Consider the following 57,671-nt stretch of genomic DNA (forward strand, 5'->3'; position numbering starts at 1 on the left):
TTTGTCGGTTTATACTGGTTAGGTTCATTAGACGCTGGTTCTTCAGCGATTGTTGCCTTCGCAGCTGCAACCGTATTTGGTGTGGGTAAAACTTATTTCTGGCCAACTATGTTAGGTATTACAGCTGAAAGGTTCCCTAAATCGGGGGCATTAGGTATTAACCTAATGGGTGGCGCTGGTATGTTATCTATCTACTTTATGCTGCCTATTATGGGTAAATCATTAGACACTGCAGGTCCTGGTGAAGCATTGATTTCGGTTAGTTACTTAGCGATTGCCTTAGTTGTTATCTTCGCTGTACTTTTCTTCGGATTTAAAGCCAAAGGAGGCTATAAAGCTGAAGATATCGAAGGTGAAGGAGTTAAAGCTTCGTAAGCTTTAACAAAAGCGTTTTCAAAATGTCTACTATGCCCCGCTTTCGAGCGGGGCTTTTTTATATGCAAACCTCTCCTATAAAATCGTCAAAAAACACGCCTTAAGCTTTCAGGATTACATACTGAATGAAGGAATGAAATCTACTCCTAAGCACTCAACAGTCTTAAAAAACAATGAATCATCAATCGGCCGGTATTAATTGATAACGCTTATACCGCTACGCAGCAAAGAAACTTGTTGCTCTAACTGGTATTTATTGATTAATAAGCGGTAATGCTGGCTGCGTAAAATCAAATTCAGCGTCTCATTAAATAACTGAACATCTTTACGGTTAGCCAATGCGAGTTGATATAGATTAGGCGCAAATATAGCGTGTTCAGAAACATCAATATTTTGCTTATCTTGTGGCAATTGGCGTTGGTAATAACCAAAAATATTAATATCAATAATGAGTACATCGACTTTACGCAAATGTAACAGTTGCACCTGTTTATCTTGATCGACTAACTCAGTGTATAACGTACTTTTACTCACCGTATTGGCGTACTCCTGCCCCAGCAAGATATGCGCTTGTTTAAAAGCGGCTACTCGATAACGCGCTAAATCACTGATTTGATTGATTTGACACTGGGTTTGTTTAAGACAAATCGCCACATTCTGATAAATAACATAGGGCTGAGTCAGTCGCGTTGCATCTTTTACAATTTGCTTATTTACCGTCATCATGGCGTCGGCCAACCCAGAGCTCAAAACTTTGCTATTTCTGCCTGCTGGACTAAATACAAACTTTGGTGCTTTACCCATCCTTTTAAATACAGATGTCAGTAGTTCAATTTCAAATCCGGATTTCTGGTTTTTAATAACATAAGGTGGCTTAGTTAAGCCCGCCATTACTATTATGTGCTCACTAGAGAGTACAGGTAAGCTTAGTAGCGCGATCGCAATCACAAAATATTTAATCGACAGCAAAGTAGTTACATTTAATATTAAGAAAACAAAGGCATTTTAAAAATTATAGTCAGGATCTAAATAAAGGATGGTGTGTTTTAACAATAGTAGGAAATTAAAATAAACCCGCTGCTTTAACACCATCTTGAAAGGTGCGGGACACTGGCACTTCTAGTTGATTAGTCAGTAATAGTAGAGAGCGCATTCCAGTGGGTGCTAACGATAAAGAAGGACAAGGTTATCTTATCGGTACAGCTTTACACGTACCCAGTCGCCGCACCTGTTTAAATATACTCAAAGCCAGTCGCATTAGTGATGGGCCTATTGCTCGCGCATGGTTGCCATATTTTTACCTTTGGGCTTTCATGGCAATTTTGTCGCTCGCAGTTAGCGAGTAAAAGTCATTAAAACGGGGGGCGTGGGTGAGTTTTCATACCAACACCATTAACTTAAGCAAAAGCCTTGGTTTTGTTGGCCAGTATCGAGTCTATAAACCAAGCCGCTATTGTCGACAAGCTGCTATTTGTCGAAATAAATTTCGACCCACAGGGATGTAAGAAATGCCACGGGCGTCTGGAAAAGGTAGTAAATACAATTTTTACAATAATACACGCAGCCAGAAGTATTATATTAATCGTAATCAAAGCAAAGTATGCTACTTTTCTAAATACTTAGGATCGACCCAAGATTGAGGATTCACCATGGATAAACATCTTAAAATTGACTACATAGAACTGCCCTGCTCTGATTTACTTATAACCCAAGCTTTTTTTGAGCAAGTATTTAATTGGCAATTTAAACTTTGGGGCGATGAATATATGGACACCGGCGACGGTAGATTAATGCTCGGCTTTTATCGTACCAACCTTAACTCACAATACGCTAAAGGCGGCGCTTTAGTGACTTTTTACAGCAAAGAGTTGGAGCACACGCGCCAAGCGGTAATTGACGCCGGAGGTCAAATAGTGACAGACTTATTTGAGTTCCCTGGCGGTAAACGCTTTCACTTTACAGAGCCCTGCGGCAACGAGTTTGCGGTATGGTCTGAAGCTTAAGTCCAACCCTGCCTTTGGCAAAAAAGCGAATAGAAAAGCCAGTGACCTTATCACTGGCTTATAATGTAACGCTTAATATCTAGGGTACATTAGCTCACAAGTGTTGAACTGCTGAGCTTATAACTATCAGACAATTTTATGTTAGCCGAAATAAATTCGGCCCTTGAAGCTAATTTTAATGTCACAACTTTTGCGCAATATCTTAATATAGGGCGCCCTGATATAAAGCGCCTTGATATAAAGCATTTGGCTCATTCTGTTAAGGGATCGCCTTTAAGGTAACGTTATCAATTTTAAATTCAGCACCAATAAAGTCGAATTCTAAATTGAGCATTACATCATCGGCAGACCAGTCAGTAACAGTACCTTGACCTAATGTGTGCTGCACTTCTGACAGTACAATTTCAATGTTATTAACACCGCCTTGCCAAGCATTCTGTGGTAGCTGGCTATTGCTAAAGCTGACTGCGCCTGCATTGGTCGACAAGCTGGCAATCACAGGGTATGAACCAGCAGCCGTCGTTGTACCATCAGTTGCTTTATTGGCATCAAAGTTAACGTACTGAATATCTAATTCAAGTACATACCGACCATTCGCTTTGACTGCACCACTAGCCACAGGCAACGAAACGACAACAGGCGTACCCGCCGTTGCGCCAGTAGTATTAACTATTAAGGTATCATTAGTGATGCTAACAGTACCGCCACCTGTAATGGTTGGCACTGCTGCACTATCAAAAGCGCCGCTACCTAACAAAGCATCAGGCCCTTTTTTATCGTTGTATTTAACTAGCTTTAAGTTATCAAACAACGGCGTACCTGTCGGCGCAACCCAAGAGCTAGCAATATAGAACGAGGTTTTATCAGCAATACCCGCGTCAATAAAGCGTTTGGCTACACCAGTGGTTGTATCGTATTGAATGGTGATATGCTGCCAAGTGTCGTCACCCACATCTTCTTTTTTGATCACGCCATCATTCGGGGTTAAATCAGGACGAAAACCTTGATCCCAGAACGCTAATGTTGCAGAAGGCGGATTAGTAATGGTGTCAGACAAACCGACCCAAGGCGACACCCCAGCTGTTTTGATCCAATACGACATATAGTACTGCTCGTTATCTGCCATATCTGGCCAATATTGAGCTTCTATACGTTGCATACAGTTTAAACCACCTAAGATTTGAAAACTGTAGTTCGGTGAAATTGAATCAACATTGTTTACACCAACACCATTAGGGCAACCTACTAAAGTTACAAAACCATTGGTTTGGGTAACTGGATCTGAGTCATCATCAAAATCACTAGCCAAGCCAGCTTGCGATAATAAATTCATATCGGTACCCGTAATGGTTAAAGTCAACTCTAAGGTACCATCTGCAGTCTTGCCACCATCGTCTTGCAGCTTATAGCTAACCACCGTATTTTGTTGCTCACCTGGTTGTAAATGATAATAGGCCGCAGGATCAACCGATAACTGGGTGCCATTTAACGCCATGTTATACGGCAAAGGTTTACCGTCAACCATAACATTAGTGACTTGGATTGGGTCGCCTTCACGATCTGTTGCATCTTTAGCCAAGTCAAAGGTCTGCACTCCGCCATCTTCATTGATACTGGCTGTTGTAAAATACTCAGTAACAACTGGAGCGCCAAGCACATCGACAACGCCGAGTACGTTTATTTCGAGGTTGCGGGTCAAATCATGGTTATGGTCACTTACCTTATAGCTGTACTTAAAGGTAGATAACTTGCCAGATGGAAATGAATCACTAACCGCGGCAAAATCAAAGTCAATTTTGAAATCATCGCTAACCGTAAAATTGATATCAAACGGGTTTCCCGCATCCGCAACAACGCTATGAGCCGATAATGCTTCACCATCAAGATCCGCTGTACCCGCTAACAAATCGACAATACCATCAGCACTTTTTAAAAAGTTAGCCGATAGGTCGCCATTAATCGTCGGAGCGTGATCAAGACCATTAACATTAATGGTTAACTTACGTTGCACAGACTCAGTACCGTCACTGATGTCATAAGTGTAAGCAATAGTATGAACTTGTCCTGAATCCAAATCATCCGCTATAGCTGTCGTATCAAATGAGATACGCGTTGGCTCGTGCATCACACCGACCGTGTTGTCAGATGAAGCAGTTAAATTAGCTATGGTGACGTAATCACCATCGGTATCAACCACACCCTCTAATAAATTTACGGTAGCTTTGGTGACAATATCACCTTCATTCATAGTTAATGTTAAGTCACCCGAATGAGTCGGAGCAACATTAGCCGTTTTCTGTTCAGGGCTGTAATCTTCCTCACAGCCTGCAAGCAGCGCAATTAAAGACGCAGCTAATAAACACTTGGTAGTTTGTAATGTTTTCATTTTTGTTACCATCATATAATTCTTGCTAAAGCGCGGTATTAACCGAGACATTTGCATGTCATGTTTGCTCTGCCGCGCAATAAAACTGTCAGTCATTAAAAGCGAACGTTGACACCTAAACGATAGGTAGATCCGGTATCGTATTGACGATAAGTTCGGTGTTTTGGCGCTTCGCCTTCTAACGGATTACCTTCATTAAACGATTGCCATGTAACCTCTCCGTCTTCCGCTTGTGCGCGCACCACTTTTAAGTCACGGCTGGTGTAGTATTGACGGTAATCCTCGCCTGTTAAGTTGATCGCTTGGAAGGTAATATTCATTGAATTATTAACTTTATAAGTCGCTGAAAGATCAAACGAATTACGACCTTCATTCCAAATTGAACCACCGTTCCAGTTACGACCACGAGATGTAGAGCCACCTGGGTAATCAACACCAACCAGTGAATCTGTTGAACCACGGTAACTCAAGCGGATCTGATGACCATTTCCTTCCCAGAAGGTAGTGAAGTTGTAAGTGTGCTTAGGGGTGTCCGCTACCGGTAGAGAAGGTAACAAGATTGAAGGATCTTCAACCGAAGGCTCTGCTTCATACTCACTTTCTTGGAAAGTATAATTAGCGCTTACGCCTAAGCCTTTCCAAATACCCGGTAAGAAATCGTAAACTTGATTATAGCCCAACTCTAAGCCGCGGATAGTAGCTGACTTACTATTTACAACATTAGTAACTTCATACAAACCACACAGGTCACGGTAATCATCGCTAATCGCTTTAGAGGTACTGTTCGGATCGACTTTTGACCAAACACCTGTGCTCTCAATCCGTTGAGGCATACAGTTTTCAAGACCAAAATTAGGTAGGGATTCATCCATTTTAAGTACGAGTGTATTGGGGTCTATTTGGTCAAGTTTGCGAATATCTTCTATGTAAAAATCATCCACCTGTGTGTCTACAAAGTTGGACATATCTTTAGCAAATAACGCAACGCTTAACATAGATGATGAATTGAAGTACCACTCCAACGACAAGTCTAAGTTTTTCGATGTTAACGGATCTAACTTAGTATTGTATTTTGTTACCTTATTAGCGGGTTGCGCATCAACATTGGCATTCCAATACTGTCCTTCACTGATCACAACACCAGGGCGAAGTAGATCAATTTCAGGGCGGGTCATGGTTTTCGAAAGCGCTAAACGACCGACAAACTGTTCACTTAATGCAAAGTTCAAGTTTAAGCTTGGAAGTAAATTTGTATATTCGTGGCTGTTGGTTGTCGCCGAGAAAGGTACATCCAATGGCGTCACATTATTACGAGTATAATTTGAGGTATCACCTTGCGACAATTCACCATTCCAAGTCAAATCAGGTGCGGCATCTGTCGGGCTGCCCCAACCATAATGTTTGGAGGTTGAAATATCTGTGTAGCGCCACATACTTTGCCAACCAACGGCATCATTAGTAACGCCACTCGCTGCGACTTGCGCCCATGCTGGGTCATGACACGGGCCATCAACCGCTGGAATACGCGTCCAAGTGGATGGATCCGGTCCTGCGGACGTATCCCAGCCTAAACCATCAATACGTTGGTATTTACGCTCGTAACCTTGGATATTGGCAGGATCAGCAAAGTTAGCGCTAGGACATTCAGGTAATGATGTATCGCGCAAGTTTTTAACATCAATCAAAGACATTAAGCGCTCAAAGTCGCTAAAAGCACTCCAATATTTGACCCCAGAATAACCATTTGCTTCAACTTCCGTATTGACATAACGCATACCGAAATCACCCGTCACAGTGCCGTCGAATAGTTCGATATTGGCTTTAATATAAACTGACTGTGTATCAATTTGCGCTTCGCGGGTTTCAGTTGGTAAAACGGTGCGCAGCGTATCGTCATTTGAAACAACAGCTTGCACAGCTTTAATTGCATCGGGTGCGACCCAACCAAACGTTGTTGGTAATCGGCCATACCCTAATGAATCCATAAAGTCTTCAGGGATTGGCTCTGATGAAGCAATGTCTGCACCTTTTACATTGCGTACTGTATCGCCAGAATCGACTATCGTATTACCGTCTTCATCGGTAAATACTTTACCCGGTGCAACCGTTTCAAAACGATATAATTGATCATCGACAGATTTTTCACGCTGAGTGCCATACACACCAAATTCAAATGTAGTGATACCAAAGGCATCAACATCATAATCAAAATCAAGTGAGAAAGTAGTGAGTGAATCTTCAACCGTGCGGTCGCGCTCAGAGATCCACTCGAGGTTTTGTGCGGCTAAATCATGCGGGTGAAAACCCGTTGTTGTCGTGTTATCTGACCAAGCTAAAATAGGCGCGCCGTTTTCGTCGGTATCATCTTCAAGAATGGTACCAAAATCGACTTTATCGTCACCGTGTTCAATGGTGCATGTACCGGTTGTACAATCAAAACCAACTGGCACCACTGCCGATCCGACATCGTAAAGAATTGCGGCATTGATGGCTTTACCGTTAGACAGTATAGCGTTCCCGTTAGGTTTGGATACGGATTCACTTGAAGAGTAACCCAACATGGCTTCCATTCTTAATGAATCGCTGATCTCATGATTTAAACTCAATGTCGAGCTGAAGTTTTCGTTTTCAGTACCGCCAAAATTGCCATTAATATTACCGCGGCCAAAGCGGTTTAAATATTTGGTTACGGTACGAGTAGAAGTATCAACTGAATACCAATCTTGTTGCGGATCGGTGAATGTAGCAGGCGGGCGCGAATCTGTAGCTTTTTCACCTTCAACAAAGTTGACATTACCTTTGTTGGTACCGACCGAGAGCGAAGAGGTTTTGTTAGTTAAGTCTTGGCGGCTGTAGGTAACGTCAAGCATTAACTCCGTGGTATCGGTAGGCGTAAATTGAATTCCTAAACTACCACCATACCTGTCGCTTTCATTTTCAGATAAATAGAAACCGACTTCATTTGGGGTTACCCCTCTAAATCCACTAACGACATCACCATTTTGGTCAGTCGCAATACGAAACGTTTGCGATGCTTCATAACGGTTGGCTCTAAATTCGTCCTTACGATAAGCATTAGTTTCTGAATACGCAGTGACAGCGATACCTAAGGTTTCATCCAAAAACTTTTCAGTAAAGGTGCCCGAAATTTTATAATTATTCTCTTCTGATAAATCGTTATAACGACCTTGCACGTTTAATCTGCGGATCACATCAGTACGATTTAACGGACGTAAAGTTTTTAAATTTACATTGGCACCGAGTGAGCCTTCAATATGATCGGCACTCGGGGTTTTAACCACTTCCAAGCGGTCTAAAATATCTGCGGAAAATGAACTTAAATCTACCGATTGACTGAATTCAGTACTGGTTAATTGCTGGCCATTAAGCGTGATATTATTTTGTTCTGCACTAGCACCCCTAACGGTAATGGCTGTGCCTTCACCATTATTGCTAACAATTGAAACACCTGTGACGCGTCCTAATGCATCAGCTATGTTCTGATCCGTATTTTTACCTATGTCTTCGGCATTAATAGTATCAACAATGTTACCGGCAAAACGCTTATCGTTAATCGATTTGATTAGGCTGCCAGCCATACCAGTCACTTCAATCACTTCAACATCATCATCAGCTTCTTTGGCTGAATCTTTTGTAGCTTGCTTACTGACAGTATTTTTTACTTCTACAGTTTGTTCTTGTTCATTCGCGTTAGCGAACATACTGCTACTAGCCATTATGGCTAGAGACAACGCGCTGAGTTTAAAGCGGTCTCTCGCGATTAACATGTGTACGTCTCCTCAAAAATTGTTTTCTAGTGGCAATGACAAAAGTGCCAGCCCCAATTTAGATTTTGCCTAGATGTAAAGCTCTAGGTTCTTATATGCTTACTGCGTCAAAAATTGTTTGTTACAACTGACTACAAATACAAAAACATGAAGCATTTAACCGCATATAGCTTATTGATTATTGATTATTGTTAACAATAAATCAATAAGGAATCATAGTGAATACAAAAAGAGATCATTGCAACATTTTTATAATTTTTTAATGACATCATAAAGACTCAATGAAATTATTAAAAATGACCAATAAACAATCAAAATCACTAAAAACAACTAAAAATGACAAATATCGCTTAAGTTTTTATACAAATATAGCCAATAAAACCTTAACCGACTTTACAGACAACTGTTTTTTGTTAACATAAATAAAAACCTCAAATGATTTAAACAAACTCAAAAAGATCATTTTGAGTCATTTGGTAATTAAGTAAGACGCATTGTACAAATGAGTGGTATATGACTATGAATCAGGTTAGTTCCATTAAAAAGCAAATTGCCGAGTTTATCCGAGCAGAAATTATTGATGGCGCAATATTGTCGGGCACTAGGCTGAACGAACAGGAACTCGCTGATCGCTTTGGTGTTTCAAAAGGTCCTATCCGTGACGTACTGGCAATATTAAGAAAAGAAGGTTTGGTAATAAATAATGGAAAGCGAGGCAGCTTCGTTTCGATGGCTTTAGATGAAGATGTCAAAAGAATGTATGAAGGTTTTAGTCAATCTATCAAATCATACGCGGTTAAACGTTTAAAAGAAAAAGCCAATAAAACCGATTATACCTTGTTAGAAAATCACGTTAGCAAAATGAAAATTTATGCAAACAGTGGACAATTTTGTGATTTTATTAATACCTACATTGAGTTTCAAAAATACTATGTATATCTTGCTGGTGGAGAAGACCTAGTCAATATTTGGTCATCTATTAGCATTAAACTAATGAAGGAATATCACCAGCAATCTACGATGACAAGTGATCTTCAAGAACCAACACAAATACTGGCAGAAATTAAGCAATGCTTATCACACGAACTCATTGAAGTCACACAGCCGCTCAATAGCCAAATAATTCGTTCAAAAATATCCGACACTAAAGCAAAATTCCCGTTTAACTTTTAGAGCAGCAAATTTAAATCATAGAGATACAAACACAAGGCTAGCCTAAAAATCGTTCTCGATTTAACCACACTTGATGCTCCCAGATATAAAGTCCAGCCCACGCGAATTAGTTGGTTTTATAGGTAATCTGACCTTATTAAATTCAATATCCCCTTCATTTTTTCACCGTTTAATGTTAAAAATCGTCTTTGGTAAATTGTAAAATATTTTCATAATAGAAACGATCAGCTAGCTTGTTGAAACTGTGATGCGGCGCTTAACGGCATTTCCTACATCCGTGTAGGTCGCCGTACGCTGTTCCAGACGCTTAACGGCATTTCCTACATCCGTGTAGGTCGAAATTTATTTCGACAATAGCAGTAACGCTGCTACTTAGAATTTGTCGTATTCAAAGCCTTTGACGTAATAGCGGCTTCGACCAACAAGGGATTCAGCGGAGCATTTCTTTATGAAAGCGGACTAGTACCTTTTCAATTTAATTTTGATTAGTTGAAAACATTGGTGATCACTTTCACACTGAGCGCGAAGCAGTCGAAGTGTCGGTAAATTAGAAAGTAATAAGACTTCGACAAGCTCAGCCTGAAGTTGTTTATTTAATCTAAATATGGCTAAAAACATCACTAGTGATAGTAAATTATGCGAGTGATTCAACTGATCATTTCTTTCTGGAAACAGTACTAGTCAACATATTGATAATATACAAATCAATATGTGGTACCTATGCCAATGATATTGGGAGTTAAATTGAAAATAACGCTAAAAGATATTGCTGCTGAAGCGGGAGTCAGCAGAGCGACTGTTGATAGAGTTTTAAACGGCAGAGGGAAAGTTTCTCAATACACTATCGATCGTGTTAATCAGGCGGTAGAAAAATTCAATAATCGTTTAACTCCAACTTCGGCAAGTCATGTAACGACCTCATATAATTTTGATTTTATCTTTCCAACCCGACATAGCCGCTTATTAGACTTTTACTCTCGGCAAATAAATGCCATCCATCAAATTTGCGGATTGAATGATGTCAATGTCCGTATTCATCGGGTTGAAGCCTTTCAACCACAATTACTCGCCGATAAATTGCTTGAAGTCGCTCAAGATAGCCATGGCATTGCCTTTGTTGCACTTGAACACCCACTGGTTCGTGACGCAGTAGACACTGTAATCAATCAAAATGTTAATGTAATTACCTTAGTTAATGACATTTCAGGCACTGACAGGCACGCTTATATCGGTATAGACAACCGTGCAGCAGGCCGCACGGCTGCACATATCATGGGGCGCTTTTTAGGTAAAAATGCCCAAGGCAAAATTGGCTTGTTTATTGGTAGTCACGCCTATCTCGGCCATGAAGAACGAGAGTCAGGCTTTCGCAGTCTGTTACGAGCGCAATATCCTAATTTACAAATAATAGAAATGCCTGAAGTGTTGGATAATGACGATAACGCGCAGCAAATTTTTATTGAGTCTTTAAAAGGCACTAAAGACCTGCTCGGAATTTACAATATAGGTGGCGGTACTGAAGGCATTGCCCAAGCGCTAAAAAGCTTAAACATGGAACATGAATGCGTTTTTATCGCTCATGAATTGTTTGAACATACTCGCGCGCATTTAGTCACGGGCACCATTGACGCCATCATTAATCAAGATTTAGCGCTAGAAGCTGACAACGCCATAAAAATTTTGCGCAGCCGTATCGAAAACAACAGCATCATTAATTTACCAAAGCCTAAAGTTGAAGTGTATTTTCCTGAAAATATAACCTAAAGCCTTTTCTAGTTAATTTTGATTAGTTGTAACTATTCAGCAGCTCAAGTTGCGAGCTTCTAGCCAACCCATTAGTTACAAATAATATGGCTGTTGTGGCGAGACTGTTCCTGAATGGATGCAGGTACTTAGGTTTCGTCGGGAACATGAAACCTGCGCATGCGCGGAGCCAGTGACTTTTGTTGGATAAACATAGTCTGGTTGAAACAAAATACACTGGGCTTCTGCAGATATGGAGAGTGTTTTGGGTACAAAATTTTGCAGTTTTGAACAGAAAGGTTTGCAGGCTCTGTAAGCATAAATGCTCGCCCAGTGTGTTACGAGTTACCAACAGTACAAGGAAGGCTGGAAGGTAACGCAACTATATAAAACATGATGGTTTGGCCCATCCCATCGGCATTCAGGTGCAGGTGGAAACCACCTTATGCGGCATTGGTTAAGAGTCACTGTCGTGAGCGATAAGGGAAAGGCAAACACAATGATTTGTCAGGTGTGAGTTAAAGAGACGAACAGCGTAGGTGTCGAAATATTTAACCGTTGCATCCCGAAACCAAGCTACTGGGTGGAGTTTGGGAAGAGCTTAGAGGCAACCTGATTACCAACTAAGCGGGAGCCGGCAAAGAGCTGACGTGAATTTAACTCGGGGTTTTATATGGAACGTAAGAACCAGTCGTTTTGATGTTAACAGATATCCTCGAATGGAAACCCCATGAGAGCCAAGTCTGAATGCAAAGCACTGGGGCGGAGCAATTCGTAGTAGTGATGATGATAGCTGTAATGGTTATCTAGCGAAGGGATTGCCTCGTTTTAAATGAAACTTTCATCAACTGCTGCAGCAGGAGGAATGATTGAATTCAGCAAAACCATTTAGTATTTCGAAATGGACAGTTTATGAAGCCTGGTTACGTGTAAGAGCCAACGGTGGAGCGGCAGGAATTGATGAGCAATCGATGAGTGATTTTGAACAGGACTTGAAGAAGAACCTGTACAAGATATGGAATCGAATGTCATCGGGCAGCTATTTTCCACCGACGGTGAAGCGTGTCGAAATCCCTAAGGATAAGGGCGTTCGAGTACTAGGCATACCCACGGTATCAGACCGAGTTGCACAGATGGTCGTCAAGATGGAGTTGGAGCCTGAATTAGAATCGGTATTCGATAATGATTCTTATGGTTACAGACCTAATCGCAGTGCACATGATGCATTAGCGATAACGCGCCAGCGGTGTTGGCGATACGACTGGGTGATTGATTTAGATATCAAAGGCTTCTTTGATAACTTGGACTGGGTGTTATTGGGCAAAGCGTTACGCAAACATACCAATAACCCATGGGTATTACTCTATATCGAACGTTGGCTTAAAGCGCCAATGGAAACCTCGGATGGTCAGATAATAGAGCGAACGAAAGGAACACCACAAGGAGGCGTGATAAGCCCATTGCTAGCCAATTTGTTTTTACACTACGCATTCGACAAATGGTTGCGAAGAGAACATCCACATGTTCAATTTGCACGCTATGCGGATGATGCAGTGGTTCACTGTCGTAGTGAGCAAGAAGCAAAGGCGTTAAAGCAAGCTATTGAGCAACGCATGTTAGATTGTTGTCTAGAATGTCATCCAGAGAAAACTAAACTGGTTTACTGCTTTGATGAAGGTAGACAAGAAGCACATGAAGTCATTAGCTTTGATTTTCTTAGTTACTGTTTCAGGCCAAGGTTAGTAAGGAATCGGTGGGGTCGCATGTTTGTTGGCTTTACACCTGCTATTAGCCCTAAAGCGAAACAGAAAATTAGAGAGAAAGTTAAAGCGCTCAAGCTACATAAGCAAACGGGGTTAACGATACAAGAGTTGGCGTATAAGCTTAATCCGATGATAAGCGGGTGGATAAATTACTTCAGTCGGTTTTGGAAAACAGCATTAAGGCCACTTATGTCTTGGATAAACCTTAAATTGTTGAAATGGGCGAAGAAGAAATACAAACGGCTGAAATTCAGTTACCAAAGAGCAAGAAAATGGATGCAAAGGGTGTGTAATACACAACCGTATCTATTTTCTCATTGGCAATTTGGTTGCAGGCCGTAAATGGTGAAACGAGAGGAGCCGTATGAATTGAGAGGTTCACGTACGGATCTGTGAGAGGCTGAGGGGGAAGCTCCCTCGGCCTACTCGACCAAAAATTTGATTTTTTTAAACGGCTATTTTCCACAAATAGTCGATAGATTAATTTAAATCACTCTTGTAGAAAGGTTGTAAATGTGGGGCAGTGTCGCAACTGGAAACCAAGTCTTTAGCAGCTCCGCTGCTATTGTCGAAATAAATTTCGACCTTCTATGAAGGACAGGAAGTCAATACCCAACCTTTAATTTATAAAAAACTCTTATGCTCTTTCTTCAAACCATAAGCTTTTTCCCATTTTTGAAGTTAATCAATTGCCCAGATTAATTTATTCGTGCTACTCAACATCAAGTGTGAGCGCAACCACCTTCTATCCGTTCCAGCCCTAAGCTGGCTACCTCAAACTGCATTCGTATGTGCAGTGAAACCTGGTTGAAGGTGCCCCTTCTACAAAAACGGTCAAGCTTGGCTTACCAAGGGTGGGCACGAGCACCTTCTCACAATCGTTAACGTTAATTCCTTATGTGTTTGTTGTCATTTTTGACTGTCTCTGTGCAATTAACCTTCCGTTAATTGTGCACCCTCGGGAATAACTCCATGCTCTAGGTAACGCCACAGAGCCACTAATAACTTTCTCGCCAGCGCGACTATTCCCACTCTTCGCATCCGCTTGCTGCCTTTGTCAAAACGCTCCTTAAACCATTGACTTAATTTGCTGCCTTTTTGGTAACGTAACCACAGCCAAGCAAACTCTATCATGACCTTGCGCACCCGCTTATTGCCTGCTTTACTGATTCCCTGTTCGCGTTGACTATCTCCGCTGTCATAAGGTGTTGGGGTTAATCCCGCACAACTACCTACTTGCTTAGCGTTTTTGAAATCTCGCCAGCTAAAAAATTCTGCAACTAAGTACCAACTGGTTTGCCATCCTACGGCTTTGAGTTGCATCATTTGCTCTATCTGTTTTTCCATACTGCCGTCTTGGGCTTGGGTAACTCGCTCTTTTTGTAACGCTTCAAGTTCTTTCACTTGATTATCTACCATGACATAGCGCTCGTATTCGCGTTGTAATTCGTTCTTCGTATCAACTGGAATGTCATACCCCGTGACTGCGCCTTTAAGTTTAGGCAGTAATGTTTTTAAATCTTTTATGTTTGCTAGCCGTATGCCATGCAGAAAAAGTAAAGATTTTATCCTTGTTGAATGCGCCCCTCGCTCTTCGATTAATCGCCCTCGTTCGCGTTGTAATCGTCGTTTATCTTCTTGCTCAACAGTCGGAACTCTAACAGGCCTCATTGCCGTCAAATCACCCGAACAATAACGAATGAGTAGTCTGTTTAAGGCTTTTACGTCCACACCATCACTTTTGACTTGGCGTTGACGCCGATTCACTTCAATAGCGGCAGAGTCAATCACATAATTGGTGATATTTTCTTTTTCCAATGCTCTGTGTATCCAAAAGCCATCTCGACCCGCTTCGTAACAGCTAAAAACCGGGCAGTCTGGTGTGCATTTTAGTTTTTCTTTTGCCAGTTCAATTTCTGCAAGTAGGCTATTCCAATCACCTGCATCAATCGTTTTCTGTCTGAGCTTAACTTTATTACTAAATCCTAGCTTCCAACTTTTTGCACTTAATTCAAAAGCAAGGTACAAAATATTTGAATTTGCGTTATCTTTATCTTGAAGGACAGTATTCATCTCTATTCACCTTTTTTGGTTTGGTCACCTTAATAAGGTTAGTCGATATACTGTCCTTCATAGTTTCTACATGGGTTAAACCAAACATTTCTTACTAAAATTAGCACTAGCGAAATATACAAACAAAAAGGCTGTTTAAGTACCTAACTTAAACAGCCTTGTAGTTTTACTTTATTTGTTACGCTTTAATACGGATCTTTCGGCTTGATCTTAATGATCTCAGCATAGTTAACGATCTTGTTTTCTTTAGTCCATTCATCCAACATTGCCGTTAACTTTTCAACCAACTTTGGATGTTTACTGGCTAAGTTAGTCACTTCACCCGGATCGTTAGATAAGTCATAAAGCTCCACAGCGATCCCTGGTTTCGCCAATGTTTGTAAATACCAACCTGGCTCAATAAGCAATTTCCACTTACCTTGGTAAATCACACTTTGCTGGCCTTTATCATTAAAGAATATTGCCTCGGGTGGTGCCATTTCTTGGCCTTTTAACACAGGTAAAACACTACGCCCGTCAATCTCTTTGGTCTTTTTACCGCGAAATGTCGTCGGAAATTGGGTGTTAGAGATTTCTAAGAATGTCGGCATTAAATCACCAACCCAGACTACATCATCAGAAATAGAGTTAGCTTCAATAACTTTTGGCCAACTCATAATGCCGTGAGCACGCGCACCACCTTCCCATAACAAGGCTTTTACCCCTCTGAACGGCGCATTCATTAAATCACCAATATGCGACGCAGCGCCATTGTCAGAAATGTAGATGAATAAGGTGTTATCAAACTCATTAGTTTCTTTTAACGTATCAATAAGCTTACCAACGTTTTCATCTAGTTTTTCCATCATAGCCGCATGAACAGCCGCTTGCAGGCGGTATTTTTCAATCTTTTCAGGCTTTTGCTTAGTCCACATATAGTTGTTATTGCGGGTTTTAGCGTCTTTAGAAAATAAACCTTGCTTAACCACACCTTCGTGACGACCGTCAGCTATTGCTTGCAGATCAGAATATTTGGCAAGGTATTTATCAACTAATTCTTGCGGTGCTTGTAATGGTTTGTGAGGGGCGCGATAAGCGACATACATAAAAAATGGCTCATCTTTTTTGCTGGCCTGCTTGATCATTTCAACACCACGATCTGTCATGCCATCTGTCGCATAAAAGGCTTTACCTGATTTACCATGACAAGCGCTGTAATGCTTACGACTAAACGGATTGCCCGCATAACAATGCATGTTGTAATCGTAGTCGTATTTTAATTTAGCTTTTTGATTACCTTCATAGTATTCGTGTTTATCTTGCGGTCGAAAAAACAAGTTGCCTTGCGCGCCAGGAAAAACAAAACTTTGCTGAAAGCCGCGCTGCGGAGGCATAGCTAAATAATCTAACTCCATTTCCTCTTGGGTTAGTTTCATACTCGGTGGGTGAGCATTGATCCACGCTTGGCGCATTTTTTCAGGGTGATTTTTAATATAGCTCCCACCTAAATGCCATTTACCCACCATCATGGTTTGATAGCCGTTGCCTGCTAAAAGCTCAGAAATCAAAGGTTGTTCGTAAGGTAAACGCCCACGATGCGCAGGAAATGGTAACTCGCGAACCCAATCGCCAACAACACCACCACCAAAACCAACATGAGCAGCATCAACGCCGGTTAACAAAGAAGCACGAGTTGGGCTACAACGCGCATTACTGTAAAACGAACTAAAACGCATACCTTGTTGAGCTAATTTATCTAACTCAGGTGTGTCAATTTCACCGCCAAAACTGCCTAAATCAGTAAAGCCAGCATCGTCAGACAATACTACAACAATGTTTGGTCTTTTATCCGCAGCTTGTACAGTAAAAACCGTTAATAACAATAATGTTAGTAAACTTTTATAAACTAACTTCAACTTTTCAGAATAAACCAAAACGGCCAACCTCTAATTGTTTACATTTTACAATATAATAGTTGATCACTTACTCATTGGCAAACAACGGATTAAAACTAAAACATATTTATCCCAATATGATTTGTCTGGAATAGAATATTGTAGCAGTCAAGTAGGTACTTAGAATTAATCGTAAACAAAAGTCGGTAGTCTTGCTCTTTTGGACAGAGAGGTTTGCAGGCTCTGTAAGCATCAATGCTAATGCTAATGCCGTTAAGCGTCTGGAACAGCGCACGGCGACCTACATGGATAAAAATAAAGGTGGTTAAACCACAAAGAGTTTAACCACCTTTTATTTTATTTATCGGTGTTATTCGGTAGCTAGCCTATTTCCATCTATTTAACCAGCACCGCCACTGTTAATGCAGGCACAGTGATATTTTTCGATGTCACCTTGGTTTGTTTAACAACACTATCTACTCCACTCGCTTGCGCAGGATGCAGAGCAAAACCTTTTGCATCTAAACTGACGGTTTTAGGCTCGGCGCTGTTATTAAACAACACAAGGATCTGCTCATGGTTAGGATCCAAGTCCTTAGTTTGATCGCTGTCATCTAACAACATAGCAATCAAACCTATTTGCTGATCAATGCCCGCATTCAAAAAAGACACACGCTGAATAATATCTTGGGCGTTACGTAATCTAAATAAAGGTGAACTCATTCTAATTTGAATAAATTCCGCAAACACCTTAGCCGAAAATTCAATTTGCGTTGGAGTCACATGATCACGCCCTTGATTTTGCTCTAATAAACGTGAAATCAACGGCCAGTTTTCTTTATCTTTTACTTCCGGTGGTAAGCCCACATTATAGTTGTTCGATTGATAAGAAAAGTCGACCGCGTTAAACCAATCGCCGTAATCATAGCTATCACGTAAAAATGACTTAGAGCGCAGTAATTCTTGACCCATATGTAAGAAAGGGATCCCTTGTGACATCAAAGGATAGGCTATGGTTAACAATTGCAAACGTACCCGATCTTGGCTCGATACATGATAAGCAATGCGATATTGGTGATTGTCCCACAAGCTTTGGTTATCGTGCTTCGACACATAATTCACTGTGTCGGCAGGATCTAACGCATAACCTGTCGGTGCGCCACCGTAATCAATATCAGCACCCGTAACCAGTTGGCCTTTATGGTCTTGCAATGGAAACTTAGCCAAATTACCGGCTAAGCCCACTCGCACTTGATCAAGTGACAAATCGTATTCAGCTTGGGCATCGACATCTTTTTGTAGGTCATTAGGAATAGTCATTAAACCATTACCCACACCTTGCCAACGACGGATCCAGTCGCCACCATCAAATGGCGCTCCACCTCGAATAGCATCGCGCATGCGATCGGTAAAGGTACCAATTTCTGTGCCCGCTAACTGTACCTGCGCAGCTTGTTCAAATTGTGCGTCGTTATAAACCTCGCCAAAATTCCAGCCTTCGCCGTAAAAATAGGTATCCACATCGACAGCTCTCACCGCTTCTCGCGCTTCTAGCATAGCCGCTTTAGGCTGGTGTCCCATTAAGTCAAAACGAAAACCATCAATTTTATAATCGCGTGCCCAAACCACTAAAGAGTCTGTCATTAATTTAGCCATCATACGGCGCTCTGTAGCGGTATTATCACAACAGGTAGATTGCTCAATGCTGCCAGTTAACGGATTTTTACGGTAGTAATAACCAGGGACAATTTTATCCAGCACTGACTTTTCTCGTAAACCGGCTTGGTAAGTATGGTTGTACACCACGTCCATAATTACCCTAAAACCCATATTATGAATACGTTGCACCATTTCTCGAAATTCCACTATGCGCGACTCACCATCTGGGTTAAGTGCGTAACTGCCTTCCGGCACCGTATAGTGAAAAGGATCGTAACCCCAGTTATATGGATCGTACCCACGCTGCGCCTCGATAACCGCTTGTGCGTCACTACCTTTAGGATCATAACTGGCTAACAAATCTTGTAGTTTTTGCTGTGGCTGATAGTCACTTTGGCAAATAAAGTGATCAGGTACAATGCGACACAGTTTCGATAGTGGATCCGATAAATCCATAACCAATTCAGGATCTTCATTTACCGTACCAATATCAAACGTCGGCAATAAATGAATATTGTTCAATCCGGCTTTGTGCAGCATTTTTAAATGCTTGATGCCATGGCTGTCTTGTTCTAAAAACGCCTTGTATTTTCCGCGATAAACAGGGTTAGATAACGCAGTATCTGAAGCACTAAAGTCACGAATATGTAACTCATAAAGAATATTGTCTTCTGGTGCGGCAATGTCTGGCACAACATGGCTCGCCCAACCTTTTGGCGCTGTATCAATGTCATTTAAGTCAATCACTTGGCTGTGTAGACTATTAGTTGAAAGGCTTAATGAGTATGGGTCGGTTGTCACTAACGTTTCAATTTTATTGGTTTCGGGATGCCAAAGCGTTAGCCGATACTGGTAAAACGCGCGATTAAGTGATTTATCACCTGAAGCTGTCCAAACACCCGTCTTAGTATCTTCTTGCATGCTGATAACCGCTGGTTGCAACGGCTGTTTGTTTTTATCAAACAACAAGACTTCGACTTTTTTGGCTGTCGGTGCCCATAGGGTAAAACTCACCCCGCTATCTGATACAACAGCTCCATACTGTTCGACTTCGTCAGCATCTGCTGCGCCTTGAGTATATAGGTCGTCGAGCACAAAACCGGTTTGCAAACGCGATAGGTGAATTGGTTTATTTTGCGCATCTAACTGTACGACTAAACTACTGCCTTTAAGGATCGTTTTTGCGTCGCTGGCACTTAACTGAGCATTCACAGGAGTAAAATCAGCTAAGTGTTTAGGGATGTTATTAACCTTATCTTGACTTAAAACCGTTAACTTAATCGCACTTAGGCCATCATCCGTCAATTCAAATGGCTGTTGGCTGCTATACAAATAAAGACTTTTAGTTTCAGGCTTAATCTTAAGCAATATGGTTTGTTGATCAAGCCAATGGCCATCTTCAACTACACTTAAGTTTTGTGAAGGCGCTAAAACTAAGTTTGGTAATGTCGATTGTTGCGACTGATTACAACCCAACAAACTTGTAGCCAAAATAGTGCCAAAGGCGGCAAGCTTAAAAACAGTACGCATTGAATGTGTGCTCCATGAAATATTATTACATGGAGCATGGGCGATTAGCTTAGCAAACGCAAAAACCATACGTATGCAAAGTAAAAGAATTGTTAAATTTAGTCTTCTCGCTCGGGTCTTATGGTTCATTGTCGGCGATTACTCGCCCACAAAAAACTTATACTTTATTGGTTTGCAAGTAATCAATTAAGCGATAGCACAGCTCAATATACTGAACGGCTTCTGTGCCACTCACTTGATACGCCTCGGCATGCGCTACTTTATTGCGCAAAGTTCTTAATTCATTAAATAACTTACTTTTGGGTGTATCGACTATTTTTAATTCAATTAACAGATCTTCTATTAACTTATACCTTTGATTGGTATCTAAATCAGCTTGAGGCCGCTTAGCTAAAACCAATTTTTCAGCCACTTGGTCAACTTCGCGCCATGCGTCCATAATACTAGCGCTGGGCATACTATCAGCACTAGCAATCAGCATGGCTTTTTTGTCACGTTTGATCTCAGGAAAAGCCTTTTCGGCATCGCGTTTAGCGGCTTTTAATTCTTGGCCAAATTCCATTTCAAAATCTTTGTATTTCAGTTTTTTGGTGAACGGAATTAGGTGGCGTAATTGTTGACGCAATGCATAAACAGCCGCCGTCACGACAATAGGCCAAACCAGTATATCCATCAGCTTGATGGTAAAAGTCATCCAATCCATGTTGGTTCTTATTAACGATATTTTTAAGGATTGTAGTAGAACAAAGTCATGCCCAGATCACAACAGGCAATGTGAACAACTTAGTGATTTGACACTTTTTATTATAAATATAATTTTGAAAGTGTTTATTTATTACCACATATTTTATTAAAAAATTATAAATATAAAATAACTCGACTAAATTGTTAAACAGCAATTAATTAAAGGAATAGGAATACACCCATGCAAAAAATATCTCGATTACTTGCAATCACAACAACAAGTTTTTGTTTGTTGTTTAATACAGTTGCACAAGCCAAGTCATCACAAGTCATAACCACAGAGCAAGTTGATTGGGGCTATTTAAACCCATTACGCGGCGATAAAAGCCCAGCCGCGGCAGACTTATGGGGAGATAGAACTCAAAACACAGCAACTGGCATGTTAGTCAAATTCAAAAAGGGCTTTGCTTCACCGCCGCATATCCATAATATTTCTTATCGTGGTGTGGTAATAAAAGGCTTAATGCACAATGCTGATCCGCATGCCGGAAAAATGTGGATGGGGCCTGGCTCGTATTGGACACAGCCAGCTGGCCATGACCATATCACTGCCGCCAACAGCGTGGAAAACCTTATTTACTTAGAAATTGACAGCGGTCCTTACCTTGTTAAACCGTCAAATCATGCTTTTGACAATGGTGAAAAGCCAGTCAATGTTGATCATAGCAACCTAGTCTGGCTCGACGCTCAAGATATTAAATTTCTACCGAGCAATGGCGCGCAAGTGGCCAGCCTTTGGCAAAGTAAATCTTCTAGCAAATTAACGGGTTCCTTAATTAAACTGCAAGCAGGATTTAATGGCACACTAACCGTCAATGCTAACGAGTTTAAAGCCGTTGTGATCAGTGGCGCAATTAACTACGCCTCAGAAGAAACTAAAACGCCACTCAAATTAAATACAGCCAGCTTTTTCAGTTCAACAGGTCGTTTTGCTCACCAAGTAAAAACCAAGCAAGAAACCCTTATTTACGTGCGCAGTGATGGATTGTTTAACCTAGAATAAACAAAGATTACACGACTCAACGACAATATTATCAGCAGTATCGGCTTTCATACAGTGCCTATACTGCTGTCATTTTTTAAAATGCAATTGAGCGACATACAGTGTTAATTCATACCGCTCTAATTCACACGCGTTAATTATGTACTGCGAGATCTGCCGCCACATAAGGCATACCATGCGCAAGCGCGACTGCTTGATTGGTCAACTGCCCTTTATATACATTTAAGCCTTGTAAAAAAAACGCATCTTGTTGCAGTGCGGGCAATATCCCTTTATTAACTAACGCCAAAACATATGGCAAGGTAGCGTTATTTAAAGCGAAAGTCGACGTACGAGCGACACCTCCAGGCATATTAGCCACGCAATAGTGAACTACGCCATCAACCACATAAGTTGGATCTTGATGGGTAGTGGGTTTTGAGGTGGCAAAGCAACCACCTTGATCAATAGCCACATCTACCAGCACACTGCCAGCCTTCATTTTTTTTACAAGCTGGTGATTAACCAGTTTAGGCGCAGCAGCACCAGGTACTAACACAGCACCTATTACTAAATCAGCTTGCGTCACCACATCTTCAATTGTTTGGCTATTTGAATATAAGGTTTTAAGCCGTCCGTTAAACTCAACGTCTAATTGACGTAGGCGCGGCAAAGCTCGGTCTATAATAACCACATCAGCCCCCATGCCAATCGCCACTTTTGCCGCATTCGCCCCCACAACACCGCCACCTATAATAACCACTTTTGCTGGCGCTACACCTGGCACACCGGCTAATAGCACACCCAATCCGCCTTGGGCTTTTTGCAAATGATAGGCCCCCGCCTGAATAGACATTCTACCCGCAACTTCGCTCATGGGAGCCAGCAAAGGTAATGAACCCTGTTTATCAGTAACGGTTTCGTAGGCAATACAGGTTGCTTTTGATTCAAGCAATAGCTGAGTTTGTTGTCTATCAGGTGCTAAATGTAAATAAGTAAACAAAGCTTGTCCTGCGTTTAGCATTTGGCATTCTTGCGGCTGTGGCTCTTTTACTTTGATGATCAATTCGGCGTCACTAAATACCTGTTTGGCAGATTTAACAATACTAGCCCCAACATCAAGGTATTCTTGATTGCAAAAACCACTACCAATACCCGCATTCTCCTCGATTATCACGCTATGACCATTTTGCACAATCTCATTGACAGATGCTGGGGTTAAACCGACACGATATTCATGGTTTTTAATTTCTTTAGGTACACCAACTAACATAGCACACGCCCCTTATGAGAATTCACTTTTCAGCTTTAAAACAACAGGTTCTATATATGAGTATAGACCTTTTAATGGGATCGTATTTTCGAAAGTAAAAGATAAGACAATAGAAAGGACTTCCTTTGATCGAGTTGATCTTTATCGTAATTAGATAAAGTTAGGTAAAGAACAGTTTCATGCATTGCGCTTTGTATTGATTTAGCTAGATTGGTAAAAATTGTTTATTACATACAAAAATATAACAAATCAGTCATAAGAGCACCGGAGCCAAGATGCCTAATACAATCAATATCAACGGACAGAACATTGCCATAGACGTAGATGAAAATATGCCACTACTATGGTTTTTACGAGACACTCTTGAAAAAACTGGCACCAAATTTGGCTGCGGCATGGGGGTATGTGGTGCTTGTACGGTATTGGTTGATGGCCAAGCCACTCGGTCTTGCATTATGCCTTTATCTGCCTTAACCAATAAAAGTGTGATCACTATCGAAGGTCTATCGGCAAAAGGCGATCACCCATTACAAAAAGCGTGGATCGCGCATAATGTCCCGCAATGCGGATATTGTCAGGCTGGGCAAATTATGAATGCCGCTAGTTTGTTAAATAGCAACCCAAGTCCAAGTGATAGCGAAATTGATACAGCCATGGCGGGCAACATATGTCGCTGTGGTACCTATCAAAGGATCAAACAAGCCATTAAGGCCGCAAGTGATGAAAGCCAAATCATCCAGACAAAACAGGAGCTTTGATCATGGACAATCAAGTAAAAGAATTACTCAACGACTATACGGGTTACAAAGGTATTTCACGCAGAAGCTTTATCAAATCCATGTCGGCAACCTCAGGTGGACTATTGTTAGGCGTCAGCTTACCAAGCCTTTCTGTCACCCAAGAGCAGGGGCATTTTTCGCCAAATGCCTTTGTTCATTTATATGAAAATGGTGATCTAATTTTGTATTGTGGCCGCTGTGAAATGGGGCAAGGCATTAGCACCGCTTTACCTGGTGCAGTTGCCGATGAAATGGACGCTGATTGGAGCCGTGTCATCGTAAAACAAGCCGACGGCGATGCCGAAAAATATGGCCCACAAAACACAGGGGGATCGGCCAGCATTCGTAAAATGTTAACCCCAATGCGCGAAGCGGGTGCAGCCGCGCGATTAATGCTAATCAGCGCCGCGGCCAAAGTTTGGAATACATCTGTCGACAATTGTTTTACACAAGCGCATTTTGTTCACAATAAGGTTAACGGCCAACAACTCGGCTATGGTCAATTAGCCAGTTTAGCAGCGGCTGTTGCGGTGCCCAGCAAGCCAAAATTAAAATCGAGAGAAGAATTTAAACTGCTTGGCACCGAGTTTCCGCGACATGATGTACCAATGGTTATTTCAGGCAAACGCCAATATGGCGTTGACGCTAAAATACCTAACATGCAATACGCAGCCATTACACACTGCCCCGTCATGGGCGGTAAATTAAAATCTGTTGATAAATCGGCAGCATTGGCGATTAAAGGCGTTAGCCACGTAATCGAAATACAACCCTTTGCTGATCCATTTGGTTCTCTTGGTGGTGTTGCAGTTGTCGCCAATAATAGTTGGACAGCCCAACAAGCGGTCAAACAGCTTAAAATAGAATGGGACAAAGGCGAACACGCAAGCTACAACACCCAAGAATACAAAAAAATGCTGGTTGAAAATGTCGAGAAACCAGCAAAAGTCATCAAACAAAAAGGCAAGGTGACTAACGCACTAGCCAATGCCGCTATCACTCATGAAGCAACCTATACCGGTGGACACTTATGTCATGCCCCAATGGAGCCCAATGCGAGTGCGGTTTGGGTCAAAAATGATGGTACTTGCGAAATATGGGCCGCCACCCAACACCCTGAGAATATTCAAAAAGTAGTGAGTAAATATTTAGGCATAGACGCCAAAGCGGTAACCGTACATGTGATGATATGCGGCGGCGCATTTGGTCGTAAATCCAAGCCTGACTATGTACAAGAAGCCGCGGCCATATCACAAGCCATCAAAGCTCCGGTACAGTTAACTTGGACGCGTGAAGAAGATATGCGCACGGGTTACTACCATTCGATTAATGCACAGCATATTAAAGCTGGCATTAATCAAAATGGGCAATTAGACGCGTGGTTGCACCGAATTGCGTTTCCTTCTATCAATACCTTGTTTGACCCTAGCCTCCAACGCGCACCGCAAAAAGCACTGGGGCAAATCAACAATCATCCGTTTGACATAAAAAACTTCCAATCAGAATCAGGTATAGCGCCCGCTCACACCCGTATTGGTTGGTATCGCGCGGTTTACGCTATTTTCTTAGGCTTTGCTTACGGCACTTTTATTGACGAACTCGCCCATAAAGCAGGGCAAAGTCCCATCGCGTTACTCAATAATATTTATGATAACGTTAAAAACAAAAAGCTAAAAAAAATAGGACAACGTTCAAAAGCCGTGTTAGCGCTAGCCGCTGAAAAGTCTGGCTATGGTAAAACCCTTCCGCCAGGAGAAGGCATTGGCATTGCCGTACACTATAGCTTTTTCTCTCATGTTGCCATGGCAGTACATGTCAAAGTAGTTGGCGATAACATCCAAGTGCTTAATGTTGATTGTGCAGTGGATTGCGGCCAAGTATTAAACCTAGATGGCGCTAAAGCGCAAATGGAAGGCGCTGTCGTAATGGGAATGAGTTTAGCCATGCATACTGAAATTCAGTTTAAACAAGGCGCAGTGGTTAACTCTAATTTTCACGATTATCCCGTATTGCGAATTACCGATATGCCGCAAGTTAATGTGCACTTTATTGATTCCCCAGCCCCTGCAACGGGTTTAGGCGAACCCGGCGTGGCGCCTTTTGCGCCAGCGCTGAGCAATGCCGTATTTGCAGCAAGCGGTAAACGCTATCGTGATCTGCCGTTTAAAAATGTTTAAATAGCGGGATATAAATCAGCAACTTACGAATGAAAACAAGGCCAACTGGCTTTAGCGCATTGCCAGTTTGTCTAATAAGTTTTGCCGTACTCCAGGCCATTCATGCTGAATAATACTGTACAGCACAGAGTCTCGTACGCGGCCATTGGGCATTACCATATGGCTGCGTAGTATGCCCTCTTGCTTAGCGCCTAAGCGTTCAATAGCATTGCGTGACGCTCGGTTAAAATAGTCGGTTAGCAATTCAACTCGATTAAATTCGAGCCTTTCAAATACATGTTGTAGCAACAAATACTTAGCTTCTGTATTAACCGCTGTTTTTTGAAAAGATTGCGCAACAAAGGTAAAGCCGATTTCCACTCTTTTATGCAACCAATCCGCTTTCATTAATCGTGTTGAGCCGACAACTTGATTACTGGCTTGATCAACAATAGCAAACGGCAAAGCGTGCCCCTCAGTAACAGCCTGTTGAGCGTCATCGAAAAAGACATCTAAATGATCAGGATGTGGCACTAAGGTGACAAACAATTTCCATAACTCGCCATCGTTAATAACCTGTAGAATACCTTGATAATGATCGCGACTCAAAGGCTCCAAGCGTATGGTTTGTCCAGATAATATTTGTGTTTCAAAATGCATTATTTTACCCCCTAATCCCTCTGCCCTAGCTAAAACTGCAGCACAGGATAAGGTACTTTATTACCTATAGTCAAAGCTATCAGGTTTTAGGGGCAGGTTTCCTGTTCCAAACGAAACCTAAGTACTTACATCCATGTAAGCAAAGTCGAGAGTAAGCGCTGACAATGAACCATAAGGCCTGAGCGAGAAGACTGTATTAACAACCAACTTAAGCTCACTTATATAAAATAAAGGCAGAGGTTAAATAAATCAGACAAATGCGCTTAACAAGGATTAGAAAAATAGCATATATTTTTCATTAACTTAGCACTCTAACAACGCCTAATTGTAGCGACAACGTACATTTATTTACAATTTTAATACAATATATCCTACCTAACCCACCACATTTGTATTATATTATTACCAAGTTATTTATCCTTTTAGAATTAGAAACCAAAGCAATGATGTTACAGGCAGCCAAGGAGGTAGCCACAAAGCAAAGAGAAATAGCATGTTAATATTGAGCAATATCAGGTTACTGCCTCGCATTATCGTCATCATTTTACTGCCACTTGCCGTTGTAAGTTGGTTATCGTATGAGCGCGTTGATAACGCCCTACAAAAACAAAATAACCTGCAAGATATTTCAACCTTAATGACGTTGATTAACGAGTCATCGCAATTATTAACCGCGCTACAAGACGAACGCGATTATTCCTTTGGTTATTTTCATAGTAAAAAACAGCGCTATTCCCGTGAAGTTGAACAAGCCCGTAAGTCAACCGATAAACAAATTAGCAGCTTTAACTTTTACGTTAGCAACCACCCTCAATTACAGGATTTACCGCGTTTCTATAACAAACTTGTGCAATTTCAAGAAACCTTTAATGAACTTAATACAGTGCGCGATGCGGTCGAACAACTTAAAAACAAGGTATCTGATTCTCGCTATACCTTCAGAACTTACAAAGACCGTAACCTTAAACTGATCAACCTAGTTGAAGAAATTATCTCGTTGGCAGACAACAAACGCTTGTCGGTCACTGCCACAAATTTACACGCCTTAATGCAAATTAAAGATATTACATCCGAAATGCGCGGCGTTATTTTTAGCGCCGCATTAGGTAGAGGTACTTTTGGTGTTGGGCGCTTTCGCCACTTTATCAATATTGAAGCCGTTCAAGCAGAGTACAAATCAAAATTATTACGTAATGGCTCAGAAGAAGTGCGGGCAATTATCACAAACGATAGTCAATTAGCTTCACAAAAAGAAGCTATCGCCTTTATTAATCAAATGAAATATATGCTTGATAAACCGATTGATATGGAAGCGACCCACTACTTTGAAATAATGAGTCAATTACTCGCGACTTACAATCAAGCTCAACAGCAAATTCTGAATGAAATTTCCAACTCTTTATCTGAACAGCAACAGCAAGCCAACAGCAATTTATGGTTTACGCTAAGTGTATTAATGACTTTAGTTACACTGATTAGTTTAATTTCTTACTTTATTGTACGCAGTATTAATCGCCCACTGGCCGCTTTAGTCAAAACCTGTCGCTATATCTCTCAATCTAAAGATATGGGACATAGAGTTGAATCAAAAGGTTCTGACGAAATAGCTGAAGTCGCGCAAGCGTTGAATAGCTTATTAGACAACGTCGACCAAGCTGTAAAGCAAGTTTACCAGCAAACCCATATCGTAACCGACGTGACAAGCCAAGTCGCTAGCGCCATGCAAACCACATTGCAGTCTACCGATAGCCAAAATCAAGCCACCGACAATGTATCTGTCGCCATGAACGAAATGACAGCCTCAATTAGCGAAGTCGCACAAAACTCACAACTGACGTCAGATGCAGTACAACGCGCCCATTCTACCTCGGTACAAAGTGCCGAAAAAGCCGACCAAAGCCGGCATTTAATGTTAGAACTAATCAATGAACTCGGTAATACATCGCAAGTCGTCGAGCGCCTCAATGATGAAACCAACACGATTAGCTCGGTGCTCAATGTTATCCAAGGTATTGCTGAACAAACAAACTTACTCGCATTAAATGCAGCAATTGAAGCCGCTCGTGCCGGCGAGCAAGGCCGTGGCTTTGCCGTTGTCGCTGACGAAGTACGCGGGTTAGCTAGCCGAACACAAGAATCGACCAAACAAATTAGTGATCAAATAGAAGCATTACAGGCGGGTTCGCACAGTGCAGTTACTAACATGGGGCGTTTACAAACCAAAGGTGAAGAAGCGGTCACTGCGGTTGTCGACAGCGTACAAGCTTTCGCGGAAATGAAAGACGAATTAGACACCATTTCTGGCATGTCGAGCCAAATAGCCACTGCCGCCGAGGAACAAAATTGCGTCGCCAATGAAATAAACGAGCGCATTCACCACATAAAACATGACGCCGAGCAAATGGCAGAGCACGCGCATTCTGCTGAAAAGTCTTGTGATAAATTAGTTACCACTGGCGATACGCTACGCAGTTGTGTTGATCAGTTTCAAGTTAGTTAGGAAAAATAATGAATAAAAATATTAAGCGTTTATTAGGCGCAACACTCGTCAACACCTTGGCTTTGAGCTCGCTTTTTATGTGCTCTTCAACTTTAGCGGCCAATGACAAGGATAAATTAAACGTATTAATGATCGCTATTGACGACATGAACAATTGGCCAACATCTTGGGGCGGCAAAGCCATTACCCCCAATATTGATCGCCTAGCGGCAGAAGGTGTGCAGTTTGCGAATGCCCATGCCGCGGTTCCCGCTTGTAACCCATCGCGTGTTGCAATATTAACCGGCTTGCGACCAGAAGTGACAGGGCAGTACACCAACAAAGGTAATTTTAGAAAATTAAAAAACAATAAAGATTTAGTTACCTTGCCACAGTTAATGCGTAAAAACGGCTATGAAGCCGTAGCTGCCGGTAAAATTTTCCATCACCCACACGGTATGGGCGCCAAAGCCAATCCAATGTCTGATCCTATTTCATGGGACTATCAAGGCCGAACACGCACAGGGGCTGCGGGCCACAAAATGTTTTTAGATAAAAACAATCATGCAGCATGGTTAAATGGTGCAAGTGAATTTAACGGTTTACCTATTACTGACTACATTCGCAAATTCGGTGTATGGGGTGTATCGAACGAAACAACTGAACAAACAGGTGACTGGCAAACAGCAGAATATTGCGCCGATTATATGAAAAAAGCGAGTGACAAACCTTTCTTTCTTGCATGCGGCATATCACGCCCTCATTCACCACAAATAGCACCGAAAAAGTACTTCGACCTGTACCCTATTGACGAAATTGAATTACCGACCTTTTTCGCCAGTGATATGGACGACATTGCACAGCAAGGTAAAACTAATTTTTCCAGCGGCTTTGCGCAAAAGGTCATGAGTGATAAAGATGAATGGAAGCGAGCAGTACAAGGCTACTTAGCCAGTGTTAGCTTTGCGGATGCTGTTATTGGTCGCATGCTAAAGGGCTTAGAAGAAAGTCCACATAAAGACAACACACTAGTCGTGCTTTGGAGTGACCATGGTTTTCATTTAGGCACCAAACAACGTTGGGAAAAATTTTCACTGTGGAATGATGCAACTCATTCACCATTTATTATTAAAATGCCTAACGGTAAAGCGAGCAAAATAACCAAACCCGTTTCACTCATTGATATTTATCCGACACTGGTTGATGTTTTACAGCTTGAAAATGCGCCTAAACTGTCAGGCAATAGCTTAACGCCGCTGATGACGAACCCGCATATAAATTGGGATAAACCGGCCATCATTACTTACAACAAAGGCAATAGCTCAATTCGCCTTGATAACTGGAATTACATAAGACGTTCTCGCGGTCAAGAAGAGTTATATGATCTAGCAACGGATCCAAATGAATACACTAACTTAGCCGAGCAGAAAAAATATAAAGATGTAATAAAACGCCTAAAAGCCTATTTACCACACGAGTAATAAGAACAAACAGAGTTAATCCGGCTTTCTTTGTCTGAATTTCTTTGTCAGGATTTCTTTTTCTTAACCTTAGTCTTGCTTTGGCATATCAAGCTGCTCATGGCTTGATATGCTGCACAGGCATTTTAATTCTTATCATCAATCTAGCTAGCCTTGGCTAAAGTACCTCACCTTCTAACCCTGCAAGCCCCCTCGCGCCATTAGATCAAGCTGAATTCATTGACCAGCAAACCAATATCACATAGTGCAATCACAAAATATTTCATAATTCTATACCCGTTCTGCGCAATATCATCGCAAATCCATATATACAAGACCAATCCATTATAGAAACCATCAACATTCATAACAAATCAATATTGATCCATTTCAATCTTTTATTATCATTACAAGCGATATTTTAACCAAATTTAAACAAATGTAACTTTGGATAGTCAATAATGATAATAAAACACAAGCGCACCACAAAAATATCTAGGTTAGGGTTTTGTAGTTTAGTCTTGGCTGGTTTGCTTAGCTTTTCTGCACAAGCCACTATCAGCCTAGAACAAGAGGTAAAAGTCACCGACAAAGCCCTATATTTTAATGGCGTTAAAAAATCATCAGTAACTACAGCCAGAAACGATCCGGATATTGGTCCAGGCCAATATGATTACATGTATGGCCCGTCAATTAGCCCACACGGTGACGCAATAAAAGTATATAAAGACTATGTTTTTATGACTTGGTACAAAGGCGGTAAATACAACCGTCGAGTTATGTTGACGCGTTACAACATGAAAACCGGAACCAGCAAAAGCATTGAGTTTCCTCATCAACATACTGGTTTTGAAGGCCGCTGGTGGGTAGGTGAAACTCATAACACGATAGCCGTTGGTATCAGCCCTAAAAACGAAACCATTCATCTTTTATATGACATGCATGCCTATCATCAGGGTACAGACGCTGGTGGTAACGGTAGCTTTGCCAAAGATTACTTTAGATATTCATACAGCGTAGCGGGGGCAGCCACCGTTGCTGATTCACAATTTACCTTAAGCAAATTTGTAAAAGACACCAGTAGCAAAAGCGAAGGGCCAGACGACTACAAGCATTTAAGCATGACAGGGACAGAGAACCATTCTAAGTTTTCTCGTCTTACCTACCCTAGCTTCTTCTTAAACGACCAAGGTGATCTGTTTATGCATATGCGTTACGGCACCTCGCACGATGGTAAAATTGTTTACAACAAATACGATGGAGTATCTAAATGGAACAGCTTTAGCGATTTCAATTCAACCGGCGCTCAAAGCAAAGGCGCCGACTACAATTGGAGCATTTACGGCTCGATGAAATATGTTGATGGCAAAATTCGCATTGGCTTTCAGCGTCGATTAAGTAATGGCAATGATAAATTTAAGTACCAAAATGGTATTTACTACGCTTATTCAAATGATCCATCAGGTCAATCGCAGTGGAAAAACTATAAAGGCCAATCTATTTCTATGCCGGTAGTTGATGCCGCCAATTTATTGGTGACAGAGCCTGGTGATTTAGTTCAGACCACAGCAAAAAACCAAGTCAACATAGTATCTGGCTTTGATTGGACAGTGACGGATGCTGGCGATGTGCACATTATTAGTAAAGTCAAAGACCAACAATACAACAAGACTGTATATACCCATAGCTACCAAAAAGGCGGTACGGGAGATTTTATAACCAAAACCGACTTCCCTGGTGCAGAGAGCATTTATACCTCGGGCGATAAAGTGTATTTAATTGGCTTGCAAAATGGTCGCCCTTTTATTGACCAAGCAACGGGTGGCACGAATAACTTTTCTCGCGTTTACAGTGGAACTGATACAGGTAAAACCTTTACCAAAGGTGTAGTTCATATCTACGAAGGTAAGCTTTATTACTATTTACTCGAAGCCGGTTCTGGCGATAAGCGTAACGCCTATCTACAAATCATCGACTTAGCCTTAGATCCGCAAGTGAGTTTTGACCAAAACAATGTTGTCGTAAATGAAGGTTACAACCAACTTTCAGTAGAAGCGCTAGCTACCAGCCCAGTGCAAGGCACCAGCATAGATAACGTTAAATTGTATGTAGATGGCAGCCTGTTACGCCAAGAAAACGTAGCACCTTATGAATGGGGACATGCGGGTAAACCTGACGAGCTATTAGGCCTTTCCGTTGGCGAACATACGGTAAGAGCAGTCGCTACCGACAGCAACGGCAATGAAGGCGAAGCCTCAACCACTATAACGGTCAATGCTTTACCTATTACCATTGAAACGGTCGATGCCGAGCAATCACCAAATGTTGCGGCAAACTTATTAGATGGCGACAAAAACGATAGCTCGCGCTGGAGCGCTCAAGGTTTCCCTAAAACCGTAATGTTTGACTTAGGTGTTAGTAAAACCGTCACTGGAACTAAAATGTGGACTTACCTTGATCGTGCCTATCAATACCGCATAGAAGTCTCGAAATACAAAGGCAGTGGCTTTACTACTATCGCCAACAAACAAGGCAACACCAGCACAGGTCAGCCATTAACCACTAGTTTTAATGCCACAGGCCGTTACGTAAAACTGGTTGTCACTGGCGCGCATAATTACTCAGGTGATTGGGTCAGTATTAACGAAGTAGAAATAACTACCGATTAATCGACTGACATCTTCAACAAAAACCATCGCTATCTGCTCCGCAATGGATAGCGGCTAGCGTTTGTCCATCGGCATGGTTAGCAAGGCGAGTTTTACATTCGCTAAGTTAACCATGACGGTTTGCTCCACCATTAACTCAAGCACGACTCTATTAAACAAACAATAAAGCACAAAGGGAAAATAAAATGAAAAAAATAGCACATTCATTGCTAAGTTCCGTTGGCAAAGCGTTAACCCTAGCTTGCTCCGGCGGATTACTGCTACTAAGCAGTCAAGTCAATGCCGCCGTTACGTTGGAAAAAGAGAAAAAAATTACTAACGACGGCTTATATTTTGATGGTTCTAAAGTTGCTGGCAATGCCAGTAATTCAGGCCCCGGCCAATACGATTACTATTTTGGCCCTAAAATTAATGCAACCGGCGACAGTGTTAAAATTTATGGCGACTATGTTTTTGTAACTTGGTATCGCGGCGGTAAATACAACCGGCATGTCATGTTAACCCGCTACAACACCAAAACTGGCACCACCAAATCTATCGAATTTCCACATACGCACACGGGTTACCTTAATCAATGGTGGATTGGCGAATCACATAACAATATTGCGATAGGCATTAGTCCCATAGATGGTACGATTCACCTGCTATACGACATGCATGCTTACTCGGCAGATAAGCCATCTGACGGTAGTTTAAGCGATGATTATTTCCGCTATTCCTATTCTAAGGACAACGCGGCAACCGTATCTGACGCAGATTTTAACCTAAGCCAGTTTGTAACAAATAGTGATGGTGGTTACAAACACCTAACCATGACTGGACAATTAGATTATGCCGAATTTTCTGGCTTAACCTACCCTAAGTTCTTTGTTAATGACCAAGATGAGTTGTTAATGTATATCCGCGAAGGCGGTAACAATAATGGTGCCTATAAATTTACTAAGTATTTAGCTAGCCAGAATAAGTGGGGCAACTTTACTCAGTTTAACGTACTTGATGCCAAAAGCCACGGCATGGACTACAACTGGGGCGTATACGGCAATATGAAATACGTTGACGGTAAAGTCCGTGTTGGTTTTCAGCGCCGTTCCAGCAACAATAACGACAAGTACAAATATCAAAACGGCTTTTATTACGCCTATTCTGATCACCAAGATGGTTTAAACAGTTGGAAAAACCACCAAGGACAAGGTTTCTCGTTACCTTTAATTGACGCTGATTTTATTAAAATTTCTGAGCCGGGCAATTTAATTAACGAAACCGGTGCAAATCAGGTACATATCGTGGGTGGTTTTGATTGGACAGTAACAGATAACGGTGATGTTCACTTTATCGGCGCGGTTAAAAACATTGCTAACACGGAAAATGTCAAAGTACATACATATAAAAAAGCCGGTAATAGCAACTTTACCACCACGACGAATTTCCCTGGTGCGTCACGTTTGTATAGCTATGGTGACAGTATTTATATTGTGGGTTTAGAAAACGGTCGTCCATTTGTTGAAAAGGCGCCAGGCGGTACCAATAATTTCACTCGTATTTATCAAGCAACATCCGGCAAAACATACTCGCACGGTGTAGTGAAAATTGAACAAGGTAAAATTTACTATTACTTACAAGAGCAAGTATCTGGCGACAAACGCCCTCTTTACGTGCAAATTATCGATCTCGATTTAAATCAAGCGTCACAAGTTGACTTTCAATCTGGCGATGTTGTTTTAAATGAAGGTTACAACGCCTTATCGTTCGATGTACTAGCGACCAGCGCTAACGCCAGTATTAGTAACGTACAATTGTTTGTCGACGATGTATTACTTCGTCAAGAAAATGTAGCACCATATGAGTGGGGACATGCTGGTAAGCCAAACGAATTACTGGGGTTATCTGTTGGTCAACATACGTTACGAGCAGTGGCAACGGATAGCAATGGTAATCAAGGTGAAGCATCAATTACCGTAACCGTTAATGCGATACCTGTCACCATAGAAATGGTCGATGCTGAGCAATCACCTAACGTAGCGGCTAATTTATTAGATGGTGATAAAAATGATGATTCGCGCTGGAGTGCTCAAGGTTTCCCTAAAAGCGTAATGTTTGATTTGGGTATAGGAAAAACCATCACAGGCACCAAAATGTGGACCTACCTTGATCGCGCCTATCAATACCGTATTGAAGTGTCTCAATACAAAGGTAGTGGCTTTACTACCGTCGCTAATAAACAAGGCAACACCAGTACTGGACAGCCATTAACCACCAGCTTTAATGCCACAGGCCGTTACGTCAAACTGGTTGTCACGGGTGCACATAACTACTCAGGCGATTGGGTTAGTATTAACGAAGTCGAGATTATTACCGAATAAACTCCCCCCTCCATACCACTCCATAACGGCACTTAGCCGTTCAATAAAACAAATTGTTTACCGATGGCTGTCATCAGCGCCATCGGTAAACTCATGTAATAATTGAATATTGCAAATTGGTGGGAGTCGTGCGACTCCGGCCACCCTTAGGAATTCAGCTAACGCTAAACTTGGACTATCTGAGAAGATATGTACTTTATTCACTTAGAGATATGGATAAAAGCCCAATTTGTTAAATGAAACGCCCTGTTGTGCCTTTAAATCATGAACATAGCAACCCAATAATGTCCAGCACTGGGATGATGTGTCGGCTTCGCGCCACATATCCTTTTTTGTTTGATTTTTGCAGGCCTATTTACGAAAAAACCAGCTAATTAAGCTGGTTTTATTTGATATGTTTTGACTTGTCCATTAATTTTGGACTTTGTATATGCCGCCTTGATTTTTTTCATGGCTTCAATCTTAGCAGCTCTAGCTTTTGTAACTTGGGGTTGTGATTTCATAACCGAGCTCCTCTTCTCCTAAGTTGTCAACTACTTTAAAGTTTAACTCACCTGAATACTTTTTAGCAAGTCCATCATAATACCTTTTTAGTTTGTCATTTTCAGCCGCAAACAAATATGCTTCAGCATTGGTATTTCGATAATGAAATTCTATTAGATCTCTAACAGTTCGGCCTAAAAAGCGCATTTCCACTATAGTAAAATTTTCTATTCTTGGGGCAAAATAATTATCATTATCAAAGTTATCTTTTAAATCAAATTTAATTTCATAGCTATTTTCTCTATATTCCAACCCTAATTCTGCAGCTTTTTCATCAATAGCGTTTTGATCTCGAGTTGCGTCTATACGGTTAAAAAGCATTACATAACTTATTTCTGAAACTTTGAATTCAATTATTTGGCAGTTAATCTCGCCCGCATTAAAGTCTTGTAAAATCCAGTCGTTCAAAAACTATATTCCGTTGACCATTTTTTCTAATTTTAACCTACCGCAAGGTCAATTGAAAATATAACGCCAAAACAATGGGCTAATAAAGTTTGGCTAAAATTTGTGAGGCACGAACTAAGCCCAACTTTATTACTCCATGCGTTGATGCGATTGTTGAACTAAGCCGCTACGCGGCAGAGTATGGTTTTTAGCTTACCATTCTCGCTTGGGTTATCAATACTCTAAGGTAGGTATTTAATTCTAAATACCGCTAACCTAGGAGTATCATAATGGATCCGTTAGACCAAGTCCGATATGAGCAATTATATCAAGCTCAGCAAGGTGCATTGCTTAGGCAAGGAATGCGCCCAGCGACAATTGATGGTTACTGTCGCGCTATCAAACGCATTAGCCTGCACTTTGAACGCCCACCACCTTCGCCACTCAGTGGTTTTGCCACAGGCCGATATTGACTAAATAAAGCAGGGATGCGGTTCTATTATTACAACCCACCTTTTGTGAGTCTACACTCCGGGCTTGTCCAACACTGGGATGATGTGTCGGCTTCGCGCCACATATCCTTATTTGTTAGGTATCACACCCACAAAATTTTTGCCCATTTAAGTTTAAATCAGCACAGCCGATGATTTGTGTGCCACTAAAGCAAAACTTACCGTCAGTTGCTAAAGGAGAACTGCGATTAGGCTGCACCATAATCTTACTTGGTTGTGCATTATTAACAACTCGGTCAGCCCAATAAACATTATATTTATCTCTAGCGTACAGCCCATTAAGGATTTCTAAACTGTCCCGATCTCTCAAGGGGACTTTGTAGCTTTGGTAAAAATAGCAATAGTTGTCATATCCTCTTCGAGGGTAATCATCTTCAACTACTTTAAAACTGTTTATATCACACACACTTAGTTTAACGCCGTTAAAATAATAATCGTTTTTATCACTAGCCCAACTACTACCGTGATATTTAAATGTCTGAGGATCCGCGTTTTGAAGCTGTTTTCCATCTACATAAACATTTTTGCTATCCATAGCTATAAATGCGTTTATTAGTCGAAATGTGTTTGGATCAGCATTTGTTAATTTTTTGCTCCCATAAAAAACAGAAAGATCGTCCTTACCATAATGGGGCGATAACTCTTTAAATTTCTGAGCATTTGCATCTGTAAGCTTACTTATTGAAAACTCCTGAGAAACTACGTTCCATTGGTAATATTTTACTTGTTGTTTCTCGATTTTATAAAAAGTACGTAAACCTGTAGATGCTAAAAATAAATCAGCGCACGAACTTAATAGAAAAGTTGTTACCAAAATTAAAAACGCACGCATATCTTCAAGTGATTCCTAACGCCTCAATCAGAGGCAAAAAATAGTTGGTTAAAATTAGCGACGCAGGAGCAAAACCAACTGTTTTTTGTCCTGCTGAATTGACTTGTTAGCTTCGTTTTGAATGCTTCTCATTATGTACGATAAATCTCGCTCTTTCATACAGTTCATCATAGGTGACCAATTCTACATTTCTAGAATCTCTACGGAACAATTCTAAGGTTTTCTCTTTAATTCGCTTAATACCAATAGGATCATTATTAATCTGATCCCAACTGCCCATAATTAAAATTGTTTTAGAATCATAAGAGCGTTGATTTATCTCTTCATCGTTATCGCCTATAAGATCTTTGGTTGTTTCAATTTTTATTTGACCACTAGCCTTTTGCTCTAATATTTGAGAAAAGGCATCGATAAGGCTGTTTGATAAACTCCAACAGTTTGACCTGTTCTTCGATTTATTAAAAAGCTCAGTTGTTGGTAACTTCAGCTCAACAAATGTAGTAAATTTTTTATCACCTAATAAGAAGTCAGCAATGACCTCTTCTTTGCCAGCAGCATTAGATGCTGATGCATGAAACTCCTTTTGGAGAATTCCTTGAAATCTATAATCAAGGCCGTAACCAAATATCCATTCATTAGATTGAAAAAAATGCTGCCAAGCAGTTTCGTCCTTTGTATTTGGATTACCTATTTGAACTTTATATTCTGGCAGGCCGCCTTTGTATAATAGTGATTCGAATAATTCTAATTGATGTTTTCTATAACCTGTATTGACGAGGTCTTGGTTCGTGATTAGTCCTTTATCCAGCAACTCATAAACCACGTCACTTCCATCATCGCCAGATAATAGTGTCGCTATTTTAGATTTGGTTTCAGAATCTAGAACGCTCAATTCATCATCTGCTAAAGAAATACGCCGCTTAGTTACATCTTTGAAATCTAGCTCTTTGATAAACTCTAAAAAACAAGTTAGTTGCTCTAAATTGAATTTAGATAATTTCACTCGCTCTTTTTCTTTGTTTGAAACTACTTTTATTATTTCAAATCCCTCAAGATCATCTTTTTCTTTGAGGTAAACGACCTTTAGACAAGTTCTTGCAGCTAACTTAATATGTGTCTCATTTTCATCAGAAAAGATAACCTGAAAAAAGCGACCGTCGCCAAATTCATGATTATACAAGTGTTCTAATTTAGAATTAAAAATCACGTCCTCATCAGTTAACGGGGGCGGGGTAAAATCGTTCATATTGACTCCATTCTATGATGAAACGCTTAAGAAGCTAACGCTTATTGATCGAAATTCACAGTTTCTAGTCTCATTCCGAACCATAAATCCAATCAATAAAAAACATTAATTTCATTAACTTAGCTACTTGAAAATTTAAGTCAACCACTAAATTTAACTGCAAAAAGCGAGACTTGGGTTAATTGAGAATCAATTGGCCTATTATGTAAATTAATAATGATTAAAAATCATAATCTTAGGGGGAACTTTGTACAAACCACTCCATTAAATTATTGGAGAAAGCGAGAATGCCACGAGTCAACGCGGGACGATGACATGAGCTTTGCGCGTACTCATTATGGGTATTAGCCACATGCCAAACAATTGCAATTCAGATAGTGATGTCTTATGAATGTATTATTAGATGTCCGTTTTATAATCTATCAGTGCAATTAAAGCCTCCTTTGCTTTTTAAAAATACGCTCGTTTTTCACTTCCAGCACCCTTTAAATTATCGTTATGCATAAACATAGGAATATAACTCACTCATAGAATTAATTTATATTGGTATTAAATGAATTGAAAAGGTATATTATAAGTATCGAATATTGGTAAAGCCAATATTCAGTTTAGGCAATTTTAATACTCGCTGATTGTTCGGACTATTTATATGAGAAACACGTTTCACTTCGTTATTTTCTATTTTTTAGTGGCTATACCCAACTCATATGCAGAACAAACCTCAAACCACGTATACGGCGAAGTGCAAGAATTAATCAAACTGGCAACCAATAATAAAGACCGTGATGTAGACGCCGCCAAGCGGTCACTATCTAAAGCCTTAACCCTGCTACAAAGCTCACCCAATAAGCCAATGGAATTTCAAATCCTAGTCAAGTTAGCAATGTTGGCTACCACGCAAAACGATTTAAAAGCCGCATTAACCCTATTGCAAAAGGCCGAGCACTTATACGCATCAAACGATTCATTTAGTGCAACATCAAAATTTATCAAAGTTTTGGCTAAAACGGAGTTGTTATTTATAAGCGCAACTATTAATCAGCTACAACAAGAATATGACAAGGCAATACATCTATTGGACGATGCTTTACAAGTAATAGAAGAAAACGGCAATAATCCAGCGTTACTGCAACGCGCATATAACAGCAAAGGTGATGTGTATTTAGCCAGCAAACAGCACAAATTAGCTATACGCTTTTATTTATTAGCCAATTATCATGTTCACACTCAACCCGATAATATCAAAGCCAAGTTGTGGCAACGCTTAGCTTTCGCCTATACCAGAATTAATGAAAACTTTGCAGCAATCAAATATTTTAAACAGTTACTGATCCTGCATGAGCAATCGAATAACCTTGAACAACAAGCTAAAGTCTTACTCAATATTTCTCGATCCTATAAAAAAGGCAGCGCTTTTGGTGAAGCTTTATCGTATGGCAATAGAGCACTAAAAATAAGTAAAGAAACCGCTAATGAAGAATTTACCCTAAAGTCTTTATTACACCTTTCTACCGTATATCGGCGCTTAAGTAGCTTTGACAATGCATTAGACTGCGGTTTAGAAGCACTCAACATTTATCAAAAAAACAGAAACGTTAACGGCATTGCGACTTCATTAAATACAGTGGGCTTAGCCTATCGACAATTAAATCAACGCGACAAAGCCACACTGTATTTTGAGCAAGTCTTGCGTTTACCAACAGATAAGCTCAATAAAAAATATTACGCCGCAGCATTACGAGAGCTAGGCTTACTGCAGTTTTATGATAATGCCTATGCACAAGCACTTGCCTTATCTGAACAAGCTTTTGTTGTATATAGTGATATTGGTGACGAAAAAGGCCAAGCAACTATTAAAAAAAACCTTGGGTTGATTTATCAAGCCAAAGGTCAATACCAACTGGCGTTCGAGTCATTTAATTATAGCGTGATTACAGCCAAGCAAACCGGAGACCTATGGGAACAGGCTAGCAATTTAGCCAATATCGCCACGCTTTATGCCAATACTCAGCCAGCAAAGACTCAAGCATGGGCCAACCAAGGTTTACGCATTGCCATACGAATACAAGCTAAGCCCATCATCACTCAGATCTACTCGGCACTGAGTATAGCGGCTGAAAAACGTGGCGATTTACAACAAGCCTTAGACTATGCCAAACGGCAAATCACCAAAATAAATGAAATGAAAAGTGAGGTGATTAAAAAGCGGGAAAGCGAAGCGCAAGTGCTAATCAATATCACCAATAAAATGTACGAGCTAGACCAGCTTAAAAACACTATGTCGACCTTAACCCGCAAGTTACAAAATCAGACAAGCGAGTTTGAGCAATTGAAGCACCAAGCCAACAACGACCAAAGCACCATTAGATATCAACGCATCCTGTTGGTGATTTTATCTTGCTGTTTAATGCTGGGTATTTCGATAGTCATATTAAAGTTCAACAGGAACGACAAATGAAAAAAGTTACGTTTTGCTCTCTAGGCTACTTAGCCTTATTAATTTGTTTGCTTTTCTCAAGTTCGGTCCACGCGCAATCAGATTTTTCCAATCAAGAGATTGACCAAATTACAATGACCAGCCGTCAGTCTGAACTCGATGTTAGAGAGGAATACATATCTGAAATCTTAGACTTAGCCTTGAGCCTTTCAAAAGATAAGTACGGCGAATACGTAGTAAAACAACTGCCCATCTCAATGCCAAACGATCAAACCTTTTATGAGTTGTCATTAGGAAAAACCATCAACTTAGCCATGAGTGGTGCAACTACCGACAAAGATCACCTTGCTATTCCCATCCGTATCCCTATTCGCCGCGGCATTCTTAATTATCGTTTACTTGTTATTAATAAAAACAAGCAAGCATTATTTAAAGGCATTACCAGCTTTGCCCAACTTAAAGCTTTAACTGCGGGTATTCATGCTAATGCCGTCACAGCTGAGATAATGAAACTGCAAGGTTTTAGCGTTGTAGAAGGCGCGAGTTACGATGGTATGTTTAAGCAGTTGTCACACAACAGGTTTGATTATATCCCCAGAGGCGTACACGAAGCTTACGACGAATTGCAACTGCGTGCAGCTACCTTAGATAACCTAATGATAGAGCCTAACTTAGCCATTTATATGCCAATGCCTTATTACATTTACGTATCTCCCAAGTTTCCGAGACTAGTCAAACGTATTGAATATGGCCTTGAGAAAATGATTGAACAAAAGCTAATTAAAACCATTTTTGATAAGTACTACGCTGAAGATGTCGCACGCGCTAACTTAGCGCAAAGAACCATCATAGATATCGGCAACCCATTTTTATCGTCTAAAACCCCGTTTCAGCGCAAAGAGCTATGGATAGACGAGTACGCGATAAAACCAACAAATTAATCAATTAATGCGCAAGCTCACTCCGGACAGGCATCGGAAATTTCTAAAAGATTGGATAATACTTTTTAAGGTGGGTGTCACGTTATTTTTTTTCGTTATTTTTCGAGTTAGCGCGTTGGCTAAATGAGCCATAGCCTCACTCGGCCTGAAAAAAGTGACGATTGGCACCTTCGCCACTTTGTGGTTTTGGCCAGAGCCGATATTGACTATATAAAGCAGGGATGCGGTTCTATTATTACACCTCACCTTTTTGTGAGTCTGCGCTCCGGGATTGTCCAACACTGGGATGATGTGTCGGCTTCGCGCCACATATCCTTATTTGTTATATGCCGCCCAACGCCTCTTTTTTAAGACTTGGGTGATTGTTTAAAAACTCGTTATGAAGTTTAAATAAATTACCTAAATGAAATGATACAGATGTCTCAACTTGAGTGACAATAGTTTGTTGATAACCCACAAACATGGGGTGGTCATAAGGGATAGGCTCAACCAATACCGCTAGTTTAGGATCACTAAGGTGTATGTGTGCAATTAGACCATCCATATAAAACCGATAAATTTCTTTTTTGTGTTTGCCAATTTTTTGTTTAATTGGTACGAAATTGTGCACTGGACCTTTAGTTGGCAGTTGAACTAAAGCTATAGGAAAAAAGCTAAAATCATCTGAGCACTCACCCATTAAGATTTGTCTTAAACGCTCTAATTTTTCCTGAGATAAGGTGATTTCTCTAAACTCAGGTAATGTGGAAACAGAAGCTCGCCAAAGTAAACTTAAGAAAAATTTACGCATTTTTTCAGGTTCTTGAAATTCGACAACTGTGATCTCTTGCAAAGAGTTTGAAGCACGTTTTCTCAGCGTTGTACTTGACCATAGTAGTCCCCAGCTTCTTAGCTCCTTTATAGCATATGAATCAAGATCGGAAAGTACATCTTCGCCTTCTCGAGTGACGATGCTTTTATCATACCAACTATCAGACCTTTTAAAATACCTCTGTTCTGGGTTTATAGGATCTGCTTGATAAAACTTGTTACCTGGTTGGCTCGGTCTGGTGACAGACTTAGGTATAATGTGAGACTTTACAAATTTTCCTTTTTTACCTGTAAGTTTACAAATCCCCAAAACAATCTCCTAATTTTTCACCAAACACAATCTCGAAGGCATATAACGCCGTAATATGGGGCGCGAAAAAGCTTGGCTAAAATAGGAACGAAGTGACGCAGCCAAGCTTTTGCGTCCCATCATAATTGCATTGTTATGTTTACAGCTTTCTATGCCAAGCCCAAGTACCAGCGAACAAGCTAGTTGCAAAAAAAGTGAATACGAGAGCGCCAGTTATAATAGCATCATTTAAATTACCGCCGAGGCTTGCCAAACGGGCAAAACCTAATCCGATTAAAGCAGCTAGAAATGTAGAAACAACAGAAGCTACTTTAAAGCTCAAACCTTGTTTGATAGACAGTAAAATAAAATAAGTTAAATAGCTGAAAAACAATATCGGCATAAAGCCAAGAAAAACAGCAAAACCACGAAGATACCCGTCATTTTCAGGGTTTTCTGGTGGGTAATATATTTCAGCGAAACCAAATAATAAAACAAAGCATAATGGTATAGCCATTGATGCTAGCGCACCAAGCAGTGACGCTAAAAAGTGTTTTCCTTGAATATTGAATAGTGGTTCAGTAGACATACTTTCCAGTAAACATACAACTTATTGATCGGAATTCACAGTTTCTCGATTCATTCATAACCGTAAATCTCTCAATAAAAAACAATTAATTTCATCAACTTAGTTAATTTAAAGTTAAAGTCAACCACTAAATTTATCTGTAGAAAGCGAGACTTGCGTTAATTGAGAATCAATTGGCCTATTATGTAAATTAATAAATGTATAACAATCTTAGGGTTAACTTTATACAAACCACGCCATTAAATTATTGGAGAAAGCGAGAATGCCGCAAGTAAACGAGGTATTGGATTTATTCGGTTCAGGTTGGTTTGAATGGTTAACAACGAACTAAAAATGATTTATCGCCCTTGGCTGGTCTTTTCAGAATCGTTGCTTTATTTACCCATCGGCCTAAATGCACGAGCTACAATACTTTTTAGTTAGCTATGCTCCCTTTAACTGTTGGCAAGTTCACTAAAACATGCTTTGTAGGTCGAGTTTTAACTCGACTGCTCTAATACATATTAAAGTAAAAAAGTGGTATTAATTAGACCTGCAGTATCTTTTTGTCGAAATAAATTTCGACCTACATAAGATTTTGTTTTTATTGAAATTTAATTATAAACAACAATAAAGACAACAGAGCCTTTTTGTTAATGCATAAATAAAAATATCGAGGTCAGGTTTCGTAAACGTAAAGTTCAATCATGAAAAATACATGATTTTCCAATAACGGGCGTAAGCGCTATCGGTAAAACCAACCCCATTTTATTGCTTTTTATTTTGCACTAACCGACCAAGTGCCGGCTGCTACACTAAAGTTAAGGTACTTTTCATCCTCTCCCACAAATTCAATACCCGCGAGCTTGCCTTGTGCACTACCCTTATGCCAAACGGTTTTACCGTTAAAAGCAACGCTATTGAGTTTGAAATAGGCTTTTGGAATACCCAGTGTTGCGGTTGTGGCGGTTGGTGAGGTTAGATCAATTTTGATTGATGAGGTATCTCGGCTGATCACAAAATCGATGTCGCCTTTTACACTGGGCACTTTTTGCTGTACACGCTGCATATGCGCCATATTGGGTTTTATGTGGTAGGTTTGCCAAGCAACAGATGTTGGGGCAATACCAGCAATGTATTGGCTGAGTACGGTACTAGGTGCATTCCATGCATGATTCTCGGTGCCTTTTTTCTCGCCTAGATATTCAGCTAAGGTTGAGAGCTCTTTATTGTTCACTTGAGCGCTGTAACGCGTTTTCATCCGCGCAAGAGCATCTTGGTAACGACCTGCCATCGCCATCGCGTTATAAACCATCCACTCAAAGTGCGGGCTGGCATAATGATTCGGATTTAATACATTATCAACAATAGATTGGTATTGGCGAGGCTCGGCAAGGCCAAACAGAATAGCAATTGCATTAGCGCGATCATCTTTAAATTTGGCAGGATTACTGCTGAAAAATCCATCTTGCCAATAGTATATTTGATAGGCTTTTTTAATTGAATTAATGCGCCTATCGTAAAAGCCGATATGGGTGTCATCACCCAAGGCTTTGGCCATTTTACGCGCCGAGACTAATGCACTGTAATACAAGGCATTTTGAATGGCATCATAGTCTATCGTGTCTTGAGGCCCCCAGTCAGTCCACTTCCACGCACCGGCTCTAAAAGTGGCTAAGCCGTTGTCTTTTAGGTCCCATAGGGTTAAGTATTTATGTACGTAAGGGTAAGCAAACGCTAAGGTGTCTTTGTCTCCGGTGTTGTAATAATAATGCCAAATGCCTTGTTCAATAAATTGCAAACTTTGCGCGGGTAATTCACGGAAACGGCCTGGCCCTAAGCCCGCAAAAATACCGGTTTCACTATCACTAAACGCCAAAGTTACGGTGATCGCTTTTTTCAATAGATCACGCCCGGGTTTATCCATTGAATAGAATAAATAACTGGCTTGATCGGCAACATCACCTATCCACAAGCCGCGCTCTCTGTCTGGTGTGTCCATAAAATTATCGCGCGCACAAATGTATAAGGTGTTTTCAGCCATTTGCCAAATTCGCGTATACCAAGCATCGTCAGCTTCAAAATGCCCCGGTGTTTTACCAACGCCCGTCCAACGGTATTTTAAGCCATGTACTTTCACCCCTTTGGGGATGGTGAATTGGATTATGCGACCATTTAACCAAGAGTAAGACTCAAACTGTTGGCGACCCGGTTTTGCGGTATAAAAGGTCTCAATTTTGTTACGCTTAAAATTAGACGTAATATGGATTTGCTCGCCGCCTTTCGCTTCAATATCAAAATAAGGGGTAAAGTTTTTATTAAAGTCGAGCTTACATTCAATCTTACTGCCGTCAGCAACAAAGGGAAATTTATGCTCAGGAAAATTAGTGCAATTGGCTAAGCCATAGTTAGTAAATGGCGGGATTTCACTTGGGAACAATTTAAAAAACGGCGCTCGCGGCGGGAACCGTTTTGTTCTCGGGGTTTTCCACGTCGAATCATCATAGTTAGGTAAGTACCACGCTTTTGCGGTCCAATCTCCCATATCATCTCTGGCATCATACTTTACGCGCCATGCTGCCAGCCGGATGGGGTCTGTTTTAACAAAGTCGTTTTTATAGGCTTTATGGTCTATGGCTTTCCAACTCTTGTCTGAGACGATAACTTGTTCACCCACTTCCGCTTGGAAAATAAAGCCGCCGGTCATTGCCGAAATATGGGTGCCTTTAGTGCCATTATCACCCCAGTACCAAGTTAACGCAGCAATGGTGTTTTTACCTTGTTTTAAGTATTGGCTGATATCTATGGTGTCGTAATATTTATTTGAAGCAATAACATAGTTATCAATACGGGGGGACGGTCGAACTGGGCTTGGTCCGCCAGTAAAGCCCCCTTCAAATACCACCATTTCGCCGTTGATCCACAACCAATATTTAGTGTCGGCACTAATGTAAGCTTTGGCTTGCTGGTCTAGGTTGTCAATGGTAACGTCTTTGCGAAAAGCGACCCAAGAATTAGGGACACTACCTCCTTTATTGCTCCAAATCCATTGCGCCTGCCAATCAACAGCGAATGATTTAAAACCAATCAATAAAAATAGAAACGTAAACAAACGTCCTAAAATTAACGTAAACCTCATTGAAGCTTCCTAATAGTTAGTTGAAAATTGCTATTAGGAATAGTGCAGAAGATGTAAAACTAATACCCCTACTTTGCCCTATTCGGTTGCCAGTAAATACTCAAGGTTAAAGTCGTATTTATGCAATTGAGGGTTATGCCGCTTAGAGTATTGCTTTATGTTAGCAGTGTGCCAGTAACTTGATTGAAACAAGGGTTCGATATGTTGGATGTTATGCTTGCTGGCTTTAATATATGGAATGTTAATAATAGAGTCTGCCTCTTTATTAACAGCATTAGCACCGCTACTGTTATGAACAATATCGTATATCACTAATAATGCCCATACCCCATGCATATGGTTGCCGCCCATGCTAAACGCAATATGTTCTTGTTGAATAGCTGAAAACACCTTGGGATGCCAACCTAGGTTACCTATCATCGGCCAGTGTTGCGTTTTAATCTGGCTCGCTTGTAACGCTTGGCGTATTCCCAATGCAATATTAATGTTGCCCGCCCAAGCAAGGTTGATATTAGGATGTCGGCGCAACAAGATATTCATTTTATTAAAGGCTTCATCTTGCGACCAATCTGAATAAACCAACTGTAAAAGGTGCATATTTTTTCGTTGTTCAATCGCGGTTAGCATACCCAAATTACTATTTTTCGCCGACTGTAAATACTTACTTCCGGCAATACCTATAATGCGGTAGGGTTTGGTGTAGTTGGATTGTTGCGCGGCTAGATGCAAGGCATCAATTATCTTGTAGCTAGCGTCATATTCATTCGATGAGATTTGTGCTTGCCAATATTGATAACGCTGAAGTGGTTTACCAACCACATTGGCGTCCTTTGGTGGAATGGGATTAGTGATATTGATTGAGCGAATTTTATGGGCTTCCAGTAAATTTAACATTTTGTCTGGATGACTACGGCGATGTACCCAAATGACCCATTCGGGTGTGCGGTTCTTTTTTAAATACTGGTTTAGCACTAAGGTAAAATCAAAGCCTTTTTGTGCATCAGGGCGTAAGCTAATAAAATTTAGCCCGAGTTGCTTAGCAACCGGAGCCATAGGTAACTCAACGTTGTTCCAAAAAACGCTTAAGTATGGGGCAATTAAAAGAACATCTTGCGTTTTACCAAATGACACCTGAGGAAAAAAGCACAATAGCCCCACGCAAATAAAGTACTTAAGTTGAACAATAAACCTGTTATGTCTAAATAATGTACACAAAGCCAAACGTTCCTAAAGCCTAAAATTAGCCTACCAACTTAATATTAGTCGTTAAACCTGAGTTAGACACAAAACAAGTGACATTTTTATTTGTGTTAAATTCGCTAATTTTAAATGACACCAAGTGGTCATTTTCAGCTTCTTTAAGGTGTGCAAAATAGATAAAAGTGTTATCAATTAAGTTTGGCTGTATGCCTATTGCCAATATAGATGTGAGAGAAAAGGGGCGTGTATCTGTGCTAGTTACACACCCGTGTGACAATTTTTTGCTTATAATGTAAGGCTGTATTGCCCTGCTTGATAAACTTTTGGTGGTTTACCCGCAACAGTCACTTGAGCTGTGGTGTTATTGGGTACAGTAAATTGCCACTCAATTTTATTACCCACGCGTTTCCAGTTACTCACAATTTTGCCGTAGCCAGTTTTATAGCTGGTTTCGACCCAATCTAATGATTTCGGGAATACCGGCGCTAACGCGAAGTGTTGATAGCCAGGGTTATCGCCTAATGGACGAATACCGCCTAAGCCTTCATAAAACCAACCATCGTAACCGCTATGGAATGGGTGGTTTAACGAACGACCCGCTGGGTTTCTGCCTTCAGGATCTTTTTCTGGATCCCACACGCCTTTGCGCTCCCATAAGGTCGTGGCTTTTAATTTATCAAATTGCCACTGATAACCTGGGTAACCTTTAGCGGTGAAAATACCATAGGCAGTATCACCATAGCCGTAATCACTTAACGCGCGGTAAACATAGGTTTGACCTAATGCGCCAATAGAGCCATGACCCTTCCAGTTTTCTAATACATCTTTGTTTAACGCATCCGCTACTGATTGGCGTAAGGCTGGTGGGGTAATTCCAAACTGCAATGCCATGGCATCTGCGGTTTGGCTGCCGTAATGACCAGTTTCAGGGTTGTAATATTCTTTGTGATATTGCCCCGCAATACGTTCAAACAAAGCTTGGTAGTGCTGCGCCTGTTGCGGTTTATTTAATAAAGCAGACATTTTTGCCATTAGCTCTGCACCGTGCGCCAAAAAGCCAGAGGTGGTCATGGTTGGTAAGGTGTACTCAGGGTTACAACGTTTACGTGTCATGCCCGGTACGCGCACAGGATCACACCAATCGCCATAGCCTTTGCGTAACAAATTGTCGGTTAATTGCGATTCAGCTGCATCCATGTATTCCACCATGCTGTCCCACTGCTGTTCGATAACTTTCAAATCACCGTGATGACGGTAATGCTCCCAAGCAATAATAACTTCAGCCACTGCCCAATCATAAGTACCACCGTGTGAACGTTTACCCGGTACAACAGCCGGTGCAATATGACTAGAGGTAGCAAAATCACCTAAGTACTTTTGCCAGAAATTTTCCATATCATAATTGTAGTTGCCTGTGATAAGAGCCGCATGGGCATCACCTGTCCAACCGGCTCGCTCACGAATTGGGCAATCCATTGGCACTGCCATTAAGTTGCCTTCATAGCTCCACAGGGCCATATCGTGAATGCGGTTAACTAATGGGTTGGCGCTTTTAAACTGCCCGACTATTTCAACATCGCTTCGTACTAAGTGACCATAAACAGCATCAAGCGCAGGCTTTGATGTTAAGCCGGTTATTTCCATGTAACGGAAACCATGCCAAGTAAAAGTAGGCGACCAGCTGCTTGCGTCTTTACCTGATGCTATGTAAGTGTCGACTTGTTTTAACAGTGGTGCGCCACCACCTGATTTTTGACTAAGATTACCGTCAATATCCGCCCATTCACCATAACGTAAGTTGATTGCTTGACCGGCTGTTAAACTTAACTTAGCTAAATTGATTGTCGGAATACCGGTAAAGTTTTGCCCAAAATCAAACACCCATACCTTGTCGCGTGGTTGATAAATTTTGATTGGCGTAACTTTTTTAACCGCACGAATTGGTGGTAATAATTGTGGCTCTAAACGCTGGGTTGGCCATTGCTGTAATACTTCAACCGGTTGCCAATTGGCTAGGTTTTTAGTTTGGGTATTACGCGACCAATCTTTAACTACATTATTTGCATCGAATAATTCACCAGAGAACAAACCTTCTTTTAAAATTGGTGATGGGTGTGATAACCATTCTTGGTTAGAGGCTATCGTTTGGCGCGTACCGTCAGCATAGGTGACATCCAATTGGGCAATAAATTTAGGTTGACCAAACGACAAGGTTTTTTGCTTACGCTTACCTTTTTGGGCATCAGGGTTTGACCATTTGCTAAAGGCAATATTTTCATCGTACCAACCACTGCCTAAATGCACTGCAATGGTATTTTGTCCTTTATCGAGCAATTGACTGACTTCGTCTGTGTTGTACAAAATACGTTTGTCAAAATCAGTCTGGCCAGGATCCGCTAAGCGATCATCCACTTTTTGGCCGTTTATAAAAATTTCGTAATAGCCACCTGCCGTGCTATGCAGTTTTGCTTTGCTAATAGGCTTATTGGCATCTACGTTGAAGCTATGGCGGAATAAGCTTGCGGTGGGTTGCGCTTTTAATTGCTCCACCACACCCCACTGAGTTTCTAGTTTATGCTTAGGGGGTAACTCAGTAATGGCTGAGTGAACGTTAGCTGCGTAGTGCATCCATTCAAGTCGAGCTGGAGTGACTTTTGCTACGGTTCTGTCTTTGACTTGCAGCCATTGAGCTTGCCAGTCAGATTGAGTGATTAAGCCCATTTCCCAAAAACTAGGCGCACTCCAAGCACTGGCTTGATGACTATCGCTCGACCAAACGCGAACTTGCCACACCGCTTTTTGATTGGCTGTTAATGTTTTACCTTGATAGGCAATATTAACCGAGACGCTCGAGTCGACTTTGCCGCTATCCCAAAGATCGGCTTGCCCTTTGGCTAACAAGGCTTCGCTACTGGCGACCCGCACTTGATAGGCGGTTTGCATTTTGACGTTGGCATACCAAGAAAGCCGAGGCTTAGGTTGATGCACGTTAAGTGGATTAACATTGTCTTCAACCAATAAATGGCTTGGTGGTGTGGAGTGTATTTTTGAACTCGCTGATTCTTGCTTAAGCTCGCTATTTGAGCAAGCCGCCAACCCCACTACAGTCAAAACGATAAATATCAGTTTTTTAATCATTATTTAGTTACCTTTTCGAGTTTTTGTGGCGCTTTGGCCATATAGCAACTCTTGTTCGCCATACCATGGCTATGAACGAAATTACCCAAATGTAAGTTTTATGTGTATAAATTGAGATAATCGGTTAGTATAATTTAAACAAACAAACACAATCATGTCTAATCATTATTAATCATTTGTAATAAAGGTGATATTACCTTGTATTCCAAAACGAGAGATTGGTGTGAACTGTAGGTCGGTCTTTAGGCCGATGGGTACGCAAAGGTTAAAGGCTAAATTATTGGTTTTGGTTGGCAGTTTCCACAAGCATAAATGCTCGTCAAAGTTTTTGGTTTGCAGGCTCTGCAAGCATACAAGATTTTGTTCCCGACAAATCTTAAGTACCAGCTTCCATGCAGGCAAATGCTCGCCTTGGTTTTTCGTTTAATTTATAAAAGCTTGGTTTAACCCAACCAAGCTTTTTAATTATGTTGGGGTGATCCCGAGCTAGTTTATGGTTTTTTACCACGAACCACTAAGAAGTTATCATATAACGCTGACACTTCACCGGTTTTGACTTCACCATTCGCTATGCTTGGCATAGAGCCCAAGAAGCTTGTACGGATAATTTTTTGAATTTTAGCTTGTGGTGGTACGTTTGAATTTGAACCGCCAAAGAATTTAAAACCTGTTTTCTTGGCAACTTCAACGCCATCGACAAATAAACGAGCTTCAGCATCTGATGTTGAGCTTGAACTATTAACTTTGACGTAAATTGCTAAATCGTACCAACGATTCTTCTCAAGCGTAACTTGTTCTGCTTTGATGATTTCTCCACATTGTCCGTCTGGCTTGCCTTGTCGATAAATATACAGCTGCGGATGTTTGTCGCGAATACCAATTCGTGCACTCCAGCCGTAAGTGGTAATGTCTTTACAACCAGTGACAGGCTCTTCTGGGCCAACACCAAAAAACTTGCCGCCCATATTGGTATCATAGTTATCTTCTAGCTTAATACGATATTTAAATGTGGCGTCTATGGCATTTTCCGCGATGGGGATCTGCCCTACCATCATGGGATGAGAGCCGACTCTACCCGTACTAAAATTTTTATACAGTGGGTATTTAATTCGGATGTTATTTGCACCGTCTCTAAACTTCACATTAGCGTGAGTCCAGTCCCCTGCGTTGCCTGAATTAAAGCTTTCTGAATAAAGCGTACTGGCCGCGTTTACATTGGCAGATACCATGAATATTGATGTTAAAGATGTTATCAGTGCTAATTTTTTTAAATTTTTCACGTTTTTTCCAACCGTTTTAATTAGTTTATTGTGTTGTGTTGATGATTGTTGTTGAGTTTTAACTTTTTAGATGGCACCTCCTATTTTTAGCGCTAACTTTTTTTGTTCATAATGGTTAGCAAGCGAGAATTGCTGCTCGCTATATTGCGTAATCTCGTATTTTTGCTGCTCGCTAAAGCGCTCTGAATAAGCGGCAACCCAGCTTTGAATCGACTGCAGGCGTGCCATTGCAGATAGCGTTACATCGTTTTGCATAAGGGCAAAAATCTCATGAAATGCACTTTCTCGAATAAAGTCTGATTGGGTTAAGGTATGAGTAATGGCTGTTTTTACACTTGGCTCCGTCGAGTTTTGATATACATCGATTAATTGCGAGTAAAAATCGGCAAGGTTTAACTTGCTCATTTCATTATTCAATGCGGATATTAATTGCAATTGCGCATCAGTGATGAGGTCAGTAACTAAAAGGTCTTTGATAAGCTGCGGCTTGTATTCAGTTTGATTAATCGTTACCGCTAGCTCTATCGCAGTCTCTTGGTCGATAGCACGATCGGCATTAGCAAATTGATAGACAATCTCTTCTAGCTTTGTAATTTCAAGTTGTTTTAACACTTGCACTAAGTAACGCCGAGTTGCGTCATTTGGTCGGTGCATGATTTTATCTATAATATCACCGATTATTTCAGGGTTAGCATTAAAGTCTATATTGGGATGATATGTTGGGTTGTCACTTAACCAGCGTCTTTCAAGGGGTGTTAAGCCCTGTTCCAATACCTGAGTTAGCGCTAATTGTGGTTGGGTAGTTGTCTCCAGAATACTGTCTTGACTTATATAGTCTTGTTCATTGGCACAAGCGTGTTGCTCGATATTAAGATGGCTGCTGTTGGCGGCTTTAACAGATAGGCTTGTATCTGTTTGTGCATAGGCATGTGACGACGGAATACTGAAGTTATTTAAGCCTGTATGTAAACCCCAAACGATCACCGCACCCAGTAACAACCCTATGGCAAGCGACAGTAATTCAGCCGATAGTTTTAACGTTTTTAGCATTTAATAAGTCCCATTTTTATCTAGCCCCTTTTTTATCTAGCCCAATAACTGCAGTACATTTATTGAGTTCAATCTCACTGGCAGCGGATTAATAGGGTCGTTGGCAATTTCACGGATCCTATTTTTAAGTTCATCCCGTTGCTGGGGTGTCAGTGTAAATGGCTTATTAGTTAGCCATGTTTTAACCACGTCAATCGCTTGCAGAGTGATTTGGGCAGTGGTTGTCATGTCTGTTGAATTGATATGCTGCATGACATCGTGATAAGCGGCGGTTTGATGAGCAACATTAAATGAGCTTGCCTTGAGAATGCTAAGCCGTGCTAACGGATCACTCGATGCGTTGTAAGTCCTATTTAGCAACTTTTGGATCTGTGCAGATGTTGATAAGTGAGGATCGTCGGCAATAAAGCTAGAGACTAAATTTAAACCATGACTGTCTAGATTTTGCTGCAATGCGGTTTGTATAACGCGCGCGCGTAACTTGCTATCAGTCATTGCAGGTAGCAAGGAAATAGCAGATTGCTGATCGATTATCCTTGGTTGTAACAATAATTGCTCGACAACCTTAGCTAGTTCAATTTCAGGTATATTTTTAAGTAATGTCAGATAATATTGTCTAGCAATCGAATCTTCTTCTAACGTTGAGATAGCATCGAGAACGTCAGGTATTAAGCTTAGATTGTTGGCTAACTCTTGATAGTTTTCTGCAGCGGGTGCTTCAAGGAATGTGTCGGCTTGTTGCTGAGTTAATCCAAGGTGCAAGGTGTCAGTTAATGTCGGCTGCTGATAAATATTTGAGCTGTTTTCTGGATCCGCGTCATCATCTTGATTAGCACTAACATAAGTTTGAACTGCAGCATGACGACTCATTGGCAATGGCGTTGTTTTGTTCTGCTGCTCACAGCTTGAACTATTGTTAGCTGCTAAGACGTCTTTTTCTGCCGAATGCATTACCTGCTGATTTGCCACGAGAACACTATTGTTCGCGCTCAAATGCACAAGAATACCTATACCAATCCCCAAGCTTAAAATAAGCCCTGTAGCGATATAAACAGGCTTTATATCGCTCACTTTCATAATCAACTTTTGGTGCTGGGACTGATTGTTGCGCATATTAAAAAGCTAAAGCCTCTTTACGTTGACTCACACAGATAAAGTCAAAATAAACCAATATGCGATAAACTAAGTGATAAAAAGATCAAAATCAACAAATAAATAACTATTAAGTGACTTTTTTGTTACGAAAGTTAATTTATGTGATTTATTATGATTGGAGCGGGAGGTTATTTCGGCAATATGGTTTAAACGAACATAAGCGCTTATCACGCAAGTGCTAGAATCAAATGGGTCGAAGTTACATCGACCCAGCTTGGGCTAGCCGAAATAGTACTGTTTCCAGAAAAAAATGATCAGTTGAAAGCACCGAGTTAGTAAGAAAAACCAAATTAATGTAGGTCGAAATTTATTTCGACAATAGCAGCAGAGCTGCTTCAGGCTTGGTTTCTAAGCGCGATATTACCTAATATCAACAACCATTGTTGAGGCACCAAAAGTAGGCGCTTTAAGCGAGCCTCAACCTACAAGTGAGATTTCAACTAATCAAAATTATTTCGAAAAGGTAATAGTTCTGTTTTTATCTTGTACGCGTGTCTAAATAAGTTGCTAAATTAGTACTTGCTATTAGGGTGCATAAGTTAATATATCTTGCGCGTTTAGCTTAGCTTGTTGACTTAACTCGCTTGGCAAAATCGTGACACCTAGCATTAGCTGTGCTCGTTTAAACATAGGGATAGCAAATTTTGTCAAATTCGCTTTAACCCCGCCGCCTGTTATTTGTTTCCATTGCCATTTTTTGTGGTTAGTCATGTAAGGTACGACAAATTCAAATCCTTTTTGCAAGCTAGCCCCCTTGTCACTTGCATAAGACCAAAGATCAATATCGGTGTGGCGTTTGGCTAAATCGGCGATGCGCACTAATGCCCATAAATTATTGATGGTATAACTGACTGATTTGGTACGCTTTAACTCTAATGGTTGGCTGCCATCATCTGCAATTTGCGCGGCAATACGCAAGGTTTTTGCTTGCTCTATACGCGCTTTGGCTTCTGTTATTTTTCCAAGGTATAGCATTAAGCCAATCGCTTGGTAGTCATAGTTGGTGCCATGATTATTCGTGCGGGTACTTTCGCGAATACCAAATTCACTGGTCGTTAGCCAAGTGTAGTATTCGTGCAACCATTGTTGCATTTGCGCTTGATTCTGGCCTTGCCACATTTTATTACGCTCAAGTAACTGTATGGTCGTTACCACCTTGCCGATATCTGTCCAACTGATCACCCCAAAATTTGTGCCGCTGACTTTACCCGGAATGGCCTTGGCGTAGTCTAAGTTGGGGTTCATTTTGGTTTTGGGGTTAACAAACCAGGTGTATACTATCTCTTTGGCTTTGGTTAAGTAGCGCATGTCGTTTGAGTGGTAAAAAGCTAAATTTAATATACCAAGCGCATTGAGCATATCTTTACGGCGCTTCCAATCTGTAGCGGGGCTTAAATTTACGCGATTAAATTCACCATCTTTATAGATCCACGGTAATCCGTCTGGTTTGCTTTTATCAGGCCAGTAATACGCACCTAAGGTGTGGTAGTCATGAATATCTCCACTATCGGCAATCATGGTTTTATTGGTAACCGGATCGACTTTCTTCTTAAGTTCTTTATTGGCTAACTTGCTTAGCTCTTTATACGCTTGCACATAGATTGGGTTATTAGCATTCAGTTTTTGCTTAGCAACGACAAGCTGTGTTTCATTTAAATAAATTAATTTATTTGCTTGGTGAGCTTGTGATTTATCAGCATGGTTGCCATGGGCAACGTTGTCAGAAGGCGATTTAGTCGATTGCTGTTGCGTTGCACCACAACCGGCGAAATTGAGCAGAACCGTAAAAAAAACCAAAGCGTTGAGTAAATGCATTTTCATATATGCGCTATCTAATAGTTAGTTATCTATTATGAATAGCGATATAAATAGCCAGTTACTACCCCTGTTATTTTCGATGTTTAACAAGATCTTCTGTTGGGGTAGTAATTTAGTTTCAAGCTCGCTTTTCTTTATATACAGGGGCAGTCATACATATGACTGGCTTTTGCATTCACGATAAATACATAAGCAAGCCAATATGAAGAAATTATCCGTTAATCCCAATTTTATATTTTTGATTGTTTTTACAGCGCTATTAAGCGCTTGTAACACAACGCCATCCGCACCAGTTAACAAGGGCGAAATGGTTGAATATTTTGCTGATAATGCACTGAGTACACCACTCGCTATTGTGCAGCATCCCGCCGGTATATATAAAGATGGCGTGACTTAT

At 40.9% G+C, this 57,671-nt stretch carries 37 protein-coding genes (2 of these 37 only partly in view); 16 read left to right on the forward strand and 21 right to left on the reverse strand.

What is annotated here, in order from left to right:
- On the forward strand, positions 1-375 hold the final stretch of the coding sequence (locus C2869_RS02835; RefSeq protein ID WP_108601512.1) for an MFS transporter. The gene continues 903 nt to the left of window position 1, outside the view; only the last 375 of its 1,278 coding nucleotides appear in the window; its start codon lies off the left edge, out of view; it ends in the stop codon at positions 373-375.
- Positions 376-570: 195 nt separating this feature from the next.
- On the opposite strand, the gene C2869_RS02840 is transcribed toward C2869_RS02835, so the two are convergent.
- Positions 571-1,266, reverse strand: a complete 696-nt coding sequence (locus C2869_RS02840) for a substrate-binding periplasmic protein (RefSeq protein WP_108601513.1) — start codon at positions 1,264-1,266, stop codon at positions 571-573.
- 758 nt (positions 1,267-2,024) lie between these two features.
- On the opposite strand from C2869_RS02840, the gene C2869_RS02855 reads away from it, so the two are divergent.
- The gene (locus tag C2869_RS02855; protein WP_108601515.1) at positions 2,025-2,378 is read left to right on the forward strand and encodes a VOC family protein; all 354 of its coding nucleotides are present in this window, start codon (positions 2,025-2,027) and stop codon (positions 2,376-2,378) included.
- Between the two features lie 259 nt (positions 2,379-2,637).
- On the opposite strand, the gene C2869_RS02860 is transcribed toward C2869_RS02855, so the two are convergent.
- Positions 2,638-4,764, reverse strand: a complete 2,127-nt coding sequence (locus C2869_RS02860; protein WP_159084000.1) for an Ig-like domain-containing protein — start codon at positions 4,762-4,764, stop codon at positions 2,638-2,640.
- Positions 4,765-4,859: 95 nt separating this feature from the next.
- Positions 4,860-8,552, reverse strand: a complete 3,693-nt coding sequence (locus C2869_RS02865) for a TonB-dependent receptor (protein WP_108601517.1) — start codon at positions 8,550-8,552, stop codon at positions 4,860-4,862.
- Positions 8,553-9,071: 519 nt separating this feature from the next.
- Between C2869_RS02865 and C2869_RS02870 the strand changes: the two genes are divergently transcribed.
- The 3 genes from C2869_RS02870 (at position 9,072) to ltrA (ending at position 13,573) form a co-directional block, all read left to right on the forward strand.
- A complete protein-coding gene (locus C2869_RS02870; RefSeq protein ID WP_159084001.1) occupies positions 9,072-9,725 on the forward strand; it encodes a GntR family transcriptional regulator in 654 nt (217 codons plus the stop codon).
- 744 nt (positions 9,726-10,469) lie between these two features.
- A complete protein-coding gene (locus tag C2869_RS02875; protein ID WP_159084002.1) occupies positions 10,470-11,489 on the forward strand; it encodes a LacI family DNA-binding transcriptional regulator in 1,020 nt (339 codons plus the stop codon).
- Positions 11,490-12,337: 848 nt separating this feature from the next.
- Positions 12,338-13,573: a group II intron reverse transcriptase/maturase gene (ltrA, locus tag C2869_RS02880; protein WP_108601131.1), complete on the forward strand. Its 1,236-nt coding sequence runs from the start codon at positions 12,338-12,340 to the stop codon at positions 13,571-13,573.
- 591 nt (positions 13,574-14,164) lie between these two features.
- Here the strand turns inward: ltrA and C2869_RS02885 are convergent.
- From C2869_RS02885 to C2869_RS02900, 4 genes are all read right to left on the reverse strand, one after another.
- A complete protein-coding gene (locus C2869_RS02885; RefSeq protein ID WP_108601520.1) occupies positions 14,165-15,304 on the reverse strand; it encodes an IS110 family RNA-guided transposase in 1,140 nt (379 codons plus the stop codon).
- A 185-nt stretch (positions 15,305-15,489) separates the two neighbouring features.
- Positions 15,490-17,217: a sulfatase-like hydrolase/transferase gene (locus tag C2869_RS02890; protein WP_228710747.1), complete on the reverse strand. Its 1,728-nt coding sequence runs from the start codon at positions 17,215-17,217 to the stop codon at positions 15,490-15,492.
- Positions 17,218-17,574: 357 nt separating this feature from the next.
- Positions 17,575-20,367, reverse strand: a complete 2,793-nt coding sequence (gene pulA / locus C2869_RS02895; protein ID WP_108601521.1) for a pullulanase-type alpha-1,6-glucosidase — start codon at positions 20,365-20,367, stop codon at positions 17,575-17,577.
- Positions 20,368-20,524: 157 nt separating this feature from the next.
- Entirely contained in the window at positions 20,525-21,070 is a 546-nt protein-coding gene (locus tag C2869_RS02900; RefSeq protein WP_108601522.1) for a hypothetical protein, read from the reverse strand.
- A 222-nt stretch (positions 21,071-21,292) separates the two neighbouring features.
- Between C2869_RS02900 and C2869_RS02905 the strand changes: the two genes are divergently transcribed.
- The gene (locus C2869_RS02905) at positions 21,293-22,114 is read left to right on the forward strand and encodes a DUF4437 domain-containing protein (RefSeq protein WP_108601523.1); all 822 of its coding nucleotides are present in this window, start codon (positions 21,293-21,295) and stop codon (positions 22,112-22,114) included.
- 133 nt (positions 22,115-22,247) lie between these two features.
- Here the strand turns inward: C2869_RS02905 and ald are convergent, their stop codons facing one another.
- On the reverse strand, positions 22,248-23,366 hold the full coding sequence (gene ald, locus C2869_RS02910) for an alanine dehydrogenase (RefSeq protein WP_108601524.1): 1,119 nt from the start codon (positions 23,364-23,366) through the stop codon (positions 22,248-22,250).
- 275 nt (positions 23,367-23,641) lie between these two features.
- On the opposite strand from ald, the gene C2869_RS02915 reads away from it, so the two are divergent.
- Both C2869_RS02915 and C2869_RS02920 read left to right on the forward strand, forming a co-directional pair.
- Complete coding sequence (locus tag C2869_RS02915; protein WP_108601525.1) at positions 23,642-24,124, forward strand: (2Fe-2S)-binding protein; 483 nt, start codon at positions 23,642-23,644, stop codon at positions 24,122-24,124.
- 2 nt (positions 24,125-24,126) lie between these two features.
- Positions 24,127-26,322 carry a xanthine dehydrogenase family protein molybdopterin-binding subunit gene (locus C2869_RS02920; RefSeq protein WP_108601526.1) on the forward strand — a complete coding sequence of 732 codons (2,196 nt, stop codon included), beginning with the start codon at positions 24,127-24,129 and terminating at the stop codon, positions 26,320-26,322.
- A gap of 51 nt (positions 26,323-26,373) precedes the next feature.
- Here the strand turns inward: C2869_RS02920 and C2869_RS02925 are convergent, their stop codons facing one another.
- Complete coding sequence (locus C2869_RS02925; protein WP_108601527.1) at positions 26,374-26,961, reverse strand: GNAT family N-acetyltransferase; 588 nt, start codon at positions 26,959-26,961, stop codon at positions 26,374-26,376.
- A 493-nt stretch (positions 26,962-27,454) separates the two neighbouring features.
- Between C2869_RS02925 and C2869_RS02930 the strand changes: the two genes are divergently transcribed.
- The 4 genes from C2869_RS02930 to C2869_RS02945 all read left to right on the forward strand — a co-directional run bounded on the left by C2869_RS02930 (position 27,455) and on the right by C2869_RS02945 (position 35,929).
- Positions 27,455-29,461, forward strand: a complete 2,007-nt coding sequence (locus tag C2869_RS02930; RefSeq protein WP_108601528.1) for a methyl-accepting chemotaxis protein — start codon at positions 27,455-27,457, stop codon at positions 29,459-29,461.
- A gap of 8 nt (positions 29,462-29,469) precedes the next feature.
- On the forward strand, positions 29,470-30,921 hold the full coding sequence (locus C2869_RS02935) for a sulfatase (protein WP_108601529.1): 1,452 nt from the start codon (positions 29,470-29,472) through the stop codon (positions 30,919-30,921).
- A gap of 440 nt (positions 30,922-31,361) precedes the next feature.
- Positions 31,362-33,569: a BNR-4 repeat-containing protein gene (locus tag C2869_RS02940; RefSeq protein WP_228710748.1), complete on the forward strand. Its 2,208-nt coding sequence runs from the start codon at positions 31,362-31,364 to the stop codon at positions 33,567-33,569.
- A 185-nt stretch (positions 33,570-33,754) separates the two neighbouring features.
- The gene (locus C2869_RS02945; protein WP_108601531.1) at positions 33,755-35,929 is read left to right on the forward strand and encodes a BNR-4 repeat-containing protein; all 2,175 of its coding nucleotides are present in this window, start codon (positions 33,755-33,757) and stop codon (positions 35,927-35,929) included.
- 471 nt (positions 35,930-36,400) lie between these two features.
- On the opposite strand, the gene C2869_RS02950 is transcribed toward C2869_RS02945, so the two are convergent.
- Entirely contained in the window at positions 36,401-36,880 is a 480-nt protein-coding gene (locus C2869_RS02950) for a hypothetical protein (protein ID WP_108601532.1), read from the reverse strand.
- A 269-nt stretch (positions 36,881-37,149) separates the two neighbouring features.
- Between C2869_RS02950 and C2869_RS02955 the strand changes: the two genes are divergently transcribed.
- A complete protein-coding gene (locus C2869_RS02955; protein ID WP_108601533.1) occupies positions 37,150-37,332 on the forward strand; it encodes a hypothetical protein in 183 nt (60 codons plus the stop codon).
- A gap of 115 nt (positions 37,333-37,447) precedes the next feature.
- Here the strand turns inward: C2869_RS02955 and C2869_RS02960 are convergent, their stop codons facing one another.
- Together C2869_RS02960 and C2869_RS02965 are read right to left on the reverse strand one after the other, a co-directional pair.
- Entirely contained in the window at positions 37,448-38,203 is a 756-nt protein-coding gene (locus C2869_RS02960; RefSeq protein WP_108601534.1) for a DKNYY domain-containing protein, read from the reverse strand.
- Positions 38,204-38,309: 106 nt separating this feature from the next.
- Positions 38,310-39,449, reverse strand: a complete 1,140-nt coding sequence (locus C2869_RS02965; RefSeq protein ID WP_108601535.1) for a Shedu immune nuclease family protein — start codon at positions 39,447-39,449, stop codon at positions 38,310-38,312.
- 649 nt (positions 39,450-40,098) lie between these two features.
- Here C2869_RS02965 and C2869_RS02970 point away from each other — a divergent pair.
- Positions 40,099-41,907, forward strand: a complete 1,809-nt coding sequence (locus tag C2869_RS02970) for a tetratricopeptide repeat protein (RefSeq protein WP_108601536.1) — start codon at positions 40,099-40,101, stop codon at positions 41,905-41,907.
- Positions 41,904-42,827 carry a substrate-binding periplasmic protein gene (locus C2869_RS02975; protein ID WP_108601537.1) on the forward strand — a complete coding sequence of 308 codons (924 nt, stop codon included), beginning with the start codon at positions 41,904-41,906 and terminating at the stop codon, positions 42,825-42,827. Before C2869_RS02970 ends, C2869_RS02975 begins: the two co-directional genes overlap by 4 nt.
- 322 nt (positions 42,828-43,149) lie before the next feature.
- Here C2869_RS02975 and C2869_RS02980 read toward each other — a convergent pair whose 3' ends face one another.
- From C2869_RS02980 to C2869_RS03025, 9 genes are all read right to left on the reverse strand, one after another.
- Positions 43,150-43,947 carry a hypothetical protein gene (locus tag C2869_RS02980; protein ID WP_108601538.1) on the reverse strand — a complete coding sequence of 266 codons (798 nt, stop codon included), beginning with the start codon at positions 43,945-43,947 and terminating at the stop codon, positions 43,150-43,152.
- Between the two features lie 139 nt (positions 43,948-44,086).
- Entirely contained in the window at positions 44,087-44,515 is a 429-nt protein-coding gene (locus C2869_RS02985) for a hypothetical protein (RefSeq protein WP_108601539.1), read from the reverse strand.
- A gap of 757 nt (positions 44,516-45,272) precedes the next feature.
- Complete coding sequence (locus C2869_RS02990) at positions 45,273-47,633, reverse strand: alpha-L-rhamnosidase-related protein (RefSeq protein ID WP_108601540.1); 2,361 nt, start codon at positions 47,631-47,633, stop codon at positions 45,273-45,275.
- Positions 47,634-47,711: 78 nt separating this feature from the next.
- Complete coding sequence (locus C2869_RS02995; protein ID WP_159084003.1) at positions 47,712-48,686, reverse strand: type 1 periplasmic-binding domain-containing protein; 975 nt, start codon at positions 48,684-48,686, stop codon at positions 47,712-47,714.
- A gap of 432 nt (positions 48,687-49,118) precedes the next feature.
- Complete coding sequence (locus C2869_RS03005; protein ID WP_199915623.1) at positions 49,119-51,971, reverse strand: alpha-L-rhamnosidase; 2,853 nt, start codon at positions 51,969-51,971, stop codon at positions 49,119-49,121.
- A gap of 491 nt (positions 51,972-52,462) precedes the next feature.
- Entirely contained in the window at positions 52,463-53,251 is a 789-nt protein-coding gene (locus C2869_RS03010) for a polysaccharide lyase (RefSeq protein WP_159084004.1), read from the reverse strand.
- 66 nt (positions 53,252-53,317) lie between these two features.
- Complete coding sequence (locus C2869_RS03015) at positions 53,318-54,301, reverse strand: hypothetical protein (RefSeq protein ID WP_108601544.1); 984 nt, start codon at positions 54,299-54,301, stop codon at positions 53,318-53,320.
- Positions 54,302-54,337: 36 nt separating this feature from the next.
- On the reverse strand, positions 54,338-55,378 hold the full coding sequence (locus C2869_RS03020; RefSeq protein WP_159084005.1) for a hypothetical protein: 1,041 nt from the start codon (positions 55,376-55,378) through the stop codon (positions 54,338-54,340).
- A 603-nt stretch (positions 55,379-55,981) separates the two neighbouring features.
- A complete protein-coding gene (locus C2869_RS03025; protein ID WP_108601546.1) occupies positions 55,982-57,277 on the reverse strand; it encodes an alginate lyase family protein in 1,296 nt (431 codons plus the stop codon).
- Positions 57,278-57,476: 199 nt separating this feature from the next.
- On the opposite strand from C2869_RS03025, the gene C2869_RS03030 reads away from it, so the two are divergent.
- Positions 57,477-57,671, forward strand: partial view of a BNR-4 repeat-containing protein gene (locus C2869_RS03030; protein WP_108601547.1) — the 5' end (the start) only. Its footprint extends 1,254 nt past the window's final position; the window shows 195 of its 1,449 coding nt (coding positions 1-195); the start codon lies at positions 57,477-57,479; the stop codon falls past the right edge of the window.

It is taken from the genome of Saccharobesus litoralis (assembly GCF_003063625.1).
In the GTDB taxonomy this organism is placed as follows: Bacteria; Pseudomonadota; Gammaproteobacteria; order Enterobacterales; family Alteromonadaceae; genus Saccharobesus; species Saccharobesus litoralis.

Bases quoted from the DNA above. Each gene is read 5' to 3' on its own strand.
- C2869_RS02860 (WP_159084000.1), bottom strand. From the start codon at position 4,764: ATGAAAACATTACAAACTACCAAGTGTTTATTAGCTGCGTCTTTAATT.
- C2869_RS02945 (WP_108601531.1), top strand. From the start codon at position 33,755: ATGAAAAAAATAGCACATTCATTGCTAAGTTCCGTTGGCAAAGCGTTA.
- C2869_RS02970 (WP_108601536.1), top strand. From the start codon at position 40,099: ATGAGAAACACGTTTCACTTCGTTATTTTCTATTTTTTAGTGGCTATA.
- C2869_RS02965 (WP_108601535.1), bottom strand. From the start codon at position 39,449: ATGAACGATTTTACCCCGCCCCCGTTAACTGATGAGGACGTGATTTTT.
- C2869_RS02935 (WP_108601529.1), top strand. From the start codon at position 29,470: ATGAATAAAAATATTAAGCGTTTATTAGGCGCAACACTCGTCAACACC.
- C2869_RS02865 (WP_108601517.1), bottom strand. From the start codon at position 8,552: ATGTTAATCGCGAGAGACCGCTTTAAACTCAGCGCGTTGTCTCTAGCC.
- C2869_RS02975 (WP_108601537.1), top strand. From the start codon at position 41,904: ATGAAAAAAGTTACGTTTTGCTCTCTAGGCTACTTAGCCTTATTAATT.
- C2869_RS02925 (WP_108601527.1), bottom strand. From the start codon at position 26,961: ATGCATTTTGAAACACAAATATTATCTGGACAAACCATACGCTTGGAG.
- C2869_RS02915 (WP_108601525.1), top strand. From the start codon at position 23,642: ATGCCTAATACAATCAATATCAACGGACAGAACATTGCCATAGACGTA.
- C2869_RS02870 (WP_159084001.1), top strand. From the start codon at position 9,072: ATGAATCAGGTTAGTTCCATTAAAAAGCAAATTGCCGAGTTTATCCGA.
- C2869_RS02840 (WP_108601513.1), bottom strand. From the start codon at position 1,266: ATGGCGGGCTTAACTAAGCCACCTTATGTTATTAAAAACCAGAAATCC.
- C2869_RS02995 (WP_159084003.1), bottom strand. From the start codon at position 48,686: ATGGCTCCGGTTGCTAAGCAACTCGGGCTAAATTTTATTAGCTTACGC.
- C2869_RS03020 (WP_159084005.1), bottom strand. From the start codon at position 55,378: ATGAAAGTGAGCGATATAAAGCCTGTTTATATCGCTACAGGGCTTATT.
- C2869_RS02885 (WP_108601520.1), bottom strand. From the start codon at position 15,304: ATGAATACTGTCCTTCAAGATAAAGATAACGCAAATTCAAATATTTTG.
- C2869_RS02855 (WP_108601515.1), top strand. From the start codon at position 2,025: ATGGATAAACATCTTAAAATTGACTACATAGAACTGCCCTGCTCTGAT.
- C2869_RS02955 (WP_108601533.1), top strand. From the start codon at position 37,150: ATGGATCCGTTAGACCAAGTCCGATATGAGCAATTATATCAAGCTCAG.
- pulA (WP_108601521.1), bottom strand. From the start codon at position 20,367: ATGCGTACTGTTTTTAAGCTTGCCGCCTTTGGCACTATTTTGGCTACA.
- C2869_RS03015 (WP_108601544.1), bottom strand. From the start codon at position 54,301: ATGCTAAAAACGTTAAAACTATCGGCTGAATTACTGTCGCTTGCCATA.
- C2869_RS02940 (WP_228710748.1), top strand. From the start codon at position 31,362: ATGATAATAAAACACAAGCGCACCACAAAAATATCTAGGTTAGGGTTT.
- C2869_RS02930 (WP_108601528.1), top strand. From the start codon at position 27,455: ATGTTAATATTGAGCAATATCAGGTTACTGCCTCGCATTATCGTCATC.
- C2869_RS03025 (WP_108601546.1), bottom strand. From the start codon at position 57,277: ATGAAAATGCATTTACTCAACGCTTTGGTTTTTTTTACGGTTCTGCTC.
- C2869_RS02960 (WP_108601534.1), bottom strand. From the start codon at position 38,203: ATGCGTGCGTTTTTAATTTTGGTAACAACTTTTCTATTAAGTTCGTGC.
- C2869_RS02905 (WP_108601523.1), top strand. From the start codon at position 21,293: ATGCAAAAAATATCTCGATTACTTGCAATCACAACAACAAGTTTTTGT.
- ald (WP_108601524.1), bottom strand. From the start codon at position 23,366: ATGTTAGTTGGTGTACCTAAAGAAATTAAAAACCATGAATATCGTGTC.
- C2869_RS02985 (WP_108601539.1), bottom strand. From the start codon at position 44,515: ATGTCTACTGAACCACTATTCAATATTCAAGGAAAACACTTTTTAGCG.
- C2869_RS03005 (WP_199915623.1), bottom strand. From the start codon at position 51,971: ATGATTAAAAAACTGATATTTATCGTTTTGACTGTAGTGGGGTTGGCG.
- C2869_RS02920 (WP_108601526.1), top strand. From the start codon at position 24,127: ATGGACAATCAAGTAAAAGAATTACTCAACGACTATACGGGTTACAAA.
- C2869_RS02990 (WP_108601540.1), bottom strand. From the start codon at position 47,633: ATGAGGTTTACGTTAATTTTAGGACGTTTGTTTACGTTTCTATTTTTA.
- C2869_RS02900 (WP_108601522.1), bottom strand. From the start codon at position 21,070: ATGGATTGGATGACTTTTACCATCAAGCTGATGGATATACTGGTTTGG.